Origin of the sequence: Tissierella simiarum, assembly GCF_018917865.1 — a bacterium.
Classification (GTDB): domain Bacteria; phylum Bacillota; class Clostridia; order Tissierellales; family Tissierellaceae; genus Tissierella_C; species Tissierella_C simiarum.
In genome coordinates this window covers 1-57,671 of the sequence record NZ_JAHLPM010000016.1, presented here as the reverse complement: position 1 = coordinate 57,671, position 57,671 = coordinate 1, and the positions used below count along the sequence as shown (strand labels likewise).

Here is a 57,671-nt window from a genome sequence, read left to right as displayed (position 1 = left end):
CATTCCCTATAGACATAATTAACTGTGCTATATAAAGTCTAATCATATATTTTTTCTTGTTTCTTGTATAATAATAACCTTCAACTGTCATAAATATAAATAATGGTGCCACTATCCTACCTACCCATCTAAACTGTATAGGAACGTTTTTACTGTAATTTAAATAAGCATGAATATGATCAAATACCATTAGTATCATAGCTATTATTTTTATTTGAAAACCTGTTAATCCTTTTTTAACTTCTATTTTTTCTTCCATTTAACCTTCTAGTTTTATATCTGTAAAACTAGATTTCACCTCCTCTATTTTATCAATTATAAAATATATTATAGTACTTCATCCTTAATTGGTTATGAAATAAACCTTACATAAACCTTAACTTCTTATTTTTCAAATAATATTTTCTCAATTACTTTAGATCTGTATCCTCACCTTTATCATATCTAAGAATTTTTTATGATTAGCTCTTATTTTCCCCTGCTTAAATTGTCTCCTAATTCTTTTCGTTTTCTTATATAGTTTAGGTAATATAATATATTTCTTGCAAACCTTAATATAGATTTAGTTATTATCCTTTCTTTCTGTATAAAATAGACCCCCTAACTAAAATTTCCCCAAATCTAAGTTTGGGGAAACATAAAATACAAATCTATTTTAATTTACAATTCCTTCAATCTATATTTATAAATTTTTTGATAATATTTTTATTATATTCTTTTAAACATTTTTCCCTATTCCATTCCAAAGCATATCCCCAAGACGTTTTGCCTCCATTTTTGGGTCGATATCCTCATCTTTCATTATAAATTCACCCATTCGCTGCCCTAAATATGCTTGATATACAAATGTTACATCTTCAACACTAATTTCTTCCCTAAACTCACCTGAATCTTTCCCCATTTTCGCAGCTTTATATACCTGTTGGAAGTTTTGTTCTCTCCAATTAATAAGCTTTGAAGATAATTTTTCTGACATTACTGGTGTAGCTTGAAAGAGTATTCTATATATATCTTTGTTTTCCCGTATTTTCTCAATCAAATCCTCTGCAAAATACTCAAGCTGTTCTCTACATGTATTTCCTCTAAATTTAATTTCTCTAGATTCAAAAGATACTCTTTCAACCAATGCAATTAAAATATCTTCCTTACTTGAATAATATTCATAAAGTGTCGTACGTGCTATGTTACACGCTTTAGCTATATCTTCCATTACAATTAAATTATATTTACCATTGGAAAACAATTTAAATGCTTCATCCAATATTTGTTCCTTTCGCTCATCTGCGGATTTCCTTACTTTTGTCAATGTTATCACCATCCAATTTTATTAAGAAAGTCACCTAAAATCTCATCAAATATCTCTCTTTGACAAAGGTTTGTTGGATCAAATGAATTATCAACTATTCTAAGATTAGATCCTGAAATTACTCCCATTGATCTCTCCATATATCTTATTCCAACCTTTGTTCCATTCCCTACAATGCCAAGCGCAGGACATTTCACTCTGCTTAAATAATCAGTATAATTTACAGTGTTTATTGCTAACCTTTGCAAAACAGTCTCATTTTTCCTCATATTTTTAATTATATCTATAAGATGCTCTTGTGCCAATGGCCATTTCTTGTACTGAGCTTTTATAGCAGGTATAAGCCATGATGAGGGCAAATAGTATGTCCACAAGGATATATATTGAGATACCATAATAAATAATTCGGTAGCTCCTACAATCTTTGTATCACTAAAAGAATCTACTATAACAATGGCTTCTACAAGTTCAGGATACTTCAGTACAAAATTATATGTGAATACTCCTCCATAAGAGACTCCACAAATTACAACTTTGTCTATACTAAGAGATTTAAGAAGTGCAGCTATATCATCACACTGCCTATCAAGCACTGTTTTTACAGGACCTGTAAGTCTACCTGATCCTCCATTTCCACGGGTATCCGGACATATAACACGATGAGTTTTACTGAAAGTCTCAATTTGAGGCTCAAACATTACATGTGTTGCCCCAAGACCATGGATGAAAACTAGCGGCTTTCCTCGTCCCTCATCAGTATAATATATTGACGTATTATTTATATTAGCAACTGGCATATTATTTTCCCCCTATATAAATAAAAGTATTTTCCCGACGAACTGTCGGCATTTGAATTATATCCGACACACTGTCGGAAGTCAAGATTAAAAAATTATTATAGAGAAAATTTCAGGCTATATATTTTATTCACATAGCTTTCAAATTTGGAATATTATGTAGTATGATAATTTAAGATAGGAAAAAATGCTGTATGTCCACAAAAATGAATCCTAAATAATTAAAAATTTGCTTTACTAGGAAAATTGAATACGATACAAGCCTAATGATCCAGGGCATAAGCCATAATATTATCCCTTTCATTTCCACATTTATACAGATACATGCAACAATATTACTAACATTGAGAGGAATTCCTGGATATGAACATCTTCTTACGGAAGTAACTGAGGTTTGATTTTTCTTGCCATAGAAATTTTTCCTTTCCGTTTTAAATTTTGTGTATGAAAAAAAGCCGTCACATTTTGTGATGGCTTTAAGACGAAATTTACTTTTAGGAAAACTTCTATCAATCTCAACCTATTGAGCGGAAGCTAATTTGTCAATTGCCTCATCTACAGTGGAAACAAAAAACACATCCTTACCGTGATTACTCTCATATATAAAATCTTTTAACGGCTTACTCGAATAGATAGAGAAATCGCCAATAATAGCAAATTTCATATGATAGTTAATAAACTTTTGAAGTATTTCCCCTGCAAGACGAGTGCTTAGATTAAAAAAATCTTCTGATATGGCTTCTTTATTTAACGCCATTCGATTACATCCTGTTTCATATTTTACAGTTGCCATAAGATCTAAAGACGACTGAATATCTATTATAATCGGCTCATCACTTTGAACAAGCGCAATTGAAGTGTTATTTCTTATTATTGTTCTAATATTCATAAATTGTATTTCCCTTCTATATAAATTATCAAAAAGTGTCTATTTGTTTGGCAATAATAATACTACCTATAGTTGATCTGCTAAAAAGACCTTTATCTTATCTGCAAGATTGACAATGGAATGTCCGACATCTGGCAGAATATTTATCGTTGCATATGGCACTAAATCACGTAAACGTTCTGCAGTTTTCACAGAATGGAGCATTATATTTTTCTCACCTACAAACAGTGCGGTAGGCATAGTCAATTTCTTTAGTTCATTGTCAGTAAAAAGTGGAATGGTTTCATTTGCATCTAAAACATCATAGAGCCATTCCGTATAAGAAGCCCCTTCTAATGAAAACTGGGTTTCATCACTTTTACCTGGTTCACCGGGTATATCCACAGCATATACTCTGTAACTTTTAGAATACTCTCTAACTTCACCTATCCACATAATAGAATTCATACCAGTACCGTGAAGTAATATAAGAGGCGGAGCACTTTTTTCACCACTTGCTATAATATGTGTTTTTCCATAACGTGTATCAGTATAAATTTCTTTACAAGGTGAAACCCATTTTTGAAGAAATGAATCGTATGCTTTCATAATCTCATTTTTTCCCGCTTGCGTTTTAAATGCAATTTGTGTTTTCATTCATTTTTTCTTCCATTTCATTTTAAATTCGTTGAATCTACAAGCAGAGAAATTGAGCTCAACATTTCTTCAATAAACTTTACTTGCCCCCAAAGCAACACCCTTAATCTATTTTCTTTCTCATAATATTTCACGTTAATCGTTGAATTCTGCACTTCAGGATCTTTGCAATTCATTATAGCTATAAGAGTGTTTGATATTCGCATATACTGATCTTTATCTATTTCATCAATGTCTATAACCGTTGATACATTTATTCTTTTCTTTACAATATTTGAGGATGCTTCATGAGTAGAAAATTCAAAATTTTGTTCTCCATCTATTTTTTCATTATTCATTTCCATAAAAGAGCTTAAATCATGGTTAGAAATTCTCCACTGCTTTCCAACTTTACTTGCAACCAACTTACCTTCTGTTATGAATTTTCTTATGGTTTTGTGATGCATATCTAGCATTTCTGCAACTTGATTAATTGTGTAAAACTTTTTTTCCATATAAATTTATCCTTTCATTATCCATCTGTATTAGGATTATAACAGACTTTATTGCCATGGTCAATTATTTTATTGTATTTTATTATACTTTAATTGACTTTACTGCATTTTATTGCACTCTTATATTTGTTTTTTCTTATAAAATATATTTCCACTGTTATTTTCTTCGTATACAAGTTACAAATAGGATATTCGCACAATAGCCAAGTACAGTGAAATGGTATCTTATTTGGAGTACGGAACGCCTCATTCCCCGTGTAGAAGAAGCAGGTGACTTGTTAGGCTCTCAGCTAATAGTACATAAGTCAATTCGAATAATTGTCGAAATATACTTTCTTCAACACAAACAATACAAACCGTATGACAAATGGCTAGGTTCTACATTTAAAAACATTGATACACATCATTTCTTTGAAAATACTATATTAGAAATCACATCTTCTAAAGATATTAAATATCAAATTGAGCTATTGCAGAGAATGCTTTTTCAGTTGGGAAATTATCACAATACGCTTAGTCTTTCAAGATTTGTAGAGCCTAAAATAACTGAATATGAAGTTGGTGTAAATAACGCCATTCGCCCCTATTTGATCTTTAATTCCAGTGATTATAAAGATGCCCGCATTGAGAAACTAGCAGGCCAATACAAGTAATGGCCTAATACAATGTAGGGCAACCAATTCATCTATAATTGAATTGATTGCCCTACTGTCCTGTTACATACCAAGATAAGCATACCACCTTGGACGCCATATATCCCATGAAGCTGATGTTTTATGAGGTTTACTTAATATAGAGAAGATTTTGAATAAGAATTGTTTGGTCTTCCACTAAAAAATAATGTGCTATTATTATTTCTCCTTTTTTATCACCGGAATCCAAACCTCAAATTTTGCATTTTGAGGGTCCGCATTAAGGTAAACCTCAATATCAGGTGCATTGGCATATTCATAGCCAGAGGTTGGTAGCCACTCAGTTACAATTCTTCTTTCAAGTTCCTGTATAGAATTAGGCATTATGCCTTCACCAGAGAAAATTGCCCATGTTGTAGCAGGTATTACATATTCATCAAAACCTTCTGCTAAATCGTTGCTATTTGCCACAGCAATAAAATATTTCCAATTATTTTGCTCGTTACAAGCACTCACTCCAAGTATACCCATAGGGTCATCTTTCATCATAGCTGTAAGTTTTTCAATTGTTCCATTCATGGCAGCTTTTTGCCACATTTGCGGTACTATCTCAAAGTTTTTCTCAAGTTCATGGTGTAATGGCTCATAAACACCAATGATTCTAAAAGCATCTTTCTTTTCAATCCTGTAATTCATTTCAACATCTCCCTTAATTGTAACTTTGAAGCTGATAGGTGGAAATGCTTTTACAGTAACACCAGCTAATTTAGCCTGTGATGGTGCAATCCCATGTATACTTTGAAACGCACGATTAAAAGCGGTAGGTGAGTCGTAACCATATTTGAGAGCAATGTCAATTACTTTTTCATCACTCTCTTGTAAATCCACAGCTGCCATTGTCATACGTCTACGTCGAATATATTCCGAAAGCGGTACATCTGCAAGATATGAGAACATACGTTGAAAATGATATGTAGAGCAACACGCAATCTTTGCAATTTCCTCATAACTAATTTCTTCCAATAAATGTTCTTCAATATAATTAATAGCATCATTTAATCTCTTAATCCACTCCATCTTTCAGCCTCCTTAGATTCAAGTATAATACTGTATGCAATTCAACACCTCTCTTTCTATGCACAAATATGAGAGATTGTATATTTCTCCTTACCATTTAAATCCTATATTCTGCTAAGGCATTTTCTACACAGGTTTCAAAACTTTTTGAAGCTCCCCAATCAAATCGGAACAATCCTTCACCACCACCGCCAGATATGGAATGTACTCTTGTAGCACCTTCCATATTATCAATGATTACTGTAAGTGTAAGTCTATTTCCTGCTCTATAATAATGTTTTTCATAAACAGAAATAATACAAAGTTTACCATTTTCGCCATACACTATATGAGAATCTATAAGTTCTCCTGTAACACTGCCATCTATAATTTCTCTATTAACAATTTCATCAGCTTGTTTAGGTTCTAGATTCACTCGCATATCTAATGCCATACTTAACACCTCCTAAGTTTTATTTAGTTAGTCCATATTTTTCAATAATTCTTTTTTCGCCTTGTTATTCCTTCATCATTTATTCCAAGAAATTTAAGGCGTTTACCGCTCATAATACATTATTTCTTAAACAAACTAAAATCATAACCTTTTCAACTACGACTATGTTTTGTACCGTACTCATTTTCTTCCTATGAAACAAGATATAAAAGTACAAGTATCAGTTCCTTTATTTTTTCATCCATAGCATTTGTCTCAAAGTATATATTCATAAGTATTATATAATATCATACTAGCTTTTTATACGAAAAAATTGTAAGTAGATAAATTAATATATCTAAAATATTATCATCTTCTCATAATCACCTATTTTATCTCTTGCACTATTTTCCCCTTAGATTTTCTATAAAAATGATTTTTTAGCTTACATAAAAATAAAAGCATTAAGATTTTTTATCTTAATGCCTCTTGATTTTTCATATTTTTATTGTGCCATTCATAGAATAGTTCTTTTACTAATGGATTGAAAAATCGTGTATATCAATCCCTCTGCTTTTTTGCCCATTTCATCAATTCTTCAATATCATCATCAGTAAACTCTTTACCATCATATAAAGTATTTACAAAACTAAGGAATGAGTTTTCGTGGTAAAATTTCATGAAATTTTTTGTTTCAAACTTTAAATATTCTTCTTTTTCTATCAATGGAAAATAAGTACGTTCTTTTCCGTTTTTTTCTGTTCTTAAAAATCCTCTTTCTACTAACCTCATCATAAGAGAAATTACAGTAGGAGCTTTCCAATTCCTCTCTTTACCCAATTGTTCCATTACTATATTAGTAGTAATTGGTGGTTCATTCTCCCACACCACTTTCATAATTTCAAATTCTGCATCAGGCAGTCTTTTCATATTCCTCATTTACATCATCTCCCTAAAATCCAATAATTGATATTGTTTAAAAACTTAAATCCTTATTGAATCACTTCAACTATCTTTTCAATCCTACCATTGGTATCCCTTATAACTTCTAGAGATATACCGGCTATATTATACTCATCGTAAAGGAAATTAATTGGTCTATCCTTATACATCCATACTTTTATTTCCTTATCATAGGAAATTCCATATTTAATGTATGAATTAAGAGAATCATCTACATAGTTTTGGTCACTAACCTCAATAATAACATCATCATTTTTTAAATCATCATTAACATTTTCTTGAATCACGTCAGATATATTTTTAAAAGAAGTCTTGATTTTATCTGTCCGGTGATCGTATTCTTTTTGACTCACAGGCTCAACACCTACTAGTTCATACTTTTCATTACGGATACCACGTAAATCAACATCCCCATCTGCATAACTAAAAGAATTATAAAATCCGCTTTTATCCAGCTTATCAGCGAAAAACCTTACTAATTTTCCATTGTAAAAAAACCTATCTTTTTCTTGGTCATAAGTTAATTCATATTTAGAGTAAATCGAATATTGTCTTGCTTTTTCTTCCTTGTTTTTCTGCTCCTGTTCTGCAATCTCCTTATTGAATAATTGAATATTACCTTCAAAAGTATTTGCACGCTCCTTGGTAGCCACAGAAGTAAATGAAGCTCTAGCTATAATAATACCAGTGAGTATCAAACAAATAATCGTGACAATATTTTTTCTTTTGTTTCGTATCCATATATTCTATTTTTCATACTCTTCTTACCTCCATAGAAATTCATTGAGAATGTTATTTACAATGATATTCACTATACTATCAGCCATTAACAAGATTTCGTAGTAAAGCTAATATTAAAAGATGTGCAGGATAAAAACCATACATGAAATACTGAATAAATTTATTACTTTTCCCCTTTTCACCATTATAAAAAAATGTAACAAGTACACCTAAATATTGACCAAAAACATTAATAACATACGTTCTAATCAAGTTTGGATCATTTATAGTAGCAATACCAAGCCTCAACCTCGATAATATTATGATAAAAATCCAAATCACTGCCCGTTTATTCTTGGGTATATCTTTCAGTAAGTAGAACATAAAAATAATTATGATATAAACTTCCCTACCCTCTGCATGAATAATAAAGGCCAGAATAGCAGTAAGAACTACCACCCCAAAGGCTAGAACGATATTTTTTTGTTTTAGTTTATCAAAGGCATAGATTGCAATTAACCCTAATCCTAATGTAAACATAATATTTAGGCCTATGTCCTCAAAATTTATTCCCATACCCCTTTTAAAAAACAAAATATAAGGTATTTGAGAAATTAATGCAAAAATAGTTATGCGTGCAATATATTTTTTCACATTATGTGTATGCATATATCCGTTTGCAATACAGAACATAAAAATTGGTGCTGCTAACCTACCAATATACGGTATCACTCTGACAATAATATCAAAAATCTTATATACCATCTGTTCACTGCTAGGATTATTTACTGCAATTCTATCGAATAAATTGGCAATAGGCATTATTACAGGAAATATTCTATCAACATGGTCAAAGAGCATAGATAAAATTCCGATTATTTTCAATGTTAAAAAACTCATATCATAATCCCCCTTTACCATTTTCAATACTAAAACTACATCCAGAGGATGTATCAACCTTAATATTTTTGGGATCATATGATATAACTATATTTTCATCTCCATCTACAGATTTTGAAACCATAACACCATTCTTAATATCCTGTAATATTTGCTCGTACATTTGAATCGTTTCATCAACCATTTCTTGTGTCCAAACATACCAGCCTTCCGTTGAATTCCAGCCACGCTCACCAATAATATTTTGTAACTCTACTTTTTCAGTATCTAACCACGCTTTATAACCATCATAAGTCCACCACTCAATATCTGTTGTTGGAAACTTAGCTTCATATTCTTCATCTGTCATCAAAACCCATGTTGCTCCATCATCCCAACTATAAAAAGTTTCTCCTGTTTCTTCATCAAAATACGATACCGTCATGTTATATTCTTCAGTCTGGCCATTAAGCTGTGTATTATCCTCGATGGCCTCTATATTGGCACTTGTAGTAAAGGTCATACCTGTAATCATAACACCAATTATTACTAAACAAATAATCATAATACCTGCCTTTTTCTTTTTCATATCCATGATTGAAAAGATTCTATTTTTCATACCTTCCTTACTTCCATAAAAGCTTGTTGAGAATGAAGTTTGTATTCTTGATTGATTTTTAATGGCAGAAATTATAGTTTCACTATACTGTTGTCGTTTATATATATTTGCATCCTTTACCACTTCTACATCACATGAGATTTCACATTGCACTGCTATTGCTCTTGCCATTAAGTAAACTATTGGATTAAACCAGTTAATAACAACTGCAAGAAATATCAGACCTTTGTACCATAGATCTTTACGCTTAAAATGAACCAACTCATGCTTAAGTATAAATGAAAGCTCATCCACAGGAACATTTTTTGAAGGAAGTAAAATCACTGGCTTAGAAAAACCAATCATCATCGGGCTTGTAATGCAGGAACAAAATAATAGTTTTGTTTGATTGTATATTTTTAACTCTACTTGTAAGTGCTGCACAATATCCAATATTGTTGGTTCAGTAATTTCTTCACTCCATCGTTTTGCTATTCTTATGAAGCGCCGATGTCTAATAATATGATAACTACTACATCCTATAACTCCTATGATCCATAATATTCCTATCCACCAATACCAAGGAGTCATCCATATACTATGGCTTATTGCCTCAGTTTGAACAATATCTTCAATTACATTTTTTAAAGTTATCTGCTCAATATAATATGGAGCTATTGTCTCTTTTATTTGAAGTATGGGAATCTTAATATTAGGTCTAAGTGGAACGATAAATCCAATCACTATAATTAGCCAAGAATAGTAGAGCCATTTAGCTGTATATCTTTTAGCAAGAAATGGAGTAAGTAATATGTAGAGTAGTGAAAGTACTGACATGGAAATAGAGCATTTGAACAATGCAATTAGAAATTTATGCATACTAATCCCTCCACTTTTTTATCCATTTTATCAATTCTTCAATATTATTTTTAATAATCTGTTTTATATCATATAAAATGTTTACAAGATTAATGAGTTCAAATTTTGCAGCAAGTGCTTTTTCATACTATTCATCAATATCATCTCCTTTTTAGACAATTGCCTTTATCCATATTATACATTTGTCTAAAATATAATTCAATATATTTCAAACAAATATTTTACATTTGCCTAAAACATTATTTAAAAGATTAAATAGAATTTATCTGCATCCAGTCCAGCTATATTTTATTCATGTTACAATAAAAAATATATCTTATATATAGTAATGTGAACTTTTCTCCTTTTACAATTGAAGTGATAAAAAAGAAACCATGCCTTCAGTCCCTTTATTTTAATTCTTGGCTCTGTTAGAGTAAATTATTGATATATACAGACTAAAACATGTAGTTCAATTTCAGCCTAAATTTGAACTACATGTTAATACACAAATTGAGAATCTTATGAATTGAGTTTATTAGTATACTCGTTTTTTAGAATTGACATCACAATTAACGATTCATAGTTTTCATTATATAGAATACATTCTCTTAAGATACCTTCTTCAATAAATCCTTCAGATTTATAAAGATTTTGTGCCCTTTGATTTTTATGTCTAACATCAAGCCATAACCTATGTGCATTTAATTGTTCAAAAGCAACTTTCTTAACTAATTTTAGTGTTTCCCTTCCTAAGCCTTTACCTTTTTTTGATATTACAACTCTCCTAAATTCAATATTTTTATTTGGGTTTGTAAGACCTCCTATAATTACATATCCAACAGGTTTATTTGTAGTTTTCTCTTCAACTATTAAATGTAAAATATCTTCCTGAAATAATGAATTCCTGTGTTGTTCTTTTGTCCATTGATCAACATATTGTGCATTATCAGGTTGACGTTCAGAATCAACTACAAAATTTAAATCGTCTTCCTGAGTATTTCTTAAGATTATAAAATCAGATTTTTCTACAATTTCTTTCATGTGTGTCCCCCCTGTTTGGTTCATCATAATTTACTATAATGTATAATTCAATACACACATTATACTATGATTACATTTATTTACAAGTTACAATTATATAAATATGACTATTCTTACTTCATAATTTTTAATACTTGTATCTACAAAACGAATTGTACTATACATACATTCTCTTGTAGAGTTACTTTGGGGCTTATTTTTCTTACCATATAGTTCTTCCTTTCTAATGACGAAAAAAGTGAGCATATCAAAATGCTCACTTTTTTAGATATTTATTCATCTGGATCAAATAAAAAATGAATATAATTCATTTTACAGAAAGATTTATTGGTTCAATTCGACGTATTCCCTATATTAGGAGCTAATCTAAAATTACCCAATTACATTTTTTTCTTTGTCGTAGGGTGGGGTTATTCTACGATTTGTGATTTGTACTTTCAAACTACCACGAACTATACTATAATCTGTTGTACTCATCAATCATCATTTGATATTGCAAATCCCCAAGTCCATATTCTGGAAAAAGTAACAATAAGTCAACTATGAGATTTTCTTTACCTAGATTGCTCTTGATGTACTTTACAATTGGACTTTCGTCTCTCTTATAAGTTAAATACATTTTTATCGCTTGATAAGTAACAGGCATCGTTTCTAAAACAGGCTTTTGATGGCTACATAAAACAGTTTTGTAAATATCCGAGTAGCCGTTAATGTCAATCTCAAACGCCTCAGACAACATATCATCAATTCTTTCAAGTGCCATACAAAAGAGAACATCGCCGTTATATCCGATTTGTTCGAGATACGCAAGAATTGTAATCAAATTCATCTGGCAAAACATATCATCGCCAAACCACAAGACGATAATATTAAATTTTTCTTCAAAAAGAGGTTTTAATGGTTCGAATACAATTTTTTGGTATTCTTCCTCCGTCGTTTCTAATGATTTAACTCTTTTCTCTATAAAAGAATGCGAAAATATTTCAGTATCGGTTTCGCCCCAGCACATTGCTTCATTAAACGGCACGTAGATTGCTTTTTCTTTGATAAGCTTGTTATTTTCAAATTTTTCAAGCATACAAGAACCATTGAGAACATGCAGAATGTTCACAGGATATTTTTCTTCAATTTTCTCTTGAAGATTCTTGATTTTGCCTTTCATAACTTCATCTCCTCCATTATCATAAAATGAAGAAATGTTTTTTTGATATGTTTCTTGAATCGGCACTTGCATCTGTCTATATTTATTGGGTGTTATACCGAACACGCCAGTAAAAGCACGAGAAAAAGCTTCCTGTGATGAATAACCGTATTTTACCGCAATATTAATAATTTTCATATCAGTGTTTTTAAGATTTTCTGCCGCACAGGTAAGACGACGTTTTTTCATGTATCTTTTCATAGTTTCGCCAAAAGTCTGATGAAACAATACAGAAAAATAATACGGTGAATAGTTACAGTATCGTGCCACATCATTCAAAGAAAGATCACTTGTCAGGTTTTCCTCAATATACGAAACCGCCTTTTTAATTTCAGATTGCATCATAAAACATTCCTCCTTTCGATAACAGAATAACATAACCATAGTAATTTGTTTTGATAATAATTGCGAAGATTATATAAATTCTCTCCCTTATAGAATAGAAAAATTTTTAAATTACTTATTGCTAAAAATTCATTTTTACATCTGTCATTTCTTGTTCTGTTCAAATGTAAACATTCTGGTTATGTAATGTAATTTACTTTACATCATAACCCAAAAATACATATTAGAATATTGTCTTGGTACTTTCATTATCGGTAACACTTAATATCATATGAATCATCTGTTGAAATCCTTAATACTAAAATAATTCATCCAGTAAAATATAATACTTTATTTTTTCCCAATCAGGTTGTACGTCAAGTAAATCAAAAAACAACCTGACATATTTTTCTTCCCCAATATCATGTCTAATAGACCTGACACAGAACGCAATATCATACCATTTATCTGCTTTACCACTTCTTCCCAGATCAATAAATCCACTTATTTTATTATCTCTCACTAAAATGTTGCTATCTCCCAGGTCACCATGTGAAAAGACTAATTCTTCTCTTGGCTTGTTAGCCTTTAAAAAATCATATAGCTCATCTGGTTCTTTGAATGGAGTATCCTCTTCCCAATTTTCACAATCCATATCTGCTAAATTGTTATTCATCAGATAATCTAATTCTGTTAATCGATTATCTGTATTATTATTAAATGGACAATCAGAAATATCGATGGATTGAAAAAGTTTGATGCACTCAACGTATAGCTCAATAATCTTTTTAGGGTTTTCATATGTTTTATACTCTTCGTAAAACATGGTACCATCTACTTCACTCATGAGGAGAAAATTCCAACCCCCATACTGTTCAAAGTATAAAACTTCTGGAACAGGCAACTTACCTTTTAACCATAGCATCATATCTTTTTCACGTTCAACATCATATGTGGTTCCTTTATATCGACTATCCATCATTTTTAAATATAGGTTCTCATTTTCTCCAACTAATTTATATACTTTAGCAGGAGACATGCCCTCTGTATCTTTTATGTAACTATACTTTTTAATCAATTTATTTAATTGCGGCGATATTTTCTGATTATCCATTTACATTTCCCCTTTCTGATATTAATTTAAATTTACTTGCGGTAATTTTATAATGATGCACAAAATATAAAGAATACGAACAAATTCCGATTCACTTATGCCCTAATATTATAAAACTTCAAGTACCAAAAATCACTTTTTCATAAAGTGTATAACATAGTATCAACGGTACTAATTTTGAAACCACATTTATGATAGAATTTACAATCTAAGGGGTACAAAATGTCCTTTCATTTTTTCGTGTTAATCTACTGGTTTATTTCATACATATTTCACCGTCTGTCTTCAAGTAAAACTGAAAAGGAAGAGAATGGCTTGAAAACAATATTGGTGACAATGAATATGAATAGCTTCCAGCTTTTGATACTATCACTATATCACCAATATGAGCTTTTGGAAGCACCACATCTTTCACCATTATATCCGTTGCTGTACAAAGACTTCCTACGATAGTTACTTTTTCAAAAACAGACCTTTCTCCTTCAGGAATCATAAATTCAAAAGCATCTTTTACTGTAAATAGCGGCTCGGAAGCTTTTAAATTGCTGTCTTCTGGTATATAATCCATTAAAAGTTCTGCAATTGAAGGCCTTAGAAAACCATTAAGCCCTTTTTCTACGATTAAATATTTTATTCCCATTGACTCCTTTATATCTACTATTCGAGTAACATACTGACCAGCTTCGCAAATTATAAATCTACCAGTTTCAATTATAAGTCTTGCATTGATTTTATCCTTAAACCTTCGAATCAATCCTTCACATTCATTGCTAAGCTTTTCAACATCAAGAGGAGCATCATTTGCCAAAGAATACACTATGCCAAGCCCCCCTCCAAAATTAATAAATTCCATTTCCCAACCCAAAATTTCTTTACAGAACAGAGCTAGTTCAAAGATTCTCTCGTAGTATTGATATAGTCTACTGTGATCAAGGACCTGGCTGCGCAGATGGACATGAATTCCAACAATTTTTATATTTGATAAGCTATTGAGAAAATCTTTCTGCTTTACTAATGTATTTTCATCAACACCAAACTTGCTACTTAAGCAGCTTCCACTATCCATAGCGAAGTCTATATTTATCCTTAATCCCACTTTTATATTCATATTTTTTTGTTCTGCAATGTCATTAAGTAATAACAATTCATTGTAACTGTCTGCCACTATTATTGCCTTATCTATGGTTTTTTCAATATCCCTACGTGTTTTTCCAGGTGTTGAATAAAATATTTTTTCATAAGATAAGCCTGCTTTCTGACTTATAATTACTTCTTCAACTGAAGCTGCATCTGTACCAAATCCTTTTAGGGCTGCAAAATGTATGATAGGAGCAAAAGGATTGGTCTTTACTGAATACAAAAACTCAAACTGTGGAAAATTATCTAAAAGTATTTTAACCTGCCTAGAAATAATACTTTCATCATAGATGTAGAATGATCTATCGTACTGATCCATCAAATCTTTAATAATGCTTAGCTAGTTTTCCATAAAATGAATTTCTCCTTAATATAATATTTTAAATATTCCATATGTTTTTGTTTTTTCCTTTATTTAAGCAAAAATTATTTCATTTCCTGAGTCAGTCAATCAGCTAAGATAACGAAAATTAAACATATGTCCCATTGATACATACATTAATTGAAATAGAAAAGCAAATAAAATTATTATATGATATCTCATTTCTTTTATTTCTTATTCCATAGAATTAGCTACTTTCTCTATTTACTTATTAGGATTTGATCCGCATACGAATATAGAGACATTATATTCAACATCTATGAATCTATAGGACAACTTCTTTAGCCAAAAACAAAGCAAATTTTTAATTTAACTTTATAAAAATAGAACCTTATCTTAACTGACAGGTTCTATTTTACCAAACATCGTACAAGTTAGATAATTTATAACTTTTTTACTCACTGTATATAAATCTATTCAACAAATTCTTACTTTTACAACTAAATTAATATGCCAATACCTCATAGCCATCGTCTGTCACTAGTACCATCACTTCCCATTGTGCTGATAGCTTACCATCTGCCGTATAAATAGTCCAACCATTTTCCTCGTCCAAAAATATTTCGTCCGTCCCCATATTGACCATAGGTTCTATTGTAAATATCATACCTGGCACCATTAACATTTCAGTATTCTTCTTTGAAACATAACTTACCCAAGGATCTTCATGGAAACCTAAACCAATTCCATGTCCACCAATGTCTTTTACAACAGAATATCCATTTTTAATAGCGTGTTCATGAACTACTTGCCCCATATCCCCAAGAAAGCTCCAAGGCCTTACTTGCTTTAATCCTAAATCGATGCATTCCCATGCTACACGAACTAGTTTTTCCTTTTTTTCATCCACATCACCAATACAGAACATTCTTGATGAATCCGAAAAGTATCCTTTATAAATCGTTGAAACATCCACATTAATAATGTCCCTATTACACAATACTACATTTTTTGATGGTATTCCATGGCAAACTTGTTCATTAACAGAAGTGCATACACTTTTAGGAAATCCTTGGTATCCAAGTTGCGCAGGAACTCCACCAAGTTCTTTTGTTTTTTGATAGACGAGCTTATCAATATCATCTGTGGTTATACCTTCTTCTATATATTCTTCTACAGCATCTAAAACCGCTATATTGATTTTACCACTCTCACGTATTCCTGCAATTTGATCGGGTGTCTTAATCATTTCTCTTGAAGGTACTATATGTCCTTGCAGTTTATACACTTCAACCTTATTATCAAATTCAGCATGGCATTTCTTATATTTTTTGTGACTCCCACACCAGCATAAATCATTTCTTCCTATTTTTTTAAATATATTATCCCTCCTTCCATTACTAATTTAGTCTTTTAAAGTACCAAGAAATTCTTCTTCTGGTACCAGAAGTATATTCGGTCTCATATATATTTGAATAGTAGTTAACCGCTTTCTATATTGAGAAGGAGTACATCCAAAAGCATCAACAAAAGCTCTTGTAAAAGCTTCTTGGGAAGAGAAACCATATTTTAATGCTATGTCTAAAAACCTAGACTGTGTATCTCTTATTTCTATGGCAGCAAGACTTAATTTTCGTTTGGATACATATTGTTTAAATGTAATTCCAACATTTTCATGAAATTTAGCTGAACAATAAAATGGAGAATATCCAACATAATTGGACATTTCAATCAGAGTTGGATTTTCTTTTATATTCTCTTCAACCCAATCAACCATATTTTCTATCGTTTTTAAAGACAATTATTATCCCTCCTTCTCCCATAGTGTTATTATATCATTCTCTACTAATAAAAACTTGATATGACTTGTGATATTAATAAGATTAATGTACAATCTTATATAATGCTGACCTCAAAATGAGCGGTTTATTTAAACTTAAAAAAATCAGCAAAGTAAATTACTTTGCTGATTTTTTTAAGTTATTAATTTACTTAAAGCGTTTATAAAAGTATCATTTTTGTTTCATTTGCACAAGTTTTCCATCACTCATACCGTAAATGATATCGGCAATAGTCGTTACCTTTTTTGAATGAGTTACGATAATTACGCACTTTCCCTCATCATGGGCAAGAGAGGTAAATATTTTCAAGATTTGCGCTTCGGTATCAGTATCAAGATTTCCTGTCGGCTCATCCGCGATGACTATTCCAGGATTATGTGATAACGCTCTTGCAATACCAACCCGCTGTTGCTCACCACCAGACAACTTTAAAATTTTACGGTCTGCGGTTTCTTTATCAATCCCTACTTTTTCAAGCAGAGTATAAGCGAATGTTTTTTTATCAGGCTCATGGCTTTCGCTGATATTCATCGAAAGCACAATATTTTCAACTGCTGTTGCGTTTGTAAGAAGATTAAAGCTTTGAAAAACAACACCGATTCCTTTAGCTCTGTATTCATCTCTATCCAGCTTTTTCAGGTCGCTTTTCCCATGCAAAATAACACCATCTGTGCAGATATCAAGCCCTGCCATGAGTGACAACAAGGTTGATTTGCCTGATCCAGATTTTCCTACAATGGTGTAAACCTTTCCAGCTTCAAAGGTTACATCAATACCTTTAAGTACATTCTTTTTCGTACCCTCGTATTTATAAGTAACATTTTGTAATGTTAATACATCCATAAGTTAATTCCTCCCATATTGCCACCGGCAGATTACCGGCTAATTTCTTTCCATGAGTATCTTTATTGGCTCATACTTCGTGATTTTGGTAATTGAAACAATTCCTGCAAAAGAAGCAAGAAGTATAGCGATTATAATAATTTCCATAATCGTATAAGCGCTGAGCGCGATTTTCATCTCAGAAACTGGCTTTGCATTAGCTTGTACTCCTCCACCAAGTTGTGCACCTCCGAGTACCATACCACTAGGGTTTCCTGAAGTGATAGTTCCATCCCCGGGACTTTGAGAAGTGTTTGCCTGTGCCGCTTCTACCTGATTTTTCAAGAGCATATCTGACACTGGTTGTGCGACCATAGTACCAATACCTAAACCTATTACAAGGCAGATACAGGTGATTGTAAGAATTTCAAGCCACAATCCAAAGGCAACCTTTGCTTTTTTCATACCCATTGCTCTAAGCACACCAATTTCATACTTACGTTCTCTGATAGAAATTGAAGCAAGCAGCAATAAAATAATAGAACCAAGAATCATAACAACGACCATAAATGTTATTGAAATACTTTTTAATCCCTCAACAGGCTTTACTACTTTTTCGTAGGAAGCTGTGTCGGTATCCACATTGAATATATCAGAAAGACCCTTTGCTCTAACCTCTTCATCAAATTCTGGAAGTAGTTCGGGGTTTTTCAGATAATAGGTTACATTCACCATTACCCCTGTTTCATCAATACTACGCTCTGCAAGTAATGTGTCAAGTGTTGTCAGTACTTCGTTACGTCTGTTAAGTCCTGCAGATTTTGGCATATTTGAGTTTGCATACTCATCGGTTAAGTCAAGATAAACTCCAACAACTGTTAATTTATAGGTAACCTCGCGCTGTAAACGCACGGTGCCCATTGCAGATATGGAAACCGTATATTCTTTATCATTAACAGTCACCTTGTCACCGTCCTGTGCATTGCTGAAATCCATATCGGACGGCGTATCTACGCCCATATTTGCCGTAAATGTCAATACATCACCAACAGTAATACTGTTATTGTCACTAAGCTCGGAACTAATAATACATTCTCCATCTGCTTCAGGCAGTCTGCCACTGTCAAGACTTCTCAGTCCATCATTAAAGTTCTGCCAGTAATCACCATACAGCTTATAATTTCCATTACTTCCGGCACTTGTCATTATACCGCCACCGCCGCCAACAATAGACGCAGAGTTTGTCTCTGATTGATTTGTGTCATCTTGGTCAATTGCTCTTATATCTGCGTTGTTCGCCGCAATAGAACCTGTGGCAATACTTTCTTTCAGATAATCAGAATTGGCAAACTGCAAAAGTTGTTCCGAAGGTATTTCGGGTTTTTTAATAAGCACCTTACCATCTGTCGAGTTTTTTCTTGCTTCTTCCATTACTTTTTGCATATTGGGTGTTATATAAACCTGAGATGCAAAACGTTCTTTGTATTCCCCAATAACAGCCGAAGCAGTATTGTTAATAATCAAAGCTATAACGGTTGTAAGTACAATCGCGAAAATAATCGCACCTATCATAATGTTTCTGCTCTTATTACGCATAAGATTTTTTAATGCGTTTTGTAGAATATACATACTGGCTTAAGCCTCCTTTCCAGCTATTGGTTGCTATCATCTTCCACTATCTCAAAATCATCAAAGAATTCATCATCTTCACTACTTTGACTAGAAGCAGAATTTTTTGGGTTTCCCATTCCAATTGATGATTTAATTTTCACATTGGTTAATTTTAAATAAATCATACCACTTGCATACAATATCGCTGCCATACATAATCGCTTACTTGCTCGGCGGTTGCTCCCTGTAATTCAGCATCTTTCAACATTTCAATCTGCAGCGGAATATACAAAATAAGCTGAGCAATGCCTAACATCAGAATAATTGCCGAAATACAAAAAATGATAATGGGAATAATCTGTGGTTTTGGCTTCATAAAGTCCCTCCTTGTTTTATAAATCTAAGGTAATTATAATAAGCCAACCTTTAATAAAACTTAAATTTCCGAACTCTTTACAGAATAAATGTAAAGGTAGCACTTTTTCCCTCGACACTCTCCGCTTGAATTTTGCCGCCCATACTATCAATAATTTCCTTGGCAATAGAAAGTCCGAGACCATAACCTCCGTCATGTGCTCTTGACGAGTCCACACGGTAAAAACGGTCAAACAACTTTGGTAGGCTTTGTTTCGGTATGCCATTTCCTGTATTTTTCACGGAAAAAGTAGTATGATTTCTGGATTTTTTTAATGTAACAAAGATACTACCATTTTCATTTACATACTTTACTGCATTGTCAAACAGTATCATCACAACCTGCTTCACTTTTTCACTGTCACCATTTACAATCATGTCAGGCTCAATATTCTGTGACAGCTTTATACCTTTTTCAAAAACGACAGCTTCCATTGCAAGCAAAACATCTGTGACAATATTGCTGATGTTAAAAGGTAAATGCTTATTATTTACAGCCCCGTTATCGGTTTTAGCCAGATATAAAAGATCACTTACGAGTTTTCCCATTCGGTCTGTTTCAGCGTTGATATAGTTGATCCATTTCTGCTGACTCTCAATGGTTTCGGTTTTGTTTGCATACAAAGCATCAATATTGGCGTTGATGATAGCAATCGGTGTTTTCAGCTCATGAGAAGCATCTGCGACAAACTGCTTTTGTTTCTCGTAAGCTTTTTCAATGGGAGCAACAGCATGCTGGGCAAAAAACAAGCTGATACCGAATATCACAAAAAGCATGACAATGCTAATTGCACCAAAGGTGAGTAAAAGCTGTGAAAGGATTTTATAAGAGTCGGTTACATCTAAAAAATAAATCTGCTTAATAACTTTCGTTTTGGCTACGGTATCGAAGTTTCCTTTTCCTTTTATAAGAAGGTTTGCGTTGATAGGCTTAATTTTATAAAGCCAACGCTGACCATTAAGAGAAATGACAGAACTGTCTTTTTTTGCGGATATAGCAAGCTCAGTGGCCTTTTCGTATATCTCCTCGGTTAAGTCAATATAAGAGTGAATACTAAGCAAGTCATTATCATCGCTAATCAACACATTAAAAGCTGAAGCATAATCATTCGGTATTTTTCCCATAAATATTCTATCGGTATTATTGCTTTCATCTGTATTAAACAGCGGATTTATCATAATGGGAGACATGACCGTATTGTTAAGCTTGATTTGATTTTCGTTTTGTATATTTGTGTAGGTTATAATGTAAATAGCGATAAAAGCTGCAATCATTATGACCGAAATGATTGACATATTTAGTATGATAAACTTATTCCGTAATCTTTTAAACACTTTGCTCACCTTTTAATTTCAAAGTATAGCCAACTCCTCGCACCGTTTGGATAGAAGTTTTAGATCCTATATGACTTAATTTTTTACGCAGAAACGAAACATAAACCTCAACATGATTATCCTCGCCTTTACCATCGTACCCCCACAGTTTTTCTATAATCGTGTTTTTAGAAACGATCATACCTTTCATATTTATTAGTAGCTCCAAAAGCTGACATTCTTTCAAAGTTAGCTTATATGATTTTTTCCCGCAATATAATTCAATAGTGTGGGGATTTAGGTCGATATCCCCATATGTTAGTATATTTTCCAATACAAAATTATCTTTTCTTCGACTCAAGGCTCTAAGTCTTGCGAGTAATTCCTCAGTTTTAAAAGGCTTAGCCAAATAATCGTCTGCTCCGGCATCAAGACCTTTTACCTTATCGTCAGTTTCCCCTTTGGCAGTAAGCAAAATAACGGGAGTGGATATGCCATTCTTTCTAATTTCCTTTAAGACAGACAGACCGTCTTTCTTGGGAAGCATGATATCAAGAATAATAATATCGTAAATTGCAGATAAAGCGCAGTCCAGTCCGTATTCGCCATCATGTGCCAAGTCAGCAATATAATTGTTTTTCTTTAATACATTCGCAATAGCTTCCGCTAAATATTTTTCATCTTCAATCATTAAAATCCGCATTTTAAACCTCCTGTACACTTTTGTTTATTATTGTAACTCGTATTCCTTTAATCTACCTTAAATAACAACTATCAATAAAAATATTATCATATATTACAAAATTAATAGTACCTTGTTGACTTGTATTTTTATGTAATTTTAACATGATACATCATATGGAATAAGCATAGGAGTAGATGGAAATAAATACCACAATATAAAAAGTTCCATCTTATCTGATGCCAAGATTACATATATGGAAAGTAGTTCGTCAGGACTTTTTAGCTAACATTCTCTGGGATTACGAACAGCTTAACTATTAGCGAGTAAGGATTGTGACTGAAAGAGCAACTATAGATAATGCTGCTATAATTATTGATGATACAAACTTTCCTAATTCTATGGAACTTAATCTACTAAAATCTGTGCTATGACTGATATTTCATCTGGCATATAGCTTCCCAAACATAATTTTCATGACATCAATGTGCCTATCATCAAAATCTTTATATCACCTAAGAAAATCTTTCAAAAATAAAATATATTGACTTAGCTTAGTTGCTTGCCTAAATGCCATGGGGCATCCTTGTTCTACGGTGAACTGCTTGTTGTAATGGCTTTAAGATAGGTCATTATAGCTTTGTGGTATAATTATTTACAGGAAGACTGGTTGAATTTATCCCAACTGATCAAAAAGGGCATTGGCTGTCAAGCCAAATCACTGCTAACGTGCTATCCTGTTTATAAGGAGGTGCTTAAATATGCACGCATGGGAACAAATACAATTGACCGTGGACTATATTGAAGAACATCTTTCAGAAGAAATAAAAATTGAAAGCTTGGCAAATCTTGCTTCTCTCTCACAGTTTTATTATCAGAGGCTATTCAGCCGATTGGTTAAAAAGCCTGTAAACGAGTATATCAAGTTGCGCCGCCTTGCAAAAGCATCCGAAGCTTTACTGGATAAAAATAAACGAATTCTAGATATTGCCTTGGATTTTGGATTTTCCTCTCATGAGACCTTTACGCGTTCCTTTAAAAAAGCGTTTGGAATGACACCTGAAGAATACCGTACTGCCCCCGTCCGGCTCAACAATTTTGTAAAGCCACAGTTGCTTTTGAATTACACGCTTATTGATGAAAATGTTCCGTTGATTGTTGATGGAATCGTCCTTGAAGTTACACGGCGAAAAATTTTATATCCTCAATTTTTCATTGGACTTACAGTAGAAGAACCTATTTATCAAATGCCTGGTGGCGGTGAGACTGGTGTAGACACACTTGGAAAATTATGGAATACTTTTCGCGAAAGCAAACCCATCATTAAAGAATTAAAAGCGGATGGCAATGAGCTTGGAGTTGCCTATCCTGGGACAAGAGAAGGCTATTACCGCTATTTTGCTGGTGCCGAAGCTGTTTCAAATGAACTAGTTAAAGGCTACACTTCCTGGGAACTGCCCAAAGGTAAATATATTGTTTGCTCTTTTGAAGCAGAGGATTTTGAACATCTCGTTATGGATGCAGTGTACAAGGTTCATAAATATATGTTTGAAACATGGCTTCCAAATCACAAGCTTGCTGCCAAGCCTTTTACAGCGGAACGCTATGCCAGCCATAGTCCAGACACAACCAGCATGGAAGTATGGATTTTACCTGTAACTTTAGAATAAGCAGATAATTTTCCGTTGTGGAGGTGAAGTACATATGGAGTGGAATAAACTTTACAATTCATGTAATCCACCTACGATAGATGACATCAATGAATATATTAATAGTAAACTTTGGCATGATTTAAATACCTTTTTGCAAAATACCTATCGTATTCATCCCAAGCTCTCCTACAGTAAATGTTCGATGCAACCAGGATGGAATGTCAAATACCATAAAAACGGGAAGTCGTTATGCACACTTTATCCAATGGAAGGCTATTTCATTGCTCTTCTAGTAATAGGCAACAAAGAAGTTCATGAAGTCGAGGATATAATACATTTATGCAGTGAATACACACAGGACTTATATCAAAGGACTGCCTTTTCCAATGTTGGAAGTTGGCTGATGATAAACGTTACCGATCGTTCCATTCTAGATGATGTAATCAATTTAGTGCAAATAAAAGCAAAATAATCTACTACCTAGTACCAAATAAGCGAAAAGAGAGGCATAATTCAATTCACTGCTTCTCTTTTTCCTATCTCCATACAATTGTTATCTCATCATCTATAAGTTGCACGTAGGATATTCTCTTAAAATCCACACACAGTGAAATGTGTTTCCACATATAAAAAGTTCAGCTCAACAAGAGATGACTTTTCAGGAATAAAACCAAGGATTTCTCTCTATATGTTGAAATATTCCACAACTTGATATGGTTGATGATTTGTAATTCTTGCACGATCCAGTGAATCATGTATCTTAACCATGGTCAGCAGAAATAGTTAGATAAGCACAAGTATAGGCAGACACATCGTATATATAACAGTATGAGCGTTACGGTATTTATTTTCCTTTTTATTCCACCTAATTATCCCCTTTTAAAATATGAAAAGCGCCTTTCAGTTTTAGAGAAACCCAAAGGCGCTACATGTTAAATCGTATTTCCTGATCCGGATAAAGCTAAACAAAGTTATTGGTCTGAATGCATATCAGCCAAGGAGGGTAAAACTAAATAACCTTTAGTATCTACAATCTCTTCTGCATAAGCTGGAACAATATCTGCAATTTCTTTTATAATCCCATCTAAAAAGCAAACTTATTTGTTTTTGTTTCAATAATGTTTTTAGCCATTTTTTCTCTATCTATTTCTAATAATACATTTTTAATCTGACTCATTAATATTCTATCTTCACGTCTTTCAAATGATTGAAAAATCATATCTGTTGTGCAGACGGGATATTGCGTGTATGGCAATGGATTCCACCGCCATATAAATTTAGTGCTAGCGGGTTAATCTGTATAATACGATGGTTAGGAAACGCGGTTTGTAGAACTTGTAGTGCCTGTTCGTCTTTTTCCTTGATTCGTTTTGACATTCCTTCCTCATAATATTTCTGAGCAATTACTACGTTGTTAGCAATCAGAAAATTGCAATAGCTGAGTGCTGGCAGAACGTTAATCGGACCATCAGGAAAGGAAGTTACATCTAACACCCCTTCATCCATATCCTCATTATGTTCCCTCCAAAGGTTATATGCGTCATCTTCTGGATAGAGGTCTATATAAATGGGCTCAGGCACGGGCATTTTCAGAATACGGAAAGGCTGTCCGTCCTGATTACGAGCAGTATTTACCACCTCATATGCTCGATCCAGCCGCTCTTTGTCCAAAGCGTGCAGCTTGCTTTCACGGGCTTCTTCTTCGGAAATGTGTGCAATTAAAATAGTATCAGTATTGGCAAAACGGCAGATCTCATCAATGTGTCCGTTAGCAGTAGCAGAACGGAAGGAGCAGAATGTGCCGTCGGCAGAAGGGATTGACCCGGAATAAGCATATTCATCGCTATAGGAGCATTGCGGAAGCCAAATAATCTGATTCAGATTAAATACCCGTTTCAGCTCCTCTTCCACCTCCATTACGGTCTTACCAGGATTACGTTTATCTACCTCCGTTTCTCGTATTGCCATCATTACGCCACATCCATTGAATTCCCGATCGCCACCCTCGCTAATCAGTTCAGAGTACCGTGTATTTTCAATTCCGATGCATTTTGCATGAAATTCACTGAATCCCCGTAATAGGCGAGAAAGCTCATCATCCTCCGTATAGTATCCATACATGTCAAAACGGAAGTCAACCCTTGCACGACTCCCAAAATCACCTATCATAACCTCAGCGCCAAAATCACGAGGATAGATGATAGGAGATGGGAATATTACAAAGCGGATTAATGGAGTATCAACCCCTTGTCTATCCAATTCCTGTTTTGCACGTTTTTGCACTTCCTCATCATAGCAGCAAACGATGACTTCTACTTCTTCCATCAACGCTAGTACCACTTGAGCACTAACTATATCCGTACTTAACTTTCTGGTTGCATTGGCGTACGGTGGCCAGATGATTAACACAGATTCTTGTTTTTCAAATTCTCCTACAGTTCTAAAATTCTCCATTATATTCATCTCCTTTTTAATTATTTCTATTACAATATGAGAGACGGCAGTTTCCGGAGAAACCGTAAAGCGTACTGTAATATTAGAGGTCCGGTTTAGCATATAGCTTCGTATCCATAGTGTTAAATTTTTCCTTATTCTTTTGTTGCAATTTTTTTGAACAATATGTATTATATAGTATGGAGTAACTCCATAGTCAAGGAGGAAAATGAAATGGATAAAAACAAATCAAAGACCTTTACAACTGGAGAATTTGCGCAAAGATTTGGAATAAAAAAGGATACCTTGTTCTATTACGACCGAATTGGTTTATTCCATCCAGCGGGAGTGAATGACAATGGATATCGGTATTATACGGTTCCGCAGCTTGATGTTTTCTGGATGCTTCAATCTTTGAGAGAGCTTAACTTTCCTTTGAAGACATTGAAACACTACGTCAATGCGCCATCACCCGAAGAGTTAATTGCACTTTCTAAGGAACAACTCAGCCGAGTAAAGCAGGAAATCAGAAAGCTGGAACAAATTCACTGGCTATTAAGCAGCATCGTCACATATTCGGAGGAAGCGCTCAGCGCTCCCTTAGATGAAATCTCTCTCATAGAGCTTCCAGCAGAGCCTATTTTATACAGCAATCCGATCCCAAAGGAGAATGATATCGCCAGTGGCGAGGAGTGGTTTAGCTATTATGATCGCTTTTTGAAAGAAACGGAACTGAAAGGTCCAGCTTATGTCGGATCTATTGTAAGTCAAAAAGATCTGCTAGCAGGAAGATTCGAAAAGGTCGATCGACTGTTTGTTCGTATGGATAATGCGGATGCTAAGTTGAAGCCGGCAGGACTTTATGCGGTCACTTACCATAAGGGCCCATATGAATCAGTGTTAGAAATCTATGAACCGTTTCTTCGGCAGCTTAAAGAGCAGGGACTGACCGTATGTGGCGATGCCTATGAGGAATATTTATTGGGTAAGTTGTCCACTCAAAATCAGACTGATTTTATTTTTAAAATCAGTTTAGCGGTGCACAAATAAAGGCTGAGTTGGCAAATTTCAATATTGTAATCGTGTTGAAGCCATAAAAATCAGGGCAAGTCTATGTTTGAGAACCTGCCATGCAATGGAACGAGTATAAGTTATTATTGAGCCTTCCTGAGTATAAATCAATATTTTCCCATCCGTAGAACTTAGTAAATAATGAGTAGAATGTTCTGCCATTCATAAAAATGATCCTACTCGTCGAAATTTGCCGTTGCTGACAGTTCGTCCTCATAACGAGATTTCTAAACTCGGTCATCCTGATTCATTGATTTCACCTTTTTTATAGAAAAAATTTAAATAGAATAGGCATTCTATTTTCAAAATACTGACGCTATATTTTGATTTTGATTTAAAACCTTTAATTACTGCTGAATATATAAGAAGTGGTGAAGGTAATCCTTATGATAATGCATGTATAGAAAATCATTTCATTCAGTTTTAAAGAAAGGAGAAGTTAATCTTAGTTTAGTACTTTGATTTTGATACAGCAAGGTTATCAATATTTGAATATGTAGAGTCTTGGTATAACAGAGAAAGAATACATAGCTCTATTGGTTACATTACTCAGAAATGTGGAGAAAATGCTAGGAGGTCAGCATAAAACTTTGTTTGAAAAAATGTGTCTACTATATTGACATAGGTCCAATAGCCATAACTTTATTCTGTAGTATAAAATAATCTATGCTTTTGGAGATAGAATTCTCTTCTCTGGCAAGAATCAAAATAAGACTTAAACCAGAAAAGAGAATTTTTTATGTCAACCTTTTATCTCTTTAAGGCAAAATTTAATATAATTTAAGGTAATTCTATAAAACTAAGTCTCTATTGGATTATTTTTATTTTCTTTGCTCGACAACAAGCTTTTATATCACTTATAGTTTGTTTAAATAATTCAATAAATTTATCATCTGTAGTAATTACAACCTCTTCTATTTCTGTTTTCATTGATAGAGCATTTTCAGACTTATATCTTCTTGTTTCAGCAATAATGTCCTTTAGCTTCTCCCCAAAAAGGATAATTTCATCATCAATGGGTTCTTCAGTTTCCCAATACAACTTGTGTAAAGAAATACTATTTTCATTCTGTCTAAAAAATTCTTGATAAATATATTCGGTAATATGTGGAACGTAAATAGCGTATAACTTTAATATATTAAGCATGCAATAATATAGGGCATATTGTGCTGATTGTCGCTCTTTATAGCCATGTATTTCAGGTTGATATAAACGCGCTTTAACAATTTCAAGATAATAGTCACATAAATCTTTCCAGAAAAAATCATCAATTTCATGTCGGGCTGCTCCTATTTCATACTGGTCAAGGAGTTTTCTTGCATTATTAGTAGTTTGTTTACATCTCTCGATTATCCATCTGTCTACAGGCATTAGATTCACATTAGCATTGAGGTTAATGTCCTGTAAATGGGATATTGAAAATTTAGATGCATTCCATAGCTTTGTGATAAATCTTTTGGCTATACCTAATTCATCAATTGAAAAAAATGTATCTGTTCCAAGCTTAGAATTAGCTGCCCAATATCTTATAACATCAGCAGAGTAGTTTTCAATAAGCAATTTTGGTGATAACTCAGAGTTGCCCTTTGATTTGCTAATTTTCTCTCCTTTTTTGGCAAGAACAAAGCCACAAACCATTATATCCTTCCAAGGAACTTGCCCTGTATGGTAAAGGCTTTTAACTATAGTATAAAATGCCCATGTACGTATAATTTCATGAGCCTGTGTCCTCAAACTCATTGGTAAAATTCTATTTGAAATGTCATTTTTCTCGCCCCATTTTGCATTTATTTGAGGAGTTACTGATGAAGTAGCCCATGTGTCAAAAACGGAACTCTCAGGCACAAACTCTTCACATCCACAAGAACACGGCTTATTAGGTTTTGTTTCAAGAGGATTTATAGGTAGCATCTCCTCATCTGCAATTATAACCTTACCACAATTTTTGCAATACCATATTGGGAAAAGAACACCAAAGTAACGCTGGCGAGATATACACCAGTCCCACTTAAGATTTTCAACCCATAATACGTATCTGTTTTTCATATATTCGGGATACCAATTGATTTCATCAGCAGCTTTTAAAAATAGCTCTTTATTATTAAGAATATCAATATACCACTGTTTTGACGGTAAAATCTCAATTTCCTTCCCACAACGTTCGTGTACAGCAACAGTATGTGTGATACTTTTTGACTCTAAAAGAAATCCATTTTCTGAAAGTAGGCTGATAATCTGTCTTCGAGCTACTAAGACCTTTAATCCTCCGATTAAGGAAACACTTTCATCCATTTTACCATCAGGTAGAATAACTTTCCGATAAGGCAGTTTATGAGTTTCATACCACTCTACATCGGTGCTGTCACCAAAGGTTGCACACATAACTACACCTGTTCCTTTAGCAATATCAACTTTATCATCTGCTAATATAGGAATTTCATAATCATATAAAGGAACAGTGGCATTTTTACCAATATATTTTTTATATCTATCATCCTCTGGATTTACAAATAGACAAACGCAACCATATAGTAACTCAGGTCTTGTTGTAGCAACTAATAATATTTCTTCATCTACCTTAAATTTAACGTAATTAAAGGTAGTATCTTTTTCAATAGATTCTAATTCTGCTTGGGCTATTGAAGTTTGACATTCAGTACACCATAAAACTGGTGACTCTTTCATATAAGCCTTTCCATCTTTTAAAAGTTTGATAAAGGATTTTTGCGATATTCGTTGAACCATAGAGTTAATGGTTTCATATTGAAGTGACCAGTCAACTGAGAAGCCTAAAGACTGCCATAAATCTTTAAACTCTTTTTCGTATTTTGCAGAGGTTATAATACACTTTTTAATAAATTCGCTTCTAGGAAGGTCTTTTGCAATAATATCCTCATCTTTTTCAACAAGCCTTTCTGTTGGTAATCCGTTATCGTCAAAACCAAAAGGATAAAAAACATTATAGCCTTGCATGCGTTTGAAACGTGCTATCATTTCTGCCTGTGTATAGGAAAATATGTGTCCAATGTGTAGACTACCGCTAATGGTAGGTGGTGGCGTATCAATAGAATAGATTTCTTTTTGACTTTCTAGGTCAAAGTTGTAGATAGAATTTTCTTTCCAAAAGTTTTGCATTTCTTTTTCTACTTGCTTAAAGTCATAATTTTTCTGCATGGTAATACCTCCTTAAATTTTACGAACACAAAACAAAAATCCGCCTTAAGCTTTCTTATATTTGCTTAGGGCGGAATGTATGCGTCCGCGGTACCACCTAAATTCAGATATGACTATCTGCACTCTGACAGTACGGGATAAAATACATTATCCGATACTGCTTTCCTTTTAACGGTGGAAATTTCCGTTGAATCCTACTAAGATTATATCTTTTCAGTTCACAGCTCAAAGGCTACTTCCATACTTCCTTCACGAAGATTTTCACCAACCATCTTCTCTCTCTGCTTCAGGTGAGTACGTACTCCTCCTCATCAACGCCATTTTGTTCGTGTTCGTTTATATTATGATATTTTATTATACTCAAAAAGTCAATATTTATGTTCCTATTTTTCTAAAATTTAGGATTAAATTGGTATCAACACATCCAACAATAAGTTCACAGAGCATTTAATGAAAATTACTTAATATAAGCAATTAATAAAATATTTTTATTTATTTTCCTAACATAGTAGCACGCAACATTCCACGTAGGTTGGGGCAAGGTGATAATACTAATACACAGAAATAAGGGGATTTGCGTAAAAATGAACTCTCTTATCCCTCCTTGTACTTTCTATTTATTAGGTTCTATTTCAAACAATCTCCTATCAAAAAAATACTTAACAGATACATCCTCTATAATTTCAGTATTATCATAGGATAAATGAGCGTCAAAATTAATCTCTTGATTGTTATTCCAAACAACATTGGAAATTGAAGAATAATTTTCGTTGTCAATTCTTATGAGCACCTCATATCCTTTCTTTGCTCCAAATATTGTTCTTGCACTTCCAATTAACTCTGGACTTACCATACCATTTACCGTATCAATAATAAATATATATTCACTTTTATTGGAGCAAGTATTCACGGCCATTAATTTTCTATCAGGAGAAAGAAGAATCTCTTTAATATACATAGATGGGTTTGAGAAAGAAAAATATTTTTCCAAATTTCCTTCTTTGATTCTCCAGATTTCATTATAACTTCCATAGTCTGAATAATTATTAAATAGTGTAAAAACCACACTCCCATCAGCCAACTTATAAAGCTTATCACTTTCATATTTTTCGGAAAGAATGTCAACAGCAAAAGAAGCTGCATCTGCTACCTTTTTTTCTTCACTTTTGATAAATGGCTTTATGCGTTTTATAGCCTTTTCTCTTAATTGATTATCGTTAAAACATTCAACAAGCCTATTAATAGCAATATATTGATAGTATATATCATCAGTTTTCAGTGCTTCAAAGAATTTATCCGCATCATATTTTATCTCTGAATCAGATATATTAGATAATAAATTTATATTATCAGGCGATAAATATCTGATATAAGCATCTAAATTGTTTTTTTGAAGATATGCCACCGCAAATACTGTTGAAACAAAAGATGTAAATATACAGAATATAGCAGCAACAGATATCCATTTCACAAAAGAATGATTTCTCATGATTCTTGCTTTTGAAGATGCAGCTTCTTCGATCAAATCATCATCAATCATACCGATTTCTTTGTATAACTTCCTTTTATTCATATAATCATCCCTTCTCTTTTAAGATACTGTTTTAATTTTTTCCTCGTTCTAAACAGCATGGACTTTACTTTGCTTTCGCTCATCCCGAAACGCTCCGAAATATCAGATATGGAATCAGCATACCAATAACGTCGCAAAAAAACATTTCGACTTTCATAGTCTCTACTACGCAAAAATTCGCTGATTACCTTTGCTACTTGACCTGCTTCATACTCCTCTTCAACATTGTCTGGTACAGAAATACAATCATCCAACTCAGATAATAGCAAATCAAATTTACTATTACGCTTTTGCGCCGTATAATAGTCATATTTATCAAGAGCAATATTACGAGTAAGCCGTCCCAAGAAAGTTGATAATTTCGTGGGACGAGTTGGTGGTATAGTATTCCACGCAGCAAGATATGTATCATTTTCACATTCCTCTGCGTCTGTATAATTTGAAAGTATGTTGAATGCAATAGTGCGACAAAAACTCCCATATTTATTTGCAGTTTCTATAATAGCATTTTCTGAACGTTCCATATATAAAGAAACTATCTTTTCATCCTCCAATTTATTACCTCCTTTACTATTTTGTAAGGCCTTCATTTATATAGTAGGATTTTGTTTCTAGTGGTTGCATCTAAATTGGATTTCAAAATCTTTATTCTTATCATTTTATGAGATAATTATATATATCATTTCACCTTGGCATGTATAGTAACAAGCTGAAAGTCATGTTAGTCTTACTTTTATGATTTTTTCTTATTTTTTATTTTAAAACCATGAAGTCTCATTTATATCAACATATACCTTCTTCTCGCTGATCGGTTTTTTGCAGTTACTATCGTAAACATTTCCTATAGTAAAGTAAAATTCCAACGGCGCTAAATCCGTGGGACTGATTACATGAACTTTATATCCTTTATACCATCCTAATCCAGTAGATTTACCAAACTTAGCCTCAGAATCAAATCTAGAGATTGTTTAGTATGGTACCTAACATGATACTAGAAATTGGGCAATTTTTTTATTGGTAATTTTAGTTATTCAACAAGCTAAATACAAATAAAATTAGCTTAAACCTAACAGCCATATTAACATAAACATGTCTACTATACCATATTTTACATATACAATTTCTGGTATTTTGGCTTTTCGGGTTTACATGACATAAACATTCTTATATAATATCCATATTGCATACCATTATAACTGCTGAATCCTAAATATTATAGGTACGGAGGAACCATTTAAGGGGTTAATCCACATCTGTGGTAGGGAGCCTTCTATCCCGAACCCGTCAGCTAACTTCGGAAGCCTTATTACGGAAGGAGTGTGTATAGCAATGAAAGGAAAGAGAGTATTATCAATTTTAATAGTTTTAATATTGTTATTAGTGCCAATAACAGGAGTATTTGCAAATGAAAATCATGTAACATTGGAATTCTGCAGTAAAGGAAGTGAGGTTTCTAGGCTTCAGCAAAAATTGCAAAGTCTTGGATATTATACTAGTTCCATAGATGGTATCTATGGTAAGCTCACTGAAAAATCTGTTATTAATTTTCAGAAGGATAATAAATTAGTTATTGATGGTATTGCAGATAAACAAACTCAAACAGCACTATATAACAAAACTAACACTGTGGCAAGCTCACCTAAAAACTATAGTCAAGATGATTTATTTTGGCTAGCTAGAATCATTGAGGCAGAAGCAGGTGGAGAATCATACAATGGAAAAGTGGCAGTTGGAAATGTAATTATTAACAGAGTTAATTCTAAAGAATTTCCCAATACTATATACGGTGTAATTTTCGAGTATTATGGCAGTATTCCTCAGTTTAGTCCAGTTGCTGATGGAACAATCTATAATACCCCATCACAAGAAAGTATGCAAGCAGCTAAGGATGCTCTAAATGGAGCAAGACCAGTAGGAAATTCAACATATTTCTTCAATCCAGCTAAAGCAGCAGGAACTTGGATTGTAAAGAATAAGACCTATGTAATGAAAATAGGTGGACATAGTTTTTATGCATAACTATTGTTATTTTAAAAGGTATAGGCAGTACTGCCTATACCTTTTAAAATGCAATGAAAACATATAAAGGGACAGAAAAGTTATCAATTTTTGTTTGCCAAATCTCTCCATTTCCTTATTTTGTGTACATACTTATATAGCTTTAGGATTTAATAAGAGAACAAATATCCTATATTGGGTAAAACAAAGATTTTTCAATCTCTTTTGTTCGAATACAGAAAGTAAAATGATCAGGAATATCGGAAAACCCAATAATCTTTGCTGCTATGGTGCTTAACATAATACTAGAAATTGGACGACTTTTTTACTGGTAATTTTAGTTATTCAACAACCTATTATAAAAAACTATAAAAATAAATAACTTAACTATAAAGATTTCAAGAAAAAGCTACCAAGTTATGCTAACTTGGTAGTTTTTTTGAATATATTAAATACATGCTTAGTCTGACATATAAGATTACAAGAACTTAACAAATATGATTCCAACAATCATCAATGCTAAAGTAGCGATTCTTCTACTATCAATTTTTCTTTTTTGTAAATTAAACATTCCAAATTGATCGATTGTTAATGCCATAATCATTTGTCCTAATAGGAAAATCATAGTAGTTAGAACCGATCCAAGCACAGGTAACAAGACAATGTTGCCTGTTAGAATAAATATGCCAAATATACCGCCCATATATGTCCAAATAGGAATACGATTTTTTTGAGTGTCATACAAAGGAAACTCTAAGCGACGTTGAGTAATCAATATCAAAATAAGCAAGATAATCGTGCCAACAAAAAAAGAAATGAAAGTAGCTCCTAAAAGAGAGCCCGTTGCAGTACGAAGTTTTCCATTAATAGCGGTTTGCAATGGTGGTAAAAATCCGGCTAGAACACCTAAAATTATCCAGGTGATTTTACTATCCTTCTTTTCTTCTTCTGACGCCATGGTTAAGTCTTTTTTCTTTCTAGGTTGAGCCAATGAAATGGCGAAAATCATAATGACAACCCCGAATGTTCTAGTAATGCTAGCAGGATTAGCTTGTACACCGAACCACCCAAAGTGATCGATTAGGATTCCTACAATCATTTGCCCGGTTACGGTTACTAGCGTTGTAACTGAAGCGCCAAGTTTTGAAAAAAGAATGATATTAGCTAGATTAAAACCGACACCAGCTATTGCTCCACCGATAAAAACATACAATGGATATGAAAAATCAATTCCAGTAGTAATTCCGATAGGATCTACTATTAAATTTATAATGAGTAGTATTACCGTTCCTAAAGAAAATGCGATGAACGAAGCTGTTAAAGGTGTTTTTGAATAAGAGCTTAAACGAGCACTTATAGATGCTTGGATAGGGAAAAACATTCCAATAATTATCCCCATAATTAAATAAAGTGTGATTTGCATAAATTTACCTCCTTTTATTTTTAAATTTTAATGATTAAGATTGTTTTCTGAAATAACAAATCAATGGTCAGTCTTTTAATTCCACCCACTACAATAGGGACTGCTAAATGACTTTTTCTATAATAGTGCTTTATATTTGAAATTGGTGGAAGATATTTAGCCAATTGGATTTGATATTTCTCCCTAGCAATAACCAATTTAAATTTGTAATCAAAGACTTAAAAGACTCTTTATATCTATAATTCATTAAAAAATAAGAGTGGATTATAAATCCACAGATATTTACTTAACAAGATCTGATATCTTCTGATTCCTTAACTCTTCCTCCATTTTTTCTTCTGCTGAAAGCATTATTTTTTTTATAACACATTCTGAATGAGATTCTAAACAGCAATCAAATAAAGATGATTTACCTTCAATAGCATGTATAATATCCAAGAATGAAATATCTTCCCAATTTTGACTAAGGGAATAACCTCCGTTGACACCTGAAGAAGAATTAATCATTCCTTCCTTAACTAACTTGGTCAATATTTTGGACAAATACGTTGGAGAAACTTTTTGTTTTTCTGCTAACTCCTGTACACCAACAAGTTTATTTGGTGTGTCCATTGCAAGAAAAAGCATGGTGTGAAGAGCATAATTTGTAGCTTTTGAATACTTCATAATGTATTAAACACCTCCAATTAAAGACTTTGTGTATCTATAATAACCTTAATCGTGTAACTTTGTCAATAGTTTTTTTATTTACTTTATTATAATTACTGTACCCCCTTATAAAATTTTAGATACATGAGAAAATAATTTAACTTTCTACATTTCATCATTAATGTTACTAATTATATTTTTTACTAATTTGACTAATTCTTGACTTAGATTTTGTATGTTCAGATATAAATTATATTACTATCAATACCAACTTTTAATTTTTCATTAGTTAAAAATTTACAAAAACCTATTGCCAAAATAGCATATATATAGTTTGCAATAAAGATTTTACATTTGAACACAAAGACGGTCTATGACGTCATTAGGTTTTTGATTAATAAATCTGATAAAATTTCTCACGGCTACTTTTATTTTTCTAGCATTAGTATAAAAAACATTGTTTATTATTTCAGACTTTAGCCAGCCCCATAAGCCTTCGATAAGATTTAGGTTTGGACTATAGGGTGGTAGAAAGATTAATTTTAGTCTATTTTTTTGTTCTTCTAAAAATTGTTCAAGTAGTTTAGCATGATGAATTCTAGCATTATCTAATATCATCACTATCTTTCCAGTGGATAGATTGCTAAAACATTTTTTAGGAAGTTTAAAAATATCTCAGCGTCATATTTTTCTTCCTCAACACAATAAACATGACCTGTTTCGTAATTAAGAGTACCTAGGAGTTTTACTCCCTCACGTTTACCATATGTAGGGATGATTCGTTGTTTACCTTTTAAAAACCATGTCTTCTGAATGGCTTGGTAATCACGAATCATAGATTCATCTTCAAATAGTATATGGTCAATTTTTCCGTCAAATAAGTTTTTTTAAAACCTCAAACTCTTGTTTAAAAGCTTCTTGTTTTTCAGCATCAGTTTTTTTCAGAGTATAGGTTGGTCTAGTATAACTTAAATTTAATCGGTATAATACTTCTGCCATACCTCTAGGACTGTATTTTACACCAAAGTTATTAATAACCCATTGGCGAATGATAGCAATAGTCCAATTCTTCCTAGGTGCAAAACCTACTTCGTCTGGAGTCTTTGTAGTAACTACTTCTACAAGTTCTTTTTCTTGTTCTATTGTAAGTAAACGAGGAGCACCTGGGCTATGATTTATATCTAGGCCTGAAATACCTTCTTCTTTATATTTTCTAATATAATTTCCTATGGTATGTTGACATAGACCTAAGTCTTCTGCAATAGCTTTATTGTTTAAACCTTTTAGATGAAGAAGAATAGCTAGATAACGTTAATACATTCTTTTATCATTTGAATCTTTCATAGCCTTTTTTATTGCTTGAATCTTAGGATTATTATTTTCAGTTTCAAATATTTTATCTTGTTTGTTCATTTTTACCACCATTCTATATTATTCTAGTTTACATAATGTCATAGAATGGTGATGATCTTTAGTGGTTAATTTTGCCTTGTAATAGTTTTATTGCAATTTATATAACTATTTTTATTATACATATTTCTCCTATTTGCTTTTTAGACAATAATACACAAATTTCAATATGCACCATTCTAAGAAATATATTCACAGCGGCAATAAAAGTTGAAACTAATGGCACAGGTTAGCAGTTACTCTTTCATTGCGACGGTTTTATCGTTTAGTCAGATTGTGTAAAACTCGGATAGAAATAAGAGACCTTTACTCTTACATTTCTCCCAGCACCCTTCTTTAATTGTAACGCAAAAAAACCCGTACATTTCTATCCGAGTTTTTGCTCAACTTAATTTTGTATCAAGTGCCCGGCCTTTTCTATTATAGGTTAAAATAAAACCAAAGCTTTGGCCTTATGGTTATTGTATTCGGGTTAAAAGGATTTGAACCCTCGATTTCCACGCTACTGACGTGGCACTCTCACACTGAGTTATAGCCCCATATATTGGTAATATATTTATTAATGCAGTTTTCCAGCTCTTTGTGCATTCTTATACTTTCATATATCAAATTTACAGTCAGGTGAAATTTTCTGTATATGTGCCAACCGTAGAGTGTGGGCTATTAGGAAGTGCTCTTTGAACGATAGCAATTAAAAAAGAAAGTTCGGATATGCTATCTACCAATGACCTATTAGGTCGGTGACAAGACCCATACTCTTCATGTATTGCCACTAACATTCTTTTTACAGAATATCCATAGCAAAGGTAGATTTGCCACTACCCGATATGCCAATTAAAGCAATCAGCTTATATTTTGGCAAATTTACCGACATATTTTTAAGGTGGATTAAACCCGATTAGGTAGACTTGATAAATAGTTTATTTACTCAGGGTTCAGTTTTTCATATTCTAAAGGAGATAAATATCCAAAAGAAGAATGCCTTCTCTTCCTATTATAAAAAAGCTGTATATGTTCGAATACAGCTTTTTTAGTCTCTTCTCGTGTAACAAAAATTTTGCTACCATCCATCACTTCGGTTTTTAATGATTTATTAAAGGACTCCATAATAGCATTGTCATAAATATTTCCAGCATTACTCATACTTGGTTCGATATAGTTCTTCCTCATATGTTTGAAAAAGCTTCAAAAAATCTTTATCATTATCTTTTTAAGTTTTTTCACTAGCTTATTCATATTAATCACCTTCCTTTATCTTTATGTTTACACTTATTAAACGACCATAGCCTTAGTCTGACTTAACTATTTAACAAAAATAAAGACTAAAATAAATGCTAAATTATCATTCTTATTTTACTCTTGATTTAAATATACAAGCAAATATCTTATTTACTCTAGACAATTTAAGTATAAACTCTATTTATCTTTCTGCTTAACGACACACAGTACTCCATATGCCTTAAGTGTACAAAAATAATGCTGCTTGAAGCTGGCATCCCCTTGGCAGAGGGACTATGATGAATTCGATAATATTCCTTTGACTGGGAAATGTGCCGGCTCCAGCTCAATGTTCTTGACACGCACAATCAAGTGGGTGTAGACGGATTAAAATACGCCATGAAAGAATATTTGTCAATTCAATATGCAAAAACAGCCACGTCCCCAATGATCGCCCTAAATTTCTCCGATGCTGGTGCGGAAAATGGTGCAATGCATCATCAGATTCCCCGGCCACAATTTGGTACTAATATAACAGTTCTAATCATATTCTTATAAAAGAAAACAATAAGAAGGAGTGTAAAATAAGTTGATAAAAGTTAAAGTTAGTTTACGTCCTATTGTTAGTAAGATAAATTTACCCACTGTTTTGAAAACAACTATACTTCCAGGTGACTCAATCGAAAGATTATTTATTGCAACCCAGGTAGGAGAGATCTTTTACATAGGAAACGGAGTTATAAGGACTTTTTTAGATATTCGCCCACGAATCATAAAACTAGGTGTCTCTGGTGGTGGATATGATGAACGGGGATTGATAGGGCTAGCGTTTCATCCCGAATTTTATTGTAACGGTCTGTTTTATCTTCATTATTCAGTTGCTGGAACACAAGGTCCGGGTGCTCTTCCTAATTCAGTAGCTGGAGCACAAGGTCTAGGTGCTCTTCCTGAATTTTTTAATCCTAATCCATGTGACCCCAGAACCTTAAACCTAAAGTGGATAAATAGAGAAATTCAATATGATCATATTGACACAGTTGAAGAATGGATTTTACAATCGAATGGTCAACTTCAAAAACGGCGGACATTACTTAATTTAAGAAGACCATTTTTTAATCATAATGGTGTCAATAGCTTAAACTTTTCACCTGAAACAGGAAAACTTATTTTAACAACCGGAGATGGTGGATCAGGCTATGATCCATTTAATTTAAGTCAGGATGATATGGAAATCGCCGGTAAAATAATTGAAATTGATGTAGCCAAGAATACATTTATCTATAATCCACCCGTAGTCACACGTTTTAATGAACTCCCCGTACCTATTCAGGAAACACTTACGGTAATTGCCAAAGGGGTTCGCAATATACCTGGCATTTCATTTCAAAGGTTTTATGATCAGTATATCAAATATGTGGGAAATGTGGGACAGGATCTGGTAGAGTCGATTTTTTCATTCGTTCATTATAAACCAATACCGGTTACTCAGCTTGTTCAAGCTTCTTTAATGAAATCTGAACCTGACCAAGAAGGATTTATTAACTTTGGCTGGCGAGGGTGGGAAGGGGCTTTTCCTACTTCAATTATAAGGGACTGCTCTGCAAGTCCAACTCTGGATGAGAAAGTAATTGCTTATTACAATGAAGCAGTAAAAACTTCAGTGCATCGTCTTCAGCCTCTGACTAGTTATTTTCATAAAGATCCCCGACCCGATAAGTTTGGAGGAACTGCACTTACAGGAGTCCAGTCATATATGGGGAATGGAATCCCCGATTTAACGGGAAGTGTTGTGTTTACCGATTTTGCCCGGGATGAAGAATCTCAACCGACCGTTAAAGGTGTTTTAGCTTATACCAGGATAAGAACAGATTGTAAACTAAGTGATTTTAGTGTTATTGAAACCGATTATAATTTTGGGTCACAATCAGCTTTTTATGTTAGTTTGGGAACGAATCTGGATCAAACCAGACTATATTTAGGGGTTTATGGCTCTATGAATGTGACTGATTTTAACCAAGGTACTGTTTTTGAAATTGTTCCATGATTCATAACTATAAAATTCGACTTAATACCAGATAAATTCCTTTCTAGGATTTATTGAATCGAAATATAAAACAAACAAGAGAGAGCAATCATATTCCCTCATCAATTTTGAGACTGATTTGATGTAAATGATGAAAGCCTTTACTGAAGGTATATTAAGAAGATATACCTTCAGTGCTTATACAGAAATATGCACGTATCAATCAGCATTCTAAAATACTAGTAGCACCTGATAGGAGGCATTTAAATTGAAAAAAATGAATATAAGCAGGTTCATTTGTATTGGAGGTATATTAACAACAGTAGCTGTACTATTCCAATCAGCACCTGTATTTTTACCTGCGATTGGGTTGGCCTTAAGTCCATTAAGTACCCTACCTATTGCGATAGCTGCTGTTTCTAATATTTCTCTTGGTTTTACTGTGTTTTTTTCTTCCGCATTAATTCTTGCTATAGTTAATGTGCAGGAGACAATAATACTGCTTTTTACCACCGGGCTACTAGGTATCGTTATCGGAACATTGCTTTATAGGAAAGGAATAATAATTTCTATATTATTTTCAAGTATAACACTATCTCTTGGAATGATATTTTTAACTTATATAGTAGGCATTCCGGCATTTGTAGATTTAACCAGTTCGTTATCAACTCCTTTAACTTTTTTAATTTTTTTCTCGTTTTCACTTGTTTACGCGATCATCTGGAATATTTGCTTTAGAAAATTCATGAATTATCTTATAAAAATAAAATTGATTAGCTAACTCGAATATGGATTTCTTATTATTTTGGCTATTTGAGGTTTTCAAGATGCAGGCGGTATAACCAGAATTTATTATTCCATAATTGATTCTAATAAACAGAAATCTTTCAATACCACATTGTTATATCATAAAATTCCTAGATAGGATCTATAATCCGTTCTTTTCTTGTCGCAAGTAGCATAAAGGAAATTTCTCAAAGCTACTTCCCCCTCTATATATAATTATTTTGGTGTTATAATTATAGCAGTTTTATATTTTTATGCGGGGGTTTGCTGTGAACTATATATACTAATGTAGTGAACTAAGATTCTTGTTAAAAAATAGTTTCAATAAATTGTTTTGTATATAAAATGCCATTTCCATATAGTGAGAACCTGTAGATTTTTATCTGCTAATTATATTATTTTACTTGTTCTTTTTCTGATGTTAAATAAATTCTTAAAGTGAGTTCTTCTGGTGAGTTCACTGTGAACTCCACCTCAGTTCATAAAAGATCTGTTCTATATATTTCTCACATTTATCTTTGGGTATATACTTTTATTCTCTTCATTTTGTTTCTCCTTATTTCTAATATTTTAATTTTTCTGTATTAAATATAAATTAGATTTATTAATTATACAATACGTCTACATATATTTTCAAAATTTTACTTAACCCACAAATCTAATTAAAACAATAGTTTCTATCTTGTCTTAAGCATTTGCACTTTCTTTACTTCATTAAGCCTCAATTCCCAGAATGTACCTTGGATATACTTACCTGATGAATTAAATCCATCATTTAAAGATTTTTTTATGTTAAATATTTTATCCCATGATTTTTCAATCATATTTTGTTTCTCTTGCTTTGATAATGTATCTAACCATTCCCATTCAGCATCAAGTTCTTCTTCATTTGTACTATCTCCTATATACCAATTATTCAGAACATAATGCCATAAATCAAAGTCACTTAATAATACTTTATTACCTGGAATCTCTAATTCAATACAAGCCATTTGTTTTCCGGGTATTCCGTGGCCAGAACATCTTAAATCTGGTTTCTTATGTACTCCATCATAAATATACCAACCCCATATGGGGTATATATTAGATTTATAAGAGCTATCGCCTATTCTATTTATCATTCTATTTCTAATCCAATTATAAGGTTCTAAAAATGAACAATCTTCATCTTTTAAATAGGAAGCTAACTTTTCATCACAAGTGACAATCTCTTCTTCTTTTAACTTCTCCCATATATCAATTGATTGTATTGTCCATATTTTCATTTTTTAAGTCTCCTTATTTTTTGATTCCTTAAATAGTAGCAGCACAATAAGTTTTCTTCCTCTTTTTATCTAAATTAAATTATAAACTATTATTACTTGAATTACCCTATGTCATCTATACTTTACCATAAAAACACGGGTCAAGAAATGATGTTTTTTGCTCATTTCCTGACCCTAAATCACTTCAAAGCCATTATATATTGTGATCAGACTCTACTTTCTATTCCTAAACTACAGTGCACCATTAGCTAATCATCATACAATCTAACAGGAAACTTTATGTTTCCAGAGATTATACCTCTACAAAGCAGGATAGTCTCCCTAGTAGACAAATTATTTAACTAACATCTCATTCAATTAATAATAACTCCATATTGCTCTATCAAATATATTTTGAATAACAATTTTTACTCCATGGTGAAGTTATCTTTCAAGGAAAATGAAGACAATATGTGAATTATAGCCTTAGAAATCCCTTCTCAGTGAGGGACTCATCGATAGGTAGATATTTAACCTAATATCATAATTCATTATCACAACATAATTGTCCGCAAGCAGCACTAATTTCAGAGCCAAATTGAGTTCTAACATTTACACTAATGCCAGCATCCTTTAATATACTATAAAATTGTTTAATATCACTTGATGATTTGAATTTAAAAAATGTTTTTTCTGTAAAATTATAAGGTATTAAATCAATATGATATAGATACTTCCATGAACCACGGTTCTTCAATAAATCTACAACTGCTTTTGCATGTTCTTTCGAATCGTTAATTCCTTCAAGCATAATATAAGCAATAAACACTCGTCTTCCCGTATGAATGATATGGTCATCTAATGCTTTCATCACCTCATACAATGGAAATTTTTTATTTATTGGCATTAAATCACTTCTCTGGCTTCCAAATGGGGAATGAAGTGAAAAAGCCAGATTCACTTGTGTAAATTCTTTGGTCAATCTTTGTATTCCTGGTATGATACCAACTGTTGAAATAGTAATTCTTCGTTGACTTAATTTAAATAAACTTTGATCAGTCAAAATTTTTAAAGCATTAAATATCTCAGGATTTGCAAAAGGCTCACCCATTCCCATAAAGGAAATACTGTTTAATCTATGACCATTAAAATAAAAATAAAGTAATTGATCAGTTATCTCATCAGCAGTAAGATTGCGTTTAAATCCATCACTTCCTGTTGCACAAAAGCGACATCCAAAACTGCAACCACATTGGGAAGATATACAAAAGGATTCCCAACCCTGTTTATACTGTAATCCAATTGCTTCTACCCTTTCTCCATCATACAATTCGAATAATAATTTTTGAGCTTGTTTTGAGCTTTGTAAAAAAACAGGTATTACACTAGATACATTATTTCCAAACTCATCTATTAAAGCTGTCCTTAATGCTTTTGGTAACATATGCATATCATCAAAGTTATCTATCCTTTGATGAAAAATAGCTTTTGTAAACTGTACATATCTATAATAAGGTAAATTTAAATTTGATATTATCTGTTCTATTTTTTCATATTTTGTTTTTGTCTTTTTCATGTAGACTTCCTCCTCACTATTAATAGTTAAGAAGCAAAGCCAGCATGATTAGCGACTATATTACTCCATGCAAGCGTCGCCTAAAATATCTGACTTTGCACGGAGTCTATTGTGTGTTACCTTTGTATTCTTATAAAACATAATTAACCTCCAGTTCTATCCTTTATAATTTTATTATTTTTGTAGCAACATTTTCACAAAATGCATAATCATGTTCAACAAACAGAATTGTCGGTTGATATTCAAGCAACAACTTTTCAATTTGCATACGAGAAATTACATCAATAAAATTCAATGGTTCATCCCAAATATACAAATGTGCCTGTTCGCACAAACTTTTTGCAATCAATACTTTTTTCTTCTGTCCTCCACTAAAATCCTCCATATTCTTTTCAAACTGCTCTCTTGAAAAATCAAGCTTTCTAAGAATTGATTTAAATAAACTTTCTTCAATACAGTGCTTATATGCATACTCAGATAAACTTCCATATAAATCCGATGTATCTTGCGAAACATACGAGATAATTAACTGACTGTTTTTCCTTACAATTCCATCGTGAGGAATATCTTCTCCACAAATCAATTTCAATATACTTGATTTTCCACTACCATTCTTCCCCTGAATGGCGATTCTTTCACCTTGCTCTACGGTAAAATTTACTCCTTCACAAACAATTCTATCATCATAATAAATTGAAACATCTGTAAGTTTCACGATCATATTATCATGAAAAGTAAGCGGTGCTATTTTTAACCTTTCATTAGACTCAATATTTTTAAGAAGTTTTGATTTTTCCTCAATCATATCTTGTTGTCTGGATTCTATATTTTTAGCTCGCTTCATCATTTTTGCCGCTTTATGTCCAACATACCCTTTATCTAATTTACTGCCAGAATTAGTAGTTCCATACTTGCTACTTTCTACACGATCTGACCATGCAGATGTACGTTTTGCTGAACCTGAAAGTCGGTTTATATCCCTTTTCAATTTTTCGTTTTCTGCTAGTTCAAATCTATCTTGCAATTCCTTGTTTCTCCACCATGAAGAGAAATTCCCTTTCTGTATTTCAATATTAGTTTTATTAATAGCCAAAACATGGTCAATACAATTGTCCAAAAAAGATCTATCATGGGAAACCAGAATAAATCCTTTCTTTTTTCTCAAATAATTACTGAGTTTTTTTCTAGCTTCAGTATCCAAATGATTTGTCGGTTCATCAATAAGCAGGAATGAATTTTCTTTCAAAAACATAGCAGCAAGCAATGCTTTAGTTTGCTCTCCTTTTGATAATGTATAAAACTGTCTATATAAGACATCATCATCTACATCCAACAGCGATAATTCCTTCATTATTTCCCAATCCATTGAATTTGGACTGATTTCTCTTATTATATCTATTGTGAAAAATTCTTGTTCCTGTACCTCATAAGGAAAATATTCAAAAGTTACATTAGCAGAAATGTTTCCTTTATATTCGTATTTTCCAAGTAAAAGATTTAGAAAAGTAGTTTTTCCTCTTCCATTTCTTCCTGTAAAACCAAGTTTCCAATCTGTATCAATTTGAAAACTTACATTTTCAAAAATAGTATCATAGCTTCCTTCATAAAAGAATGTCAAATTTGTAATATTTATCAAAGACATATTTTTGCCCTCCCTTGTAATTTAACAGTACTAATAACAAAGTCGGAACAATAGGCGACTGGTGTTACTCCATATAAATGTCGCCCGCAGTATCCGGCTTTATATGGAGATTATCATGTGTTATTATAGTGTCTTTATTTCTCATTATATTATCCATCCTCCTTATTCTCATTATTTATAAAAAATAAGAGCCGCAAGAAATTCATTCTTACAGCTCTTAAATATACATAGTTAAACTAATAATCATAACATAACACAAAAAGTATATATTGAGAGAGAAATGAACAATTTTCTTGCGTAAGCACAACAAACCAAGTAGACACATCTACTTACCTTTTTGTCATATTGCACTTTAATAATTAGCAAGAAAATTTAATCATCTTTTCACCTCAAATTTTAGTTTCTATTTATTATACTACCACAACAACAAAAAATCAACAATGAATAACTTTATGGAAATTCCTCTCAATCTGCAAACAGATCGTCAAACAGCTTTTTGCGGACATTCATACCTATATCCATATATCCTTCTTGTACCCTTCTCCTGTTTTGTTAGTTTCTATTACATGCTTGGAGGAAGTGGCGGAATCTTACCCATTCTTATTTGCCTGCATAAACATTTCCTTGTAATAATGCTTAATTATTTTAGCCGTGAACGTGTAGAGTTTTGGTGCAAATAATGAAAAATAATTTCATATTATTACTTGACAGGCTATTCCTGTATAATATTTTTGAAAATCACCTGACCAAATATGTTTTACGTAGTTATTTGATATCAATGTTTCATATGGATCAAGATACGTAAAAAAATCTTTATCTCTGTTCACTAATAAAATCCAATGACTATTCCTAAGACCAAACTCTTCTTCATTACCAGTCATCATTACCATAATCGGAGACTTTTTTAGAGCTTCCTTCCATTCATCTTCATAAAAAGACATTCTAAAATTAATGTTATTTTTAACAAGATATCTGAATATATCTTCAGGGAAAGTCCCACACTTCATATCATCACTATCATATCCTTTTTCTTCTGGTGAAACATTAAAATTTAATTCAATAGCAAGTTTCTCAAAGTTTTCGTAACCAGTTATCTGATGATATTTTAATAACATAGAAAGACAAACAATTCCACATGCATATTCTGGATAAAAACTTTGTTCATTTTGACTAATAAAATAATTTCTATACATAATTGATTATACTCCTCTCCATTAGTACCATAAAGACTAATTCTTATATATTGATATTCAACATCTACTTAAGATTTCGAATGATAATCAATACAATTTCATTTTTTAAATAAGCTTAGCAGTTTGAGAGTAACTGCCATCATTAATAGTCAAATAATAATTAACGCCATCATTTGCAAAATTAATTGTTACTGATAAACTGCGAAGGAAAAACTCATTCTCTGAAGATGCGTACATTTCCAGTTTCATTGATCCTGGCAGTTCAATGAATAACCGCTGATCTTTCATTGTAACCCTTGTAATCAGTTCAGTATGTTCTTCTAATTGATACTCGCCAACATATCTGTTTAAAATCTCAGGATGTAGTATTTTCGCTTTTTGAAGTTCTGGTGCTTTTGGAGTCTCATATGGCTCATCAAAAAGTATATTCTCAATTGACTTTATAATAGATTGTTCAAATTCAAAGTCCTGTTCTTTGTTTCTTAAAAAAATAATCACTATATCATTATCAATGTATCTCTTAAAGTGTGTAGCATAACCTGGCCAACCACCGCTGTGCCACACAGCCCTTCCCTTTCTCTTTTCGTTCTCTAAAATCCATCCAAGCCCATATTTAAAAGGACTTTCAAGTCTTGGGGAAGATGGAGAATAGGCTTCCTTCAATAAGGTTTCATCAATAAGTGTCCCATCTCTCAATGCTCGGTCAAGTAAATAAAGGTCTTCAACTGTGGAATGAATCGCTCCATCCCCAACAATCCCATCGAGATAAACAACAAAGTCTGTTTCGGGAAATTCATCTGGTAAAACATGTTTACCTTTGTACACATCGAAAACATAACCGTATGCATAGTTATCCATAGCCTGTTCAGTTAATCTTTGACAAAATACTTTAGTGTCTTGCATTCCAATAGGTATAAAGATATTTCTTTTCATATACTCTGCAAACGAAAGACCTGAAACCTTTTCAATAATAAGAGCAAGCATTACATAACCTGTATTGCTATATTCCATACGCTCGTTAGGTTTGAATAACCGTTCTGGTTTATACTTAATAAGTAGTTCAAATAAGTCTTGATTCACTGCTATTTTAGATTTATTCCAGTGACATTCGAATAACTCTAAATAATCGGGTAATCCAGAAGTGTGATTCAACAATTGCCTTACTGTAATCCCTTTATAAGGAATATCAGACAACCATTTTTCTATAGGGTCATCAAGGGAAAGCTTATTAGCCTGTGCCAATAACATTATACCCAAAGCAGTTATCGGTTTTGAAACTGATGCAAGATTAAATATCGAGTTTATTTTTAGTTCTCGTTTAGAATCGAGGTCAGCCTCACCAAAAGCTCCTTTATATAATATTTCACCATCCTTGGCTATTAAGACAGTTCCATTAATTAATTTTTCAGATTGAATTTCATCAAAAAACTTTTTTAGTATTACTCTCTTATCATCCATTTTATTCTCCTCTCATTTCTTCTCTTGACAATTCCTCTTCAACTACATTATTAAGTTTTACTAAGATGTCTCGTAATTGTATCACTTCCTCCATTTTCAGACGAGAATAAAAACGATTCACAATTTCCTTGTTAATCTCCTCTTCTTTTGAATAGTAATGGTGTCCTCGCTCATCCAACTGCACAATTATTTCTCTTCTATTGTTAGGATTAATTGTCCTTAACAGATATTTCTCTCTTTCTAATTTGGATACAATCTGACTTACAGCACTTGAAGTAACATTCATCAATTCAGCCAGTTGACTTATTGATAATCTAGATTCTTTTTTTACTAAATCCATTAATATAATTTGTTTGCTTGAAAGATCTTCATTAAGTAAAGACCGATACTCTTTTATCAAACGAGCATTCATGGAATAAGTTATCTCATTAATTTCTGTAACCAAATTGAACAATTCATTTTCGTTCTGATTATCCATTTTTGAAACCAATACTTCACTCTCCTTTATAATTAAGTTAACTTAATTATAAAGTCGCCTAATGTTTTTGTCAAGTAATATTTGAAAAAACAACAATAAGAGATAAATTCCATATGCTAATCACATTTCAACTTAAAAAATTTCTTAAATTAATAGAAACAAAACCAAATCCCAAGTGCGATCTTGTACACATTAGAACATACTAGTAAGATTGAAGTCGTTATACCTCTATTCATCGTATGGACTTAAGCTTGAATCCTTTTTCTGAAATTAGGTTATCTCTAGCCCTTGTCTTCAATTCATCTACTCTAGGATTGTATAGGATTTTACGATTTTCCTAGATTTGTTGTATTCCTTGTTGCTGATTTTCTTTTTCATCTAATACTCCTTTGGTATAGAAAAAGACGCAGATATGTTTTCATAACATCTGCGTCTATCAGTGCTTATTTGATTTTTCTGTTTGTTAAGCTGGAAGGTGCAAATACGAAAGATATTTCTTGTTTCCTTTGGTGAAATAAAATACTCAGACAGCATACAAATGTCATTATTTCCGCAAATGGAAGTGTAAACCAAACTCCATTTATTCCCCAAAAAACTGAAAAAATCATAAGACCGATTGCAACAAAAACAATCCCTCTGCTTGAAGCTATTATGATGGAGGCAACAGCATTTCCTAATGCTGTATGATAACCGGATTGAATGATATTGAACCCACTTAATAAAAAGCATAACCCATATATTTTAGCTCCACCTACTGCCATATCTATAACTGGTTTGTTATCATTGACAAAGATACGAATCAAATTTTCGCTAAACAGATTAAATACTGAAAAAAGTCCAATACCGATTACCAAATTCGCTATTACCGCAGTATACAAAGTTTTTCGTATTCTCTCCATTTTATCTGCACCATAATTACTGCTTATAATTGGACTGATTCCGTCGGATATTCCAAACATAATCAGCGTAACAAAATTTCCAATATAATTAATTATTGTAAATGCAGCAACCCCACTTTCTCCTGCAAAATTCATAAAAGATCTGTTAAGCAGGAACAAGGTCAGTGCGTTTGCAACATAGGTTACTCCTTCAGAAGAACCATTAAAAGCTAAATTCTTAAAGTCATTCCAGCAAAATTTCCCATCATAGACATTGATAATAGTTTTTTTAGATAATATCGGTCTGATTACAACAATCAACCCTATCAGATAGGCAATTCCAGTAGCAGTAGCGGCACCAACCACACCAAGTCGTAAAATTTTGATGGTTATAAAATTTAAAACCATATTAGAAACTAGACAACTTACAGTTCCTGCCAAGTATAGTTGTGGTTTTTCAATTAATCTTCCTATAAAACCAAATAAAATCTTAAAGGATATAATCGGAACAAACAAAGCAATCGTTTGGATATATCTGCTGGTATCTGAAAGCAATACATCATTTGCCCCAAGAAAACGAGCAATCCCATTAGAAAAAAAGAAACCAATTAATAGAATGGTAACGGATATAACTCCAAGTGCAATAATAGCAGATCTGAATATATCCTTTGCTTTTTTAGCGTTGCTTCCTCCTAAAGCACGACCAAGAGAGCTCATAGTTCCCGTACAGATAACCATGCTGCTTCCAATAATAATTTGTAAATAAGCATTGGCAATATTTACGCTTGCCATGGCATTTACACCTACGAAGTTACCTAAAAAAATACCATCCACCATTCCTTGAATCCCTTCCAGAACCATAGCAATAATGGCAGGGATAACAAATTTCAGATACAGTTTAGGTATTTTTTCTTTTAATAAAATATTTTCATTCATAATAATACCTCCTATAAAAACAATCATAGGAGATATTATAAAGCTTTGTGTAACACAAAAGTCAAAAGCTTTCGACAGGGATTTGGATTTCATACAACAACGACTCCACTGCACCTGTAACAGAAAGGTCAATCTGTACAATTTGAATAATGTCACCAGAAATCTTATAACCTTTGCCCTCTAATTCATTTTTCATATTCTGTATATGTTGAATTACATCATTTTCCGTTCCTTGACACAAAGTGGTGACATATAACCCACCAGGAATTTTTATAATATCTACGGTGCTGTAATCAGGTAAAGGCAAATTTTCATCCACAAATAAAATCAGATAGGAATTCCAGTCATTTAACTCATTCAGCGTTCTTCTGACTCCATATCTGTTTTCTGCAAAAATTGGTGCAAATTCTTTTAAGTACTGTTCAAGTTCAGCATATCCATACTCAACCTCCATTCCACTGTTTAAACCTTTTTTCCACAACAAAGCTTTTCTTTCTGGAATGTTTTTAAAATCATTTTGATTCAAATACTCAGAATTTAGAAAAGTTTTCAGATGGCTGATTTTGTATGAGATACTATCTTTCAAATATTCCAATTTTTCTATTTCCTCTAGTAATTTCTCATAGCGTTCTTCCAATAACTTCAATGAATTTTCTGCATTGCGATTATCAAAAAAATCTTTGATTTCTGAAAGGTTCATTCCAAGCTGTCGTAATTCTAAAATCGTTGAAAGCTTTTCAAACTGAAAAATAGAGTAAAAACGATACCCAGTTTTTTCGTCAATATATTCTGGTTTTAATAAATCGTATCTGTCATAGTGCCGTAAGGTCTCTGCCGTTATATTTTTTAATTTAGCGAACTCGCCTATTGTCATTTTTTCTTTCATCACTACCTCTAGCCTCCTAAGGAATTATCGGTTTCAAATTTCGATTTATCTTGTTCTTACGATGAAGTAATCATACCAAAAAGTTATGAAAAAATCCATGACAATTCCCATCTATAAAACCCATCTCGAAACTTGCGTTTCCCCACTTCAAGGGTAGGGTAGTATATTGTAACTACATAGAAAGTATGTTTCAAAGCTATTGTATTACTTTTATTATACTTATATTAAATCATAATTAAGTTGATACGTCCCATTGGGTTTTCCATAATTCACTTTTTTATATAAACTTATTTTTGAATTTCCTTCTTTCTTAAATTGACAATATAATCAATCTGACATTCTAAGGCAATAGCTATTTTCCTTAGAGTATAGTTTTAAGGATTTCTGATGTGTTGCTAATTTTTTACATCCTTAAGAGTTCAATTCAGATTCATATTTTTCGAGCTTTTCAAAAACATCGGCAATCCATTCTTGGTCATCCCATAATTTGGCATAAAGCAACAGCACCAAGACTCTTTATATCTCAGTGCTGTTGATATTTTAAATTTGCTTATTGTGATAAAACATATATTTATTTCACTTAACTTTCCTTTGAACTATCTGGTATTTTTGATAAAGAATATCTTTCAATACCAAAACAGTATCCATATCACTTAAGTTAAACTCATTCTTAAAATTGTCGTACATATTAGAAATTTGCTCATGGTATGATTCTATTTCCTTTATACCTTGATATTGATATGAAGCTAAGGCCGGATATTTTTACTCCAAGCACCAGTACAATCAATTTCATCAACTATCATTTCAATGCTTGTTATATCTCCGCCAATAGGACTTCCACATATAAGATAATCATAACTTACATTGTATAACTGGTTTAGTAATTTTGCTTTAATAAGATCAGGAACCGTTTGGTTGGTTTCCCATTTACTCACTGTTTGTCTTGATCTCTCATTAGCCTCTTATTTCTAAAAGCTTAGTTTTCAATTCTTCCTCAATTCTATTCAACTCGATTTCTGCTTCCTTCCTCTTCTGATGACCTTCTGTTTGAATACGTATAACTTCATCAAGGGTCGATATTAATGATTCATTGGTAATACGAAGCGTCTCGATGTCCACAATTCCCCGTTCTGATTCCTTTGCTGTTTCAATCGTTGCCATTTTAAGTGTTTCAGCATTTTTCCTTAATAACTCATTCGTCATATCCGTTACTTCTCTTTGAGCTTTTGCAGCCTGACTTGAATGGGTAACTCCCAAGGCCAAAACCATCTGGCTTTTCCATAGTGGAATTGTGTTTACAATGGTGGACTGAATTTTTTCAGCCATTATGGTATCATTGCCTTGAACCAAACGAATCTGTGGTGCCATTTGGATCGAAATCATTCTGGTTAATTCCAAATCATGAATCTTTTTCTCAAAACGGTTACAAATGGCAGTTAGATCGTTAACAGCCTGCGCATCCTCCGGCAAACCACTGGCAGCAGACTTCTCTATTAGTGCAGGTAATTCTTCAGCCTGAACCTTAGCCAACTTCTTTTTACCTGCCAGAATATACATGGAAAGTTCTTTAAAATATGTCTTATTAAGTTCATACATTTTATCAAGCATTGCTATATCTTTCAGCAACTGTATCTGATTCCGTTCTAACGCCTCACAGATTTTATTTATATTAACTTCTGCCTTATCGTATTTTGCTTTCATTGCCGTAAGTTTGTTCGATGATTTTTTGAAGAACCCTAAAAATCCTTTCTCCTCTTCCTCTACATCAAAGCTTTTCAATTCTGTTACAACACCAGAAAGCATATCACCAATTTCACCCAAATCTTTAGTTCTCACATTATTTAAGGCTGTTTCAGAAAAGTCTGCTATCTTCTTTTGAGCTCCTACGCCATATTGGAGAATCTGATTCGATTTATTTAAATCAATCTGATTTGCAAAATCGTCGACTATCTTTTTCTCTTCAGGTGAAAGAATACTTTCATCAAATACCGGCTTTTGAATCTGCATGTCATCCTTATTTAGTATGTCTTTGCATAGTTCTTCTTGAGTTGATGTATCATCACTAAAAGGTTCAAAAGTTAGTGTTGGCAATTCATTATTCATTTTTTATCCTCCATAGTTTTATTTTTAACTCTCATATTCTTCTCTGTTAGCCCTTCCTGCGCAAACATAGTTTCTAATACAGATATATCTGTTGATATATCCATTGCCACATCCTCGAATAGACCATCCAATAAATTTTCAAACGCAAGATTAATGGTATCCATTGTTTCCTCTATCTCTTTCTTTGCACTTGAAATATTTTCTCCTTGTACAGGCTGATAATCCAATTTCCTATAAGCATCCACCAGTTTTAACGTGGTTGGCAGGAAATATTCCGTAAATTTCTTTATTTCAGGAAACTTTTCTGGATGAATTTCCACATAATCAAAGATTTTTCCTGTTACTTCTTCCAATCGGTCTAATTTACGTGAAATTTCTTCACCTGGAATTGCGATATTTGCATTTTTAATTTCCATGACAAATTGTCGTCCTTCATCAATTGCTTTTCTAATTTCTGGTTTCAAACTATCATTTTTATTATTTTTTTCTTCCTGTGTAAAATCCTGACTTGTCGTCTGATTTTTCTGCTTTTCCTGTTCCTCTAAATCCTTCATTTTCATATCTTCCTGCAACTTAAGATATTGTTCATAGCATTCGTTGTTTAACATAAAACAGGTCTTTTTATCATCAATACGTCCTTCTGGAAACATGCCAATAGCAATCATTTTTCGCAAATCTTTCACCGTAGATTTATTGCTCAATCCTGTTGCGGAAGAAAAGTCCTTAATCAAGCAGTAACTGCGGCCACGCATCTGTGATATATATCTTTGAAATCTTTTTAATCTTTTACGAATCCTGCTTCCATTCATACACAAAATTATACTTGCAATAAAACAAGGTAACAGTCCCATAGCAATGGTATGAAATACACCCCTACTTCCAATCAAATATCCTAATAATGTTAATACGATTACTCCTATTCCAAATACAGTACTTCCTATGATCCCAAATACAGTAAACAATGTGCCTGACACCTGTCCAACTGGAACAGCGAACTTAGTTGGCTTTAAAGCTGCTTTACCCCGTCTATAAGCATTATTGTAATTATTCATGGTATTATAGTTATCACTTTGTTGTTTTTGTTCCCTCAATATCTGTGAATCTTTTTCATCTCTATGCTGATAATCATTAGTCTTATCAGCTTGACTATTACAAGTTTGATTATTCCAGTTATGGTGATTCTCTCGTTTCCAATCAATTGACCTTCTAACCTCATCAAGTGCACCTTTAACAACATTCTCAATATCACGATTTAATCTTTTAAAATCCGCATTGTTCAACGCATCCTGAACTATATTTTTAATCTCATCACCTAAATTTAATTTACTCCTTTTATTCATATCTGCCTCCAAGTGATTAACTTTAGAATATGTCTTTGTTTACAACACAAAATCCATTTTTATCATTTCGTAAATCATATCATATCTTATTTTCGAAATCAACTATCATTGAATGGGTATTTTTATTGTATATAGCTATCTAATTTACTTTAAAATATATAAATTTACAGAATCAATTCATTACAATAAATTATCATAATTTCACATTCTTTATTTACATTTTCCTCCTTATTTTATTCATATTTCCTACTATTGGTTCAATATAGTATCAAAAGCGAAAAACACGCCCAAAATAGGGCGTGAGTATAATTCATTTTCTTTTTTCCTTTCAAGATCTTTTTGCTTTTCTTGTTGAATTTATGTCTATGCTTATATACTAACATCAAGAATCAATATAATATGCGCCTACATCAGTCAACTATAGTGCAAACATAATAAACAATGCTATATATGTTTTCTTTATGTCTCTATTCACTAATAAATAAGTTACTCCTAGCAAAAATCCCAGGACAATTCCTTCTAATCCAATCCATATACTACCTTTTGTAAATGCATGGGCCAATCCCCATGTAATTCCACAGATTATTCCTCCATATGGGATGTTTTTTCTTTTATACGATGCCTCAAATGCCTTCTGAGTAAAAATTATGATAAGCATAAATAGCACTGTTTCAAAGGCATAATATATATACTGAAAAACAAATAATAATAGCCCTTTACTCTGAAACTCTCTGATAATCTTAAATCCTTTCCAATCTATGTAGCTTGCCACTAATGCTATAACAACACAAAATATAACAGATATCCATTGCCATTTTGTCATCTTATCTGCTGTTTCAAAAAGATTAAACTGATACTTCTTCTTAGATGCAAGAATGAGCAAATAACCCACTATCCCCCAAGAAATGCAGGTTATAATCCAGTGAATGATTGTCTGACTTGTATTCCACTCCTGCATTGTGATTCCATATATCATCGGTTCTAATACATAAGCATATAACGCTTCTAGTCCTAATCCAGCAAATGCAAGCATTCCTAAAGAGAAATAATCCCACCCAGTAACTTTCTTGTCCATATCTAATTTCCTTTCTTCTTTATATTCTTTAATATTTGATTAGCATTTCTCACTTCCCAGAACACATTTAAATAATAAATAGCAGCACCTATAATATATGGAATTGTAAATGATAAAAAAATATCCCTATATGCATTAGGATGTAGATCCGTATATAATCCTGAAACCCAAGTAATTAATAATACAACTCCGATTAGCATCAAATATTGTCCAATAATCACTAGTGTTAATGGAATTTGCTGTAACCTATAATGTTGTGAGAGAACTAATGTTGCAATAAATGACAAAAAAATCATCATAAGTAAATTTGATTGATAATTCCCAAATTCATTTTGTATAATAGATTCTAGTACAATTTTACCGATAGATAAAATAGTGTATACAACACATACTGTTGGAATAAATGTTTTTTTATCTATAATCCTCATTTTCTACCTCCTGTATGTTTCTCAAATATTCCATAAAATTCTTTTTAAATGTTCTATTTAAAATAAGTACTTCCCCATTTTCCATAATCAGACGCATTCTCATATTTGAATCTGTCTTAACTCTATCTATCTTGTATACATTTACTATCATAGATTTTCCAATTTGAATAAAACCATTATTAAGAAACCGTTCTTGAAAATTTTTCAGATTAAAATCTATCTGGTAAACTTCACTTTCTAAATATGCATAACAACGTCTCTCTACAGTTTCTAAGTAAAATATATCATTAGGAAGTATCTTTTTAGTCAATTTCTCATTTTTTCCTAAAATTATTTCATATGATTGTAAATAGTTCATGATTCCGAGGATTTCACGATCTTTCTCACTATAGAATACATCCACGCGATTTTCTTCTATCATTTTATCTTCATAATAATTGACCTTCAATTTTTTTCCTCCTTCCATATAAATTATATCAATTTTCTTCTTAATTACAACGATCTGCTGCTTATCTTACAATTTGAAATGTCTAAGTTGCATAAACAAAAAAATATAGCTGAAATACATTTAGTTTAACTAAAAATTTGTAAGAAAACTAATTTATTCCCAAGATATCTCCATTAATATCTCTAATAGACACCTTTGCTTTTGGCTAATGATTTCTACTACCAAGCTCCATAATGGACTTTCACCATCAAGCTACCGCACATGCTGGCCGAACTCAAGAAAGTCCCCCCTGTAAAATGAAGTGCACCCCAAAAGTTAAAATTATAGTCTAACTTTTAGGGTGCACTTCAAAGCTGGTGGTATTCATAAACAATCATAACCACCCGTCAAACGGGTGGTTTGCTCAGCCCTATAAGGGCATGTTACTTGCAAGTGTCTAAAGACACGCTGAATACAGTCCGCCAACCGCTTTAACTTTCCAAGCTACCCC

Annotated in this window: 54 protein-coding genes, 1 tRNA gene, 1 pseudogene, 1 riboswitch and 1 other annotated feature (1 of these 58 running past the window's edge); of the genes and pseudogenes, 7 read left to right on the top strand and 49 right to left on the bottom strand. The window is 32.6% G+C overall.

The genetic code is table 11. The features are described 5' to 3' along the window. From KQI42_RS16240 to KQI42_RS16215, 6 genes are all read right to left on the bottom strand, one after another. Positions 1 to 259, bottom strand: the 5' end (the start) of a protein-coding gene (locus tag KQI42_RS16240; protein ID WP_216521273.1) for a TraX family protein. It extends 566 nt beyond the left edge of the window; 259 of the gene's 825 nt are visible here — the first part of the coding sequence; the start codon lies at positions 257 to 259; the stop codon falls past the left edge of the window. A 459-nt stretch (positions 260 to 718) separates the two neighbouring features. Then, entirely contained in the window at positions 719 to 1,306 is a 588-nt protein-coding gene (locus tag KQI42_RS16235) for a TetR/AcrR family transcriptional regulator (RefSeq protein WP_216521272.1), read from the bottom strand. Between the two features lie 5 nt (positions 1,307 to 1,311). Then, positions 1,312 to 2,103, bottom strand: a complete 792-nt coding sequence (locus KQI42_RS16230; RefSeq protein WP_216521271.1) for an alpha/beta fold hydrolase — start codon at positions 2,101 to 2,103, stop codon at positions 1,312 to 1,314. A gap of 520 nt (positions 2,104 to 2,623) precedes the next feature. After that, a complete protein-coding gene (locus KQI42_RS16225) occupies positions 2,624 to 2,992 on the bottom strand; it encodes a DUF4180 domain-containing protein (protein WP_216521270.1) in 369 nt (122 codons plus the stop codon). A gap of 66 nt (positions 2,993 to 3,058) precedes the next feature. After that, positions 3,059 to 3,628, bottom strand: a complete 570-nt coding sequence (locus KQI42_RS16220; RefSeq protein ID WP_216521269.1) for an alpha/beta fold hydrolase — start codon at positions 3,626 to 3,628, stop codon at positions 3,059 to 3,061. A gap of 17 nt (positions 3,629 to 3,645) precedes the next feature. Then, the gene (locus KQI42_RS16215; RefSeq protein WP_216521268.1) at positions 3,646 to 4,122 is read right to left on the bottom strand and encodes a helix-turn-helix domain-containing protein; all 477 of its coding nucleotides are present in this window, start codon (positions 4,120 to 4,122) and stop codon (positions 3,646 to 3,648) included. A gap of 212 nt (positions 4,123 to 4,334) precedes the next feature. Here KQI42_RS16215 and KQI42_RS16210 point away from each other — a divergent pair, with 212 nt between their 5' ends. Further along, on the top strand, positions 4,335 to 4,775 hold the full coding sequence (locus KQI42_RS16210) for a DUF4037 domain-containing protein (protein WP_216521267.1): 441 nt from the start codon (positions 4,335 to 4,337) through the stop codon (positions 4,773 to 4,775). Between the two features lie 198 nt (positions 4,776 to 4,973). On the opposite strand, the gene KQI42_RS16205 is transcribed toward KQI42_RS16210, so the two are convergent. From KQI42_RS16205 to KQI42_RS16120, 18 genes are all read right to left on the bottom strand, one after another. Further along, complete coding sequence (locus tag KQI42_RS16205) at positions 4,974 to 5,831, bottom strand: AraC family transcriptional regulator (protein ID WP_216521266.1); 858 nt, start codon at positions 5,829 to 5,831, stop codon at positions 4,974 to 4,976. Between the two features lie 97 nt (positions 5,832 to 5,928). Beyond that, entirely contained in the window at positions 5,929 to 6,264 is a 336-nt protein-coding gene (locus tag KQI42_RS16200) for a DUF6054 family protein (RefSeq protein WP_216521265.1), read from the bottom strand. A gap of 540 nt (positions 6,265 to 6,804) precedes the next feature. Then, a complete protein-coding gene (locus KQI42_RS16195; protein ID WP_216521264.1) occupies positions 6,805 to 7,182 on the bottom strand; it encodes a BlaI/MecI/CopY family transcriptional regulator in 378 nt (125 codons plus the stop codon). A gap of 53 nt (positions 7,183 to 7,235) precedes the next feature. Further along, positions 7,236 to 7,904 carry a hypothetical protein gene (locus KQI42_RS16190; protein ID WP_216521263.1) on the bottom strand — a complete coding sequence of 223 codons (669 nt, stop codon included), beginning with the start codon at positions 7,902 to 7,904 and terminating at the stop codon, positions 7,236 to 7,238. A 121-nt stretch (positions 7,905 to 8,025) separates the two neighbouring features. Beyond that, complete coding sequence (locus tag KQI42_RS16185) at positions 8,026 to 8,826, bottom strand: TraX family protein (protein WP_216521262.1); 801 nt, start codon at positions 8,824 to 8,826, stop codon at positions 8,026 to 8,028. A 1-nt stretch (position 8,827) separates the two neighbouring features. Further along, complete coding sequence (locus KQI42_RS16180) at positions 8,828 to 10,282, bottom strand: M56 family metallopeptidase (protein ID WP_216521261.1); 1,455 nt, start codon at positions 10,280 to 10,282, stop codon at positions 8,828 to 8,830. Between the two features lie 501 nt (positions 10,283 to 10,783). Further along, on the bottom strand, positions 10,784 to 11,305 hold the full coding sequence (locus KQI42_RS16175) for a GNAT family N-acetyltransferase (RefSeq protein WP_216521260.1): 522 nt from the start codon (positions 11,303 to 11,305) through the stop codon (positions 10,784 to 10,786). Between the two features lie 457 nt (positions 11,306 to 11,762). Continuing rightward, positions 11,763 to 12,851, bottom strand: a complete 1,089-nt coding sequence (locus KQI42_RS16170; RefSeq protein ID WP_216521259.1) for a helix-turn-helix transcriptional regulator — start codon at positions 12,849 to 12,851, stop codon at positions 11,763 to 11,765. Positions 12,852 to 13,149: 298 nt separating this feature from the next. Then, positions 13,150 to 13,944: an APH(3') family aminoglycoside O-phosphotransferase gene (locus KQI42_RS16165; protein ID WP_216521258.1), complete on the bottom strand. Its 795-nt coding sequence runs from the start codon at positions 13,942 to 13,944 to the stop codon at positions 13,150 to 13,152. Between the two features lie 256 nt (positions 13,945 to 14,200). Continuing rightward, entirely contained in the window at positions 14,201 to 15,400 is a 1,200-nt protein-coding gene (locus KQI42_RS16160) for a type III PLP-dependent enzyme domain-containing protein (RefSeq protein WP_216521257.1), read from the bottom strand. A 508-nt stretch (positions 15,401 to 15,908) separates the two neighbouring features. Then, the gene (locus KQI42_RS16155) at positions 15,909 to 16,772 is read right to left on the bottom strand and encodes a methionyl aminopeptidase (protein ID WP_343231708.1); all 864 of its coding nucleotides are present in this window, start codon (positions 16,770 to 16,772) and stop codon (positions 15,909 to 15,911) included. A 36-nt stretch (positions 16,773 to 16,808) separates the two neighbouring features. Beyond that, the gene (locus KQI42_RS16150; protein WP_216521256.1) at positions 16,809 to 17,204 is read right to left on the bottom strand and encodes a helix-turn-helix transcriptional regulator; all 396 of its coding nucleotides are present in this window, start codon (positions 17,202 to 17,204) and stop codon (positions 16,809 to 16,811) included. A gap of 211 nt (positions 17,205 to 17,415) precedes the next feature. Further along, positions 17,416 to 18,087: an ABC transporter ATP-binding protein gene (locus tag KQI42_RS16145; protein WP_216521255.1), complete on the bottom strand. Its 672-nt coding sequence runs from the start codon at positions 18,085 to 18,087 to the stop codon at positions 17,416 to 17,418. Between the two features lie 39 nt (positions 18,088 to 18,126). Further along, a complete protein-coding gene (locus KQI42_RS16140) occupies positions 18,127 to 19,695 on the bottom strand; it encodes an ABC transporter permease (RefSeq protein ID WP_216521254.1) in 1,569 nt (522 codons plus the stop codon). Between the two features lie 23 nt (positions 19,696 to 19,718). After that, positions 19,719 to 19,889: a hypothetical protein gene (locus KQI42_RS16135; RefSeq protein WP_216521253.1), complete on the bottom strand. Its 171-nt coding sequence runs from the start codon at positions 19,887 to 19,889 to the stop codon at positions 19,719 to 19,721. Then, positions 19,859 to 20,053 carry a hypothetical protein gene (locus KQI42_RS16130; RefSeq protein WP_216521252.1) on the bottom strand — a complete coding sequence of 65 codons (195 nt, stop codon included), beginning with the start codon at positions 20,051 to 20,053 and terminating at the stop codon, positions 19,859 to 19,861. The genes KQI42_RS16135 and KQI42_RS16130 overlap by 31 nt, the downstream gene beginning before the upstream one ends. Positions 20,054 to 20,130: 77 nt before the next feature. After that, on the bottom strand, positions 20,131 to 21,366 hold the full coding sequence (locus tag KQI42_RS16125) for a sensor histidine kinase (protein WP_216521251.1): 1,236 nt from the start codon (positions 21,364 to 21,366) through the stop codon (positions 20,131 to 20,133). A gap of 52 nt (positions 21,367 to 21,418) precedes the next feature. Beyond that, positions 21,419 to 22,108: a response regulator transcription factor gene (locus KQI42_RS16120; RefSeq protein ID WP_216521250.1), complete on the bottom strand. Its 690-nt coding sequence runs from the start codon at positions 22,106 to 22,108 to the stop codon at positions 21,419 to 21,421. 740 nt (positions 22,109 to 22,848) lie between these two features. On the opposite strand from KQI42_RS16120, the gene KQI42_RS16115 reads away from it, so the two are divergent. Next, complete coding sequence (locus KQI42_RS16115; protein WP_216521249.1) at positions 22,849 to 23,757, top strand: AraC family transcriptional regulator; 909 nt, start codon at positions 22,849 to 22,851, stop codon at positions 23,755 to 23,757. A 34-nt stretch (positions 23,758 to 23,791) separates the two neighbouring features. Then, positions 23,792 to 24,211: a DUF3788 domain-containing protein gene (locus tag KQI42_RS16110; RefSeq protein ID WP_216521248.1), complete on the top strand. Its 420-nt coding sequence runs from the start codon at positions 23,792 to 23,794 to the stop codon at positions 24,209 to 24,211. 612 nt (positions 24,212 to 24,823) lie between these two features. Here the strand turns inward: KQI42_RS16110 and KQI42_RS21480 are convergent. Together KQI42_RS21480 and KQI42_RS16105 are read right to left on the bottom strand one after the other, a co-directional pair. Further along, a complete protein-coding gene (locus KQI42_RS21480) occupies positions 24,824 to 24,958 on the bottom strand; it encodes a hypothetical protein (RefSeq protein ID WP_281420484.1) in 135 nt (44 codons plus the stop codon). Then, positions 24,955 to 26,193, bottom strand: coding sequence for an agmatine deiminase family protein (locus KQI42_RS16105; RefSeq protein WP_216521247.1), 1,239 nt, complete (start codon positions 26,191 to 26,193; stop codon positions 24,955 to 24,957). The genes KQI42_RS21480 and KQI42_RS16105 overlap by 4 nt, the downstream gene beginning before the upstream one ends. Positions 26,194 to 26,406: 213 nt before the next feature. Between KQI42_RS16105 and KQI42_RS16100 the strand changes: the two genes are divergently transcribed. Then, positions 26,407 to 27,222, top strand: coding sequence for a MerR family transcriptional regulator (locus KQI42_RS16100; protein WP_216521246.1), 816 nt, complete (start codon positions 26,407 to 26,409; stop codon positions 27,220 to 27,222). A gap of 828 nt (positions 27,223 to 28,050) precedes the next feature. Here KQI42_RS16100 and KQI42_RS16095 read toward each other — a convergent pair. From KQI42_RS16095 to KQI42_RS16085, 3 genes are all read right to left on the bottom strand, one after another. After that, complete coding sequence (locus KQI42_RS16095; RefSeq protein ID WP_216521245.1) at positions 28,051 to 30,417, bottom strand: valine--tRNA ligase; 2,367 nt, start codon at positions 30,415 to 30,417, stop codon at positions 28,051 to 28,053. Between the two features lie 63 nt (positions 30,418 to 30,480). Beyond that, positions 30,481 to 30,741: a binding site (T-box leader), on the bottom strand. 289 nt (positions 30,742 to 31,030) lie between these two features. Then, positions 31,031 to 31,990, bottom strand: coding sequence for a hypothetical protein (locus KQI42_RS16090; protein ID WP_216521244.1), 960 nt, complete (start codon positions 31,988 to 31,990; stop codon positions 31,031 to 31,033). Beyond that, complete coding sequence (locus tag KQI42_RS16085) at positions 31,987 to 32,544, bottom strand: RNA polymerase sigma factor (RefSeq protein ID WP_216521243.1); 558 nt, start codon at positions 32,542 to 32,544, stop codon at positions 31,987 to 31,989. Before KQI42_RS16085 ends, KQI42_RS16090 begins: the two co-directional genes overlap by 4 nt. Before the next feature lie 633 nt (positions 32,545 to 33,177). Further along, a riboswitch (cyclic di-AMP (ydaO/yuaA leader) is annotated at positions 33,178 to 33,310 on the top strand. Positions 33,311 to 33,319: 9 nt separating this feature from the next. On the opposite strand from KQI42_RS16085, the gene KQI42_RS16080 reads away from it, so the two are divergent. Then, positions 33,320 to 34,009 (top strand): cell wall hydrolase, encoded by a 690-nt coding sequence (locus tag KQI42_RS16080; RefSeq protein ID WP_216521242.1) that lies wholly within the window; start codon positions 33,320 to 33,322, stop codon positions 34,007 to 34,009. 457 nt (positions 34,010 to 34,466) lie between these two features. Here KQI42_RS16080 and KQI42_RS16075 read toward each other — a convergent pair whose 3' ends face one another. The 6 genes and pseudogenes from KQI42_RS16075 to KQI42_RS16050 all read right to left on the bottom strand — a co-directional run bounded on the left by KQI42_RS16075 (position 34,467) and on the right by KQI42_RS16050 (position 38,639). Next, positions 34,467 to 35,411 carry a DMT family transporter gene (locus tag KQI42_RS16075; RefSeq protein ID WP_216521241.1) on the bottom strand — a complete coding sequence of 315 codons (945 nt, stop codon included), beginning with the start codon at positions 35,409 to 35,411 and terminating at the stop codon, positions 34,467 to 34,469. Between the two features lie 282 nt (positions 35,412 to 35,693). Next, a complete protein-coding gene (locus KQI42_RS16070; protein ID WP_216521240.1) occupies positions 35,694 to 36,077 on the bottom strand; it encodes an Rrf2 family transcriptional regulator in 384 nt (127 codons plus the stop codon). 330 nt (positions 36,078 to 36,407) lie between these two features. Then, a pseudogene (locus tag KQI42_RS16065) lies at positions 36,408 to 37,472 on the bottom strand (IS630 family transposase). A gap of 464 nt (positions 37,473 to 37,936) precedes the next feature. Next, positions 37,937 to 38,008: transfer RNA gene (locus tag KQI42_RS16060), tRNA-Thr, on the bottom strand. A gap of 245 nt (positions 38,009 to 38,253) precedes the next feature. Continuing rightward, the gene (locus tag KQI42_RS16055; RefSeq protein WP_216521239.1) at positions 38,254 to 38,343 is read right to left on the bottom strand and encodes a hypothetical protein; all 90 of its coding nucleotides are present in this window, start codon (positions 38,341 to 38,343) and stop codon (positions 38,254 to 38,256) included. 50 nt (positions 38,344 to 38,393) lie between these two features. Next, positions 38,394 to 38,639 carry an IS3 family transposase gene (locus tag KQI42_RS16050; RefSeq protein ID WP_216521238.1) on the bottom strand — a complete coding sequence of 82 codons (246 nt, stop codon included), beginning with the start codon at positions 38,637 to 38,639 and terminating at the stop codon, positions 38,394 to 38,396. A 637-nt stretch (positions 38,640 to 39,276) separates the two neighbouring features. On the opposite strand from KQI42_RS16050, the gene KQI42_RS16045 reads away from it, so the two are divergent. Then, on the top strand, positions 39,277 to 40,731 hold the full coding sequence (locus KQI42_RS16045; protein WP_246566688.1) for a PQQ-dependent sugar dehydrogenase: 1,455 nt from the start codon (positions 39,277 to 39,279) through the stop codon (positions 40,729 to 40,731). 247 nt (positions 40,732 to 40,978) lie between these two features. Next, positions 40,979 to 41,491 carry a hypothetical protein gene (locus KQI42_RS16040; protein ID WP_216521237.1) on the top strand — a complete coding sequence of 171 codons (513 nt, stop codon included), beginning with the start codon at positions 40,979 to 40,981 and terminating at the stop codon, positions 41,489 to 41,491. Positions 41,492 to 42,173: 682 nt separating this feature from the next. On the opposite strand, the gene KQI42_RS16035 is transcribed toward KQI42_RS16040, so the two are convergent. From KQI42_RS16035 to KQI42_RS15970, 14 genes are all read right to left on the bottom strand, one after another. After that, positions 42,174 to 42,761 (bottom strand): DUF3841 domain-containing protein, encoded by a 588-nt coding sequence (locus KQI42_RS16035; RefSeq protein ID WP_216521236.1) that lies wholly within the window; start codon positions 42,759 to 42,761, stop codon positions 42,174 to 42,176. 520 nt (positions 42,762 to 43,281) lie between these two features. Continuing rightward, the gene (locus KQI42_RS16030) at positions 43,282 to 44,316 is read right to left on the bottom strand and encodes a Cfr family 23S rRNA (adenine(2503)-C(8))-methyltransferase (protein ID WP_216521235.1); all 1,035 of its coding nucleotides are present in this window, start codon (positions 44,314 to 44,316) and stop codon (positions 43,282 to 43,284) included. Between the two features lie 163 nt (positions 44,317 to 44,479). After that, positions 44,480 to 45,958: an Lsa family ABC-F type ribosomal protection protein gene (locus tag KQI42_RS16025; protein WP_216521234.1), complete on the bottom strand. Its 1,479-nt coding sequence runs from the start codon at positions 45,956 to 45,958 to the stop codon at positions 44,480 to 44,482. Between the two features lie 692 nt (positions 45,959 to 46,650). Beyond that, positions 46,651 to 47,151 carry a cysteine peptidase family C39 domain-containing protein gene (locus tag KQI42_RS16020; protein ID WP_216521233.1) on the bottom strand — a complete coding sequence of 167 codons (501 nt, stop codon included), beginning with the start codon at positions 47,149 to 47,151 and terminating at the stop codon, positions 46,651 to 46,653. Positions 47,152 to 47,256: 105 nt separating this feature from the next. Next, on the bottom strand, positions 47,257 to 48,609 hold the full coding sequence (locus KQI42_RS16015) for a serine hydrolase (protein WP_216521232.1): 1,353 nt from the start codon (positions 48,607 to 48,609) through the stop codon (positions 47,257 to 47,259). Position 48,610: 1 nt separating this feature from the next. Further along, on the bottom strand, positions 48,611 to 49,087 hold the full coding sequence (locus tag KQI42_RS16010; protein ID WP_216521231.1) for a MarR family winged helix-turn-helix transcriptional regulator: 477 nt from the start codon (positions 49,085 to 49,087) through the stop codon (positions 48,611 to 48,613). 443 nt (positions 49,088 to 49,530) lie between these two features. Next, positions 49,531 to 50,901, bottom strand: a complete 1,371-nt coding sequence (locus tag KQI42_RS16005; RefSeq protein WP_216521230.1) for an MATE family efflux transporter — start codon at positions 50,899 to 50,901, stop codon at positions 49,531 to 49,533. Positions 50,902 to 50,962: 61 nt separating this feature from the next. Next, positions 50,963 to 51,787 (bottom strand): MerR family transcriptional regulator, encoded by an 825-nt coding sequence (locus KQI42_RS16000; protein WP_246566697.1) that lies wholly within the window; start codon positions 51,785 to 51,787, stop codon positions 50,963 to 50,965. A gap of 746 nt (positions 51,788 to 52,533) precedes the next feature. Then, positions 52,534 to 52,722 carry a hypothetical protein gene (locus KQI42_RS15995; RefSeq protein WP_216521228.1) on the bottom strand — a complete coding sequence of 63 codons (189 nt, stop codon included), beginning with the start codon at positions 52,720 to 52,722 and terminating at the stop codon, positions 52,534 to 52,536. Between the two features lie 19 nt (positions 52,723 to 52,741). Next, positions 52,742 to 53,890 (bottom strand): toxic anion resistance protein, encoded by a 1,149-nt coding sequence (locus KQI42_RS15990; RefSeq protein ID WP_216521227.1) that lies wholly within the window; start codon positions 53,888 to 53,890, stop codon positions 52,742 to 52,744. Then, the gene (locus KQI42_RS15985) at positions 53,887 to 55,230 is read right to left on the bottom strand and encodes a 5-bromo-4-chloroindolyl phosphate hydrolysis family protein (RefSeq protein ID WP_216521226.1); all 1,344 of its coding nucleotides are present in this window, start codon (positions 55,228 to 55,230) and stop codon (positions 53,887 to 53,889) included. The genes KQI42_RS15990 and KQI42_RS15985 overlap by 4 nt, the downstream gene beginning before the upstream one ends. Positions 55,231 to 55,648: 418 nt before the next feature. Next, on the bottom strand, positions 55,649 to 56,305 hold the full coding sequence (locus KQI42_RS15980; protein WP_216521225.1) for a hypothetical protein: 657 nt from the start codon (positions 56,303 to 56,305) through the stop codon (positions 55,649 to 55,651). Between the two features lie 2 nt (positions 56,306 to 56,307). Further along, entirely contained in the window at positions 56,308 to 56,733 is a 426-nt protein-coding gene (locus KQI42_RS15975; RefSeq protein WP_216521224.1) for a DUF6608 family protein, read from the bottom strand. Then, complete coding sequence (locus KQI42_RS15970; RefSeq protein ID WP_216521223.1) at positions 56,717 to 57,181, bottom strand: LytTR family DNA-binding domain-containing protein; 465 nt, start codon at positions 57,179 to 57,181, stop codon at positions 56,717 to 56,719. The genes KQI42_RS15975 and KQI42_RS15970 overlap by 17 nt, the downstream gene beginning before the upstream one ends. Positions 57,182 to 57,671: the final 490 nt, after the last annotated feature.

Coding starts and splice junctions, on each gene's coding strand:
- KQI42_RS16230 (WP_216521271.1), bottom strand. CDS start 2,103: ATGCCAGTTGCTAATATAAATAATACGTCAATATATTATACTGATGAG.
- KQI42_RS16225 (WP_216521270.1), bottom strand. CDS start 2,992: ATGAATATTAGAACAATAATAAGAAATAACACTTCAATTGCGCTTGTT.
- KQI42_RS16220 (WP_216521269.1), bottom strand. CDS start 3,628: ATGAAAACACAAATTGCATTTAAAACGCAAGCGGGAAAAAATGAGATT.
- KQI42_RS16215 (WP_216521268.1), bottom strand. CDS start 4,122: ATGGAAAAAAAGTTTTACACAATTAATCAAGTTGCAGAAATGCTAGAT.
- KQI42_RS16205 (WP_216521266.1), bottom strand. CDS start 5,831: ATGGAGTGGATTAAGAGATTAAATGATGCTATTAATTATATTGAAGAA.
- KQI42_RS16200 (WP_216521265.1), bottom strand. CDS start 6,264: ATGGCATTAGATATGCGAGTGAATCTAGAACCTAAACAAGCTGATGAA.
- KQI42_RS16195 (WP_216521264.1), bottom strand. CDS start 7,182: ATGAGGAATATGAAAAGACTGCCTGATGCAGAATTTGAAATTATGAAA.
- KQI42_RS16185 (WP_216521262.1), bottom strand. CDS start 8,826: ATGAGTTTTTTAACATTGAAAATAATCGGAATTTTATCTATGCTCTTT.
- KQI42_RS16180 (WP_216521261.1), bottom strand. CDS start 10,282: ATGCATAAATTTCTAATTGCATTGTTCAAATGCTCTATTTCCATGTCA.
- KQI42_RS16175 (WP_216521260.1), bottom strand. CDS start 11,305: ATGAAAGAAATTGTAGAAAAATCTGATTTTATAATCTTAAGAAATACT.
- KQI42_RS16170 (WP_216521259.1), bottom strand. CDS start 12,851: ATGATGCAATCTGAAATTAAAAAGGCGGTTTCGTATATTGAGGAAAAC.
- KQI42_RS16165 (WP_216521258.1), bottom strand. CDS start 13,944: ATGGATAATCAGAAAATATCGCCGCAATTAAATAAATTGATTAAAAAG.
- KQI42_RS16160 (WP_216521257.1), bottom strand. CDS start 15,400: ATGGATCAGTACGATAGATCATTCTACATCTATGATGAAAGTATTATT.
- KQI42_RS16145 (WP_216521255.1), bottom strand. CDS start 18,087: ATGGATGTATTAACATTACAAAATGTTACTTATAAATACGAGGGTACG.
- KQI42_RS16140 (WP_216521254.1), bottom strand. CDS start 19,695: ATGTATATTCTACAAAACGCATTAAAAAATCTTATGCGTAATAAGAGC.
- KQI42_RS16135 (WP_216521253.1), bottom strand. CDS start 19,889: ATGGCAGCGATATTGTATGCAAGTGGTATGATTTATTTAAAATTAACC.
- KQI42_RS16130 (WP_216521252.1), bottom strand. CDS start 20,053: ATGAAGCCAAAACCACAGATTATTCCCATTATCATTTTTTGTATTTCG.
- KQI42_RS16125 (WP_216521251.1), bottom strand. CDS start 21,366: ATGATTGCAGCTTTTATCGCTATTTACATTATAACCTACACAAATATA.
- KQI42_RS16120 (WP_216521250.1), bottom strand. CDS start 22,108: ATGCGGATTTTAATGATTGAAGATGAAAAATATTTAGCGGAAGCTATT.
- KQI42_RS16115 (WP_216521249.1), top strand. CDS start 22,849: ATGCACGCATGGGAACAAATACAATTGACCGTGGACTATATTGAAGAA.
- KQI42_RS16110 (WP_216521248.1), top strand. CDS start 23,792: ATGGAGTGGAATAAACTTTACAATTCATGTAATCCACCTACGATAGAT.
- KQI42_RS21480 (WP_281420484.1), bottom strand. CDS start 24,958: ATGATTTTTCAATCATTTGAAAGACGTGAAGATAGAATATTAATGAGT.
- KQI42_RS16105 (WP_216521247.1), bottom strand. CDS start 26,193: ATGGAGAATTTTAGAACTGTAGGAGAATTTGAAAAACAAGAATCTGTG.
- KQI42_RS16100 (WP_216521246.1), top strand. CDS start 26,407: ATGGATAAAAACAAATCAAAGACCTTTACAACTGGAGAATTTGCGCAA.
- KQI42_RS16095 (WP_216521245.1), bottom strand. CDS start 30,417: ATGCAGAAAAATTATGACTTTAAGCAAGTAGAAAAAGAAATGCAAAAC.
- KQI42_RS16090 (WP_216521244.1), bottom strand. CDS start 31,990: ATGAATAAAAGGAAGTTATACAAAGAAATCGGTATGATTGATGATGAT.
- KQI42_RS16080 (WP_216521242.1), top strand. CDS start 33,320: ATGAAAGGAAAGAGAGTATTATCAATTTTAATAGTTTTAATATTGTTA.
- KQI42_RS16075 (WP_216521241.1), bottom strand. CDS start 35,411: ATGCAAATCACACTTTATTTAATTATGGGGATAATTATTGGAATGTTT.
- KQI42_RS16070 (WP_216521240.1), bottom strand. CDS start 36,077: ATGAAGTATTCAAAAGCTACAAATTATGCTCTTCACACCATGCTTTTT.
- KQI42_RS16055 (WP_216521239.1), bottom strand. CDS start 38,343: ATGTCGGTAAATTTGCCAAAATATAAGCTGATTGCTTTAATTGGCATA.
- KQI42_RS16050 (WP_216521238.1), bottom strand. CDS start 38,639: ATGAGGAAGAACTATATCGAACCAAGTATGAGTAATGCTGGAAATATT.
- KQI42_RS16035 (WP_216521236.1), bottom strand. CDS start 42,761: ATGAAAATATGGACAATACAATCAATTGATATATGGGAGAAGTTAAAA.
- KQI42_RS16030 (WP_216521235.1), bottom strand. CDS start 44,316: ATGAAAAAGACAAAAACAAAATATGAAAAAATAGAACAGATAATATCA.
- KQI42_RS16025 (WP_216521234.1), bottom strand. CDS start 45,958: ATGTCTTTGATAAATATTACAAATTTGACATTCTTTTATGAAGGAAGC.
- KQI42_RS16020 (WP_216521233.1), bottom strand. CDS start 47,151: ATGTATAGAAATTATTTTATTAGTCAAAATGAACAAAGTTTTTATCCA.
- KQI42_RS16015 (WP_216521232.1), bottom strand. CDS start 48,609: ATGGATGATAAGAGAGTAATACTAAAAAAGTTTTTTGATGAAATTCAA.
- KQI42_RS16010 (WP_216521231.1), bottom strand. CDS start 49,087: ATGGATAATCAGAACGAAAATGAATTGTTCAATTTGGTTACAGAAATT.
- KQI42_RS16005 (WP_216521230.1), bottom strand. CDS start 50,901: ATGAATGAAAATATTTTATTAAAAGAAAAAATACCTAAACTGTATCTG.
- KQI42_RS16000 (WP_246566697.1), bottom strand. CDS start 51,787: ATGAAAGAAAAAATGACAATAGGCGAGTTCGCTAAATTAAAAAATATA.
- KQI42_RS15990 (WP_216521227.1), bottom strand. CDS start 53,890: ATGAATAATGAATTGCCAACACTAACTTTTGAACCTTTTAGTGATGAT.
- KQI42_RS15985 (WP_216521226.1), bottom strand. CDS start 55,230: ATGAATAAAAGGAGTAAATTAAATTTAGGTGATGAGATTAAAAATATA.
- KQI42_RS15980 (WP_216521225.1), bottom strand. CDS start 56,305: ATGGACAAGAAAGTTACTGGGTGGGATTATTTCTCTTTAGGAATGCTT.
- KQI42_RS15975 (WP_216521224.1), bottom strand. CDS start 56,733: ATGAGGATTATAGATAAAAAAACATTTATTCCAACAGTATGTGTTGTA.